48 protein-coding genes, 1 pseudogene and 1 riboswitch (1 of these 50 running past the window's edge) are annotated in these 57671 nt (G+C 67.2%); of the genes and pseudogenes, 29 read left to right on the plus strand and 20 right to left on the minus strand.

Translation table 11 applies throughout. From position 1 onward, the window contains the following. The 9 genes and pseudogenes from AC1DJH_RS05560 to map form a co-directional block, all read right to left on the minus strand. Window positions 1–243 (minus strand): annotated as a pseudogene (locus AC1DJH_RS05560) (hypothetical protein); the annotation flags it as partial. Further along, entirely contained in the window at window positions 240–2408 is a 2169-nt protein-coding gene (gene bcsA, locus AC1DJH_RS05565) for a UDP-forming cellulose synthase catalytic subunit (RefSeq protein WP_472112346.1), read from the minus strand. The gene bcsA and the pseudogene AC1DJH_RS05560, both read right to left, overlap by 4 nt. Beyond that, a complete protein-coding gene (bcsQ, locus tag AC1DJH_RS05570; protein WP_472112343.1) occupies window positions 2405–3247 on the minus strand; it encodes a cellulose biosynthesis protein BcsQ in 843 nt (280 codons plus the stop codon). The genes bcsA and bcsQ overlap by 4 nt, the downstream gene beginning before the upstream one ends. A gap of 1 nt (window position 3248) precedes the next feature. Then, window positions 3249–3764 (minus strand): hypothetical protein, encoded by a 516-nt coding sequence (locus tag AC1DJH_RS05575; protein ID WP_478185000.1) that lies wholly within the window; start codon window positions 3762–3764, stop codon window positions 3249–3251. Continuing rightward, entirely contained in the window at window positions 3761–4234 is a 474-nt protein-coding gene (gene bcsD / locus AC1DJH_RS05580) for a cellulose biosynthesis protein BcsD (RefSeq protein WP_472112338.1), read from the minus strand. The genes AC1DJH_RS05575 and bcsD overlap by 4 nt, the downstream gene beginning before the upstream one ends. A 178-nt stretch (window positions 4235–4412) precedes the next feature. Then, a complete protein-coding gene (locus tag AC1DJH_RS05585; protein WP_478185001.1) occupies window positions 4413–6494 on the minus strand; it encodes a sensor domain-containing diguanylate cyclase in 2082 nt (693 codons plus the stop codon). Then, window positions 6495–7529 carry a sensor domain-containing diguanylate cyclase gene (locus AC1DJH_RS05590; RefSeq protein ID WP_478185002.1) on the minus strand — a complete coding sequence of 345 codons (1035 nt, stop codon included), beginning with the start codon at window positions 7527–7529 and terminating at the stop codon, window positions 6495–6497. Between the two features lie 89 nt (window positions 7530–7618). Next, a complete protein-coding gene (locus tag AC1DJH_RS05595) occupies window positions 7619–10225 on the minus strand; it encodes a [protein-PII] uridylyltransferase (protein ID WP_472112329.1) in 2607 nt (868 codons plus the stop codon). A 22-nt stretch (window positions 10226–10247) separates the two neighbouring features. Next, complete coding sequence (gene map, locus AC1DJH_RS05600; RefSeq protein ID WP_472112327.1) at window positions 10248–11072, minus strand: type I methionyl aminopeptidase; 825 nt, start codon at window positions 11070–11072, stop codon at window positions 10248–10250. A gap of 236 nt (window positions 11073–11308) precedes the next feature. On the opposite strand from map, the gene purL reads away from it, so the two are divergent. After that, a complete protein-coding gene (gene purL, locus AC1DJH_RS05605; RefSeq protein WP_478185003.1) occupies window positions 11309–15283 on the plus strand; it encodes a phosphoribosylformylglycinamidine synthase in 3975 nt (1324 codons plus the stop codon). Window positions 15284–15363: 80 nt separating this feature from the next. On the opposite strand, the gene AC1DJH_RS05610 is transcribed toward purL, so the two are convergent. From AC1DJH_RS05610 to AC1DJH_RS05635, 6 genes are all read right to left on the minus strand, one after another. Next, on the minus strand, window positions 15364–16149 hold the full coding sequence (locus tag AC1DJH_RS05610; protein WP_435440315.1) for a peptidylprolyl isomerase: 786 nt from the start codon (window positions 16147–16149) through the stop codon (window positions 15364–15366). Between the two features lie 136 nt (window positions 16150–16285). Next, window positions 16286–16567 carry a BolA family protein gene (locus tag AC1DJH_RS05615; RefSeq protein ID WP_478185004.1) on the minus strand — a complete coding sequence of 94 codons (282 nt, stop codon included), beginning with the start codon at window positions 16565–16567 and terminating at the stop codon, window positions 16286–16288. After that, window positions 16564–17103: a septation protein A gene (locus tag AC1DJH_RS05620; protein ID WP_478185005.1), complete on the minus strand. Its 540-nt coding sequence runs from the start codon at window positions 17101–17103 to the stop codon at window positions 16564–16566. Before AC1DJH_RS05620 ends, AC1DJH_RS05615 begins: the two co-directional genes overlap by 4 nt. Continuing rightward, entirely contained in the window at window positions 17100–17510 is a 411-nt protein-coding gene (msrB, locus tag AC1DJH_RS05625; RefSeq protein WP_472112319.1) for a peptide-methionine (R)-S-oxide reductase MsrB, read from the minus strand. Before msrB ends, AC1DJH_RS05620 begins: the two co-directional genes overlap by 4 nt. Beyond that, entirely contained in the window at window positions 17507–18988 is a 1482-nt protein-coding gene (locus tag AC1DJH_RS05630) for a protein adenylyltransferase SelO (RefSeq protein ID WP_478185006.1), read from the minus strand. Before AC1DJH_RS05630 ends, msrB begins: the two co-directional genes overlap by 4 nt. Window positions 18989–19060: 72 nt before the next feature. Continuing rightward, a complete protein-coding gene (locus tag AC1DJH_RS05635; RefSeq protein ID WP_478185007.1) occupies window positions 19061–20155 on the minus strand; it encodes an AraC family transcriptional regulator in 1095 nt (364 codons plus the stop codon). Between the two features lie 139 nt (window positions 20156–20294). Here AC1DJH_RS05635 and AC1DJH_RS05640 point away from each other — a divergent pair, with 139 nt between their 5' ends. The 20 genes from AC1DJH_RS05640 (at window position 20295) to AC1DJH_RS05735 (ending at window position 42818) form a co-directional block, all read left to right on the plus strand. Continuing rightward, on the plus strand, window positions 20295–22127 hold the full coding sequence (locus AC1DJH_RS05640) for a carboxylesterase/lipase family protein (RefSeq protein WP_478185008.1): 1833 nt from the start codon (window positions 20295–20297) through the stop codon (window positions 22125–22127). A gap of 115 nt (window positions 22128–22242) precedes the next feature. Further along, window positions 22243–23886 carry a 3-(methylthio)propionyl-CoA ligase gene (locus AC1DJH_RS05645; protein WP_435487020.1) on the plus strand — a complete coding sequence of 548 codons (1644 nt, stop codon included), beginning with the start codon at window positions 22243–22245 and terminating at the stop codon, window positions 23884–23886. A 141-nt stretch (window positions 23887–24027) separates the two neighbouring features. After that, window positions 24028–25257 (plus strand): branched-chain amino acid ABC transporter substrate-binding protein, encoded by a 1230-nt coding sequence (locus AC1DJH_RS05650; RefSeq protein ID WP_435440307.1) that lies wholly within the window; start codon window positions 24028–24030, stop codon window positions 25255–25257. 218 nt (window positions 25258–25475) lie between these two features. Next, window positions 25476–26708 (plus strand): branched-chain amino acid ABC transporter substrate-binding protein, encoded by a 1233-nt coding sequence (locus AC1DJH_RS05655; RefSeq protein WP_478185009.1) that lies wholly within the window; start codon window positions 25476–25478, stop codon window positions 26706–26708. 103 nt (window positions 26709–26811) lie between these two features. After that, on the plus strand, window positions 26812–27765 hold the full coding sequence (locus AC1DJH_RS05660; RefSeq protein WP_435487018.1) for a branched-chain amino acid ABC transporter permease: 954 nt from the start codon (window positions 26812–26814) through the stop codon (window positions 27763–27765). Window positions 27766–27769: 4 nt separating this feature from the next. Next, the gene (locus tag AC1DJH_RS05665) at window positions 27770–29119 is read left to right on the plus strand and encodes a branched-chain amino acid ABC transporter permease (protein WP_478185010.1); all 1350 of its coding nucleotides are present in this window, start codon (window positions 27770–27772) and stop codon (window positions 29117–29119) included. Then, window positions 29116–29886, plus strand: a complete 771-nt coding sequence (locus AC1DJH_RS05670) for an ABC transporter ATP-binding protein (protein ID WP_435440303.1) — start codon at window positions 29116–29118, stop codon at window positions 29884–29886. Before AC1DJH_RS05665 ends, AC1DJH_RS05670 begins: the two co-directional genes overlap by 4 nt. A 4-nt stretch (window positions 29887–29890) precedes the next feature. Then, entirely contained in the window at window positions 29891–30586 is a 696-nt protein-coding gene (locus tag AC1DJH_RS05675; RefSeq protein WP_116909044.1) for an ABC transporter ATP-binding protein, read from the plus strand. A 147-nt stretch (window positions 30587–30733) separates the two neighbouring features. Beyond that, window positions 30734–32839 (plus strand): 3-hydroxyacyl-CoA dehydrogenase NAD-binding domain-containing protein, encoded by a 2106-nt coding sequence (locus AC1DJH_RS05680; RefSeq protein WP_478185011.1) that lies wholly within the window; start codon window positions 30734–30736, stop codon window positions 32837–32839. 28 nt (window positions 32840–32867) lie between these two features. Continuing rightward, the gene (locus AC1DJH_RS05685; protein ID WP_478185012.1) at window positions 32868–34343 is read left to right on the plus strand and encodes a M20 family peptidase; all 1476 of its coding nucleotides are present in this window, start codon (window positions 32868–32870) and stop codon (window positions 34341–34343) included. A gap of 40 nt (window positions 34344–34383) precedes the next feature. Further along, the gene (locus tag AC1DJH_RS05690) at window positions 34384–35559 is read left to right on the plus strand and encodes an acetyl-CoA C-acyltransferase (RefSeq protein WP_472112292.1); all 1176 of its coding nucleotides are present in this window, start codon (window positions 34384–34386) and stop codon (window positions 35557–35559) included. Window positions 35560–35561: 2 nt separating this feature from the next. Continuing rightward, window positions 35562–36041 carry a PaaI family thioesterase gene (locus AC1DJH_RS05695; RefSeq protein WP_478185013.1) on the plus strand — a complete coding sequence of 160 codons (480 nt, stop codon included), beginning with the start codon at window positions 35562–35564 and terminating at the stop codon, window positions 36039–36041. After that, window positions 36038–37891: an acyl-CoA dehydrogenase gene (locus AC1DJH_RS05700; protein WP_478185014.1), complete on the plus strand. Its 1854-nt coding sequence runs from the start codon at window positions 36038–36040 to the stop codon at window positions 37889–37891. The genes AC1DJH_RS05695 and AC1DJH_RS05700 overlap by 4 nt, the downstream gene beginning before the upstream one ends. Next, the gene (locus tag AC1DJH_RS05705) at window positions 37891–38169 is read left to right on the plus strand and encodes a hypothetical protein (RefSeq protein ID WP_478185015.1); all 279 of its coding nucleotides are present in this window, start codon (window positions 37891–37893) and stop codon (window positions 38167–38169) included. Before AC1DJH_RS05700 ends, AC1DJH_RS05705 begins: the two co-directional genes overlap by 1 nt. A gap of 23 nt (window positions 38170–38192) precedes the next feature. Continuing rightward, on the plus strand, window positions 38193–38495 hold the full coding sequence (locus AC1DJH_RS05710) for a Dabb family protein (protein WP_478185016.1): 303 nt from the start codon (window positions 38193–38195) through the stop codon (window positions 38493–38495). Between the two features lie 34 nt (window positions 38496–38529). Further along, window positions 38530–39324 carry an SDR family oxidoreductase gene (locus tag AC1DJH_RS05715; protein WP_478185017.1) on the plus strand — a complete coding sequence of 265 codons (795 nt, stop codon included), beginning with the start codon at window positions 38530–38532 and terminating at the stop codon, window positions 39322–39324. 1 nt (window position 39325) lies between these two features. Beyond that, window positions 39326–39790 (plus strand): PaaI family thioesterase, encoded by a 465-nt coding sequence (locus AC1DJH_RS05720; protein WP_478185018.1) that lies wholly within the window; start codon window positions 39326–39328, stop codon window positions 39788–39790. Window positions 39791–39815: 25 nt separating this feature from the next. Then, window positions 39816–40832 (plus strand): NADP-dependent oxidoreductase, encoded by a 1017-nt coding sequence (locus AC1DJH_RS05725; protein WP_478185019.1) that lies wholly within the window; start codon window positions 39816–39818, stop codon window positions 40830–40832. A gap of 35 nt (window positions 40833–40867) precedes the next feature. Next, a complete protein-coding gene (locus tag AC1DJH_RS05730) occupies window positions 40868–41806 on the plus strand; it encodes a glutathione S-transferase family protein (protein WP_478185020.1) in 939 nt (312 codons plus the stop codon). 106 nt (window positions 41807–41912) lie between these two features. Next, window positions 41913–42818 (plus strand): SDR family oxidoreductase, encoded by a 906-nt coding sequence (locus AC1DJH_RS05735; RefSeq protein ID WP_472112272.1) that lies wholly within the window; start codon window positions 41913–41915, stop codon window positions 42816–42818. Between the two features lie 12 nt (window positions 42819–42830). Here the strand turns inward: AC1DJH_RS05735 and AC1DJH_RS05740 are convergent, their stop codons facing one another. Next, complete coding sequence (locus tag AC1DJH_RS05740; RefSeq protein WP_478185021.1) at window positions 42831–43499, minus strand: FMN-dependent NADH-azoreductase; 669 nt, start codon at window positions 43497–43499, stop codon at window positions 42831–42833. A 134-nt stretch (window positions 43500–43633) separates the two neighbouring features. Between AC1DJH_RS05740 and AC1DJH_RS05745 the strand changes: the two genes are divergently transcribed. The 6 genes from AC1DJH_RS05745 (at window position 43634) to mntP (ending at window position 48663) form a co-directional block, all read left to right on the plus strand. Further along, complete coding sequence (locus AC1DJH_RS05745) at window positions 43634–44590, plus strand: LysR substrate-binding domain-containing protein (protein WP_478185022.1); 957 nt, start codon at window positions 43634–43636, stop codon at window positions 44588–44590. Next, on the plus strand, window positions 44587–45177 hold the full coding sequence (locus AC1DJH_RS05750; RefSeq protein ID WP_478185023.1) for a hypothetical protein: 591 nt from the start codon (window positions 44587–44589) through the stop codon (window positions 45175–45177). Before AC1DJH_RS05745 ends, AC1DJH_RS05750 begins: the two co-directional genes overlap by 4 nt. Continuing rightward, window positions 45170–45817, plus strand: a complete 648-nt coding sequence (locus tag AC1DJH_RS05755; protein ID WP_478185024.1) for an ATP-binding protein — start codon at window positions 45170–45172, stop codon at window positions 45815–45817. The genes AC1DJH_RS05750 and AC1DJH_RS05755 overlap by 8 nt, the downstream gene beginning before the upstream one ends. Before the next feature lie 183 nt (window positions 45818–46000). Next, on the plus strand, window positions 46001–47374 hold the full coding sequence (cysS, locus tag AC1DJH_RS05760; RefSeq protein ID WP_478185025.1) for a cysteine--tRNA ligase: 1374 nt from the start codon (window positions 46001–46003) through the stop codon (window positions 47372–47374). Between the two features lie 207 nt (window positions 47375–47581). Then, window positions 47582–47785 carry a hypothetical protein gene (locus tag AC1DJH_RS05765; protein WP_472112264.1) on the plus strand — a complete coding sequence of 68 codons (204 nt, stop codon included), beginning with the start codon at window positions 47582–47584 and terminating at the stop codon, window positions 47783–47785. A gap of 123 nt (window positions 47786–47908) precedes the next feature. After that, window positions 47909–48079, plus strand: a riboswitch (yybP-ykoY riboswitch). 14 nt (window positions 48080–48093) lie between these two features. After that, on the plus strand, window positions 48094–48663 hold the full coding sequence (gene mntP / locus AC1DJH_RS05770) for a manganese efflux pump MntP (RefSeq protein ID WP_472112261.1): 570 nt from the start codon (window positions 48094–48096) through the stop codon (window positions 48661–48663). 56 nt (window positions 48664–48719) lie between these two features. Here the strand turns inward: mntP and AC1DJH_RS05775 are convergent, their stop codons facing one another. Continuing rightward, window positions 48720–49646, minus strand: coding sequence for a LysR substrate-binding domain-containing protein (locus AC1DJH_RS05775; protein WP_478185026.1), 927 nt, complete (start codon window positions 49644–49646; stop codon window positions 48720–48722). Window positions 49647–49746: 100 nt separating this feature from the next. Between AC1DJH_RS05775 and AC1DJH_RS05780 the strand changes: the two genes are divergently transcribed. Further along, the gene (locus AC1DJH_RS05780) at window positions 49747–50583 is read left to right on the plus strand and encodes an FMN-dependent NADH-azoreductase (RefSeq protein ID WP_478185027.1); all 837 of its coding nucleotides are present in this window, start codon (window positions 49747–49749) and stop codon (window positions 50581–50583) included. Here the strand turns inward: AC1DJH_RS05780 and AC1DJH_RS05785 are convergent. The 3 genes from AC1DJH_RS05785 to AC1DJH_RS05795 are packed head-to-tail and all read right to left on the minus strand — an operon-like array spanning window position 50514 to window position 56582. Continuing rightward, window positions 50514–53954 carry an efflux transporter outer membrane subunit gene (locus AC1DJH_RS05785; RefSeq protein WP_478185028.1) on the minus strand — a complete coding sequence of 1147 codons (3441 nt, stop codon included), beginning with the start codon at window positions 53952–53954 and terminating at the stop codon, window positions 50514–50516. The two genes, AC1DJH_RS05780 and AC1DJH_RS05785, sit on opposite strands and share 70 nt — an antisense overlap. Next, on the minus strand, window positions 53942–55252 hold the full coding sequence (locus AC1DJH_RS05790) for a hypothetical protein (protein WP_478185029.1): 1311 nt from the start codon (window positions 55250–55252) through the stop codon (window positions 53942–53944). The genes AC1DJH_RS05785 and AC1DJH_RS05790 overlap by 13 nt, the downstream gene beginning before the upstream one ends. Before the next feature lie 37 nt (window positions 55253–55289). After that, window positions 55290–56582, minus strand: coding sequence for an HlyD family secretion protein (locus tag AC1DJH_RS05795; protein ID WP_478185030.1), 1293 nt, complete (start codon window positions 56580–56582; stop codon window positions 55290–55292). 309 nt (window positions 56583–56891) lie between these two features. On the opposite strand from AC1DJH_RS05795, the gene AC1DJH_RS05800 reads away from it, so the two are divergent. Further along, window positions 56892–57671 carry the 5' end (the start) of a sensor domain-containing diguanylate cyclase gene (locus AC1DJH_RS05800; protein ID WP_478185031.1) on the plus strand. It continues 2031 nt past the right edge of the window, so the window shows 780 of its 2811 coding nt (coding positions 1–780); its start codon is at window positions 56892–56894; its stop codon lies beyond the right edge, outside the window.

Consider the following 57671-nt stretch of genomic DNA (forward strand, 5'->3'; position numbering starts at 1 on the left):
GGCCGCGGTCGGCGCGGTCTGCGCTGCCGGCGCGGCGGCCGCAACGGCCGGGGCCTGCGCGCTGGTCGAGGGCGGCGGCGCCAGCGGGCGCGGCTGGGCGCGGGCACTGCCCGAGAAAGCAGCGAAAGCACCCAGAAGAGCCACCGTCAGCAGCGTGGCGCCGGCGGGCGAGTGCGAAAGCGAGCGGGAAGCCACGCGAGCAGGGGTCACGGCGCGACGGTGCGCGCGCTGGGTGGTCGTCACGTGGATTCCTTGGCTTTGACGGGACGCAGCCGCGAGGCGGCCGCACGGTAGTAATGGCTGAACATGTCGCGAAAACCTGTGCCGCTGATGCTGATGATGTGGCCGAGCACCCGGTGGATGGGCACGCGCGGATGGTTGCCCCAGCGGGCCGCCCAGATGTCGGCGCGCGCGGTCGTGCACTGCACCAGCGCGCGCTCCTGCGCGAAGCTCATCGGTGCGAAGCGCAGGCCCAGGCGCTTGCCGGCGCTGAAACGCACGGTGGAGGCGAAGCGCGACTCCTGGTCGTTGCGGTACAGCGCCACCTGCACCGGGGTTTCCAGGTCGAGCTTCAGGTCTTCGGGCAGTTCCACGCCCAGGCCGCCGCTGGAGAAGTCGAAGGTGTTGCAGCGCAGCGAGCGGCCGTCGGCGAAGTACAGCGTGGCCGGCAGCACCAGGTCCACGCGGTGCGCGCCGCGCAGCTGGCGCGACTCGTTGGCCGCGGCCACGCAGGCGCCCAGGATCATCAGGTTGTAGATCGTCCAGGCCAGGTTCAGCCACACGGTGGCGATGTTCTGCGGGTCGACCCAGGTCAGGCGCCACACGCCCAGGCACACGCCCACGAAGTTCAGCGCGAGCAGCACCAGGCTCGCCTTGGCGATGGTGCTGTCGAAATACTCCTTCTGGATCAGGCCGCCCTTGGCCGTCACGTTGAAGCTGCCGAGCTTGGGGTTGATCAGCGCCACCAGCGTGGGGCGGAAGATGTACCAGGCCAGCACCGCCTCGTACACCTCGTTCCACAGCAGGTATCTGAAGCGCCCCTGGATGCGGCTGTTGGTCAGGTTGGCGTGCAGGATGTGCGGCAGCGCGAAGGCGAAGATCATCGACGCCGAGGCATGGATCACGCTCGCGCCGAAGTACAGGTAGGCCAGAGGCGCGGTCAGGTAGATGAGCCGCGGCAGGCCGTACAAAAAGTGAAGCATCGCGTTCACATAGCACAGGCGCTGCGCCCAGTGCAGACCGCGCCCGAACAGCGGGTTGTCGATGCGGAAGATCTGCGCCATGCCGCGCGCCCATCGAATCCGCTGGCCCACGTGGCCCGACAGGCTTTCGGTGGCCAGGCCGGCGGCCTGCGGCAGCGCCAGGTAGGCCGTGCTGTAGCCGCGGCGGTGCATCTTCAGCGCGGTGTGGGCGTCCTCGGTCACGGTTTCCACCGCGATGCCGCCCACTTCTTCCACGATGGTCCGGCGCAGCACCGCGCAGGAGCCGCAGAAGAAGGTGGCGTTCCACAGGTCGTTGCCGTCCTGGATCAGGCCGTAGAAAAGCTCGCCTTCGTTGGGGACCGTGCCGAAGGTGTCGAGGTTGCGCTCGAACGGGTCGGCCGAGAAGAAATAGTGCGGCAGCTGGACCATGCCCAGCTTGGGGTCGCGCCCGAACCAGCCCATGGCGATCTGCATGAACGAGCGCGTGGGGATGTGGTCGCAGTCGAAGATCGCGACGAACTCGCCCGTGGTGTTCTTCAGCGCGGCATTGATGTTGCCGGCCTTGGCGTGGCGGTTGTTGTCGCGCGTGACATGGGTCACGCCCACGTCTTCGCAGAACACGCGGAACTCGTCGCGCCGGCCGTCGTCCAGCACGAAGATCTTGATCTTGTCGCGCGGCCAGTCGATCGACTGCGCCGCCAGCACGGTCGAGCGCACCACCGACAGCGCCTCGTTGTAGGTGGGAATGAACAGGTCGATGGTGGGCCACTCGGCCGGGTCTTCCGGCAGCGGCACCGGCTTGCGCTCCAGCGGCCAGGCGGTCTGGATGTAACCCAGCAGCAGCACCACGAACGCGTACACCTCGGCCATCAGCAGGCCCAGGCCGAGCATCAGGTCGACCGGGTTGTCCATGAACATGGTCTCGGTCACGCGCCAGTAGGTGTAGCGCGAGGACACGACCACCGACAGGAAGATCAGCACCAGGCCGGCGAAACGACCGCGAATCCGGTTGGTGATGAGCGCCGCCGCGAAGATGCCCACCGACAGCACGATCTGCTGCTCGAAGGTCATGGGCGCGATGATCAGCGCGGGCAGCAGCACGAGCGCCACGAGCCAGCCGGCGATGCGCACCGGCAGCAGGCGCAGCAAGGCGGGGGCAGGGCGCGGGGCGGGTTGCTCCTGCGGGCCGGGCGAGGCGCTTTTCATCGGGTCTGTTCCATGTTCCGCGGAGAAAACGGGTTTTGGGCTTGTTCTTGTTCGTGCGCCAGCCGTTGCCGGTGCCGCCCGGCATCGACGCGCTCGAGCAGCCGCTCGGTGCACGAGGCGATGTCCTGCGTGGCCTGGCTCATGGGCGCGTAGCGCTGCACCGGCACCGCCGAGGCCAGCGCCTCCGGCACGGCCTGGTCCAGGTGCAGCACGCCGAGCAGGTCGGGGCGCAGTTTCTGGCGCAGCATTTCGAAGACGTCGTGGTTCAGGCGCTTGCCCGGGTCGACCTGGTTCACCACGTAGCCGGTGCCGAAGTAGTCGGCGCGCGGGCGGGCGTACTTGTCGAGCATGCGTTCGATGATCGGCAGGGTGGCGAACGAACCGGCATCGGCTAGCACCGCCACCACGCTGAAATGGGCCGCGCGCAGGGCCTGCTGCAGGTAGACCGACGGGCCGGGCGGGGTGTCCAGCACCACCAGCATGTCGGGCGGCAGGCCGAAACGTGCCAGCGTCTCAGCCAGCCAGCCGGGGCTGCGGGCCAGTTGCTGTTCGAACGCGATCTGCCGCTCGTCGTCGACGTCGCCGAAGGGCAGCAGCATGACGCCGCCATGCGCCGGGCGGATGGCGCGGGCCCAGGGCATCAGGCCGGTGGCGGCCTCGACCAGTCCGGTGTCGCAGGCCTGCGGTTCGCTGGCAATGTGAAAGCGCAGGGCGTTCTGCGGATCGAGGTCGATCGCGAGCACCTGGCGGCCGCGCTGCGCGAGCTCGGTGCACAGGTTGGCCGTGACCGTGGTCTTGCCTACGCCGCCTTTGGATGAAATGACAGGGATGACGACCATGTCACGTCGGCCTTCGCCAGCGGGACATGGGGCCGGGCGGCGCGGCTGGGGGCTGCGGGGAGACCAGGCGCTCGAACAGCTGTTGGAGCGGAGTGTTTGCGGCGCCGGGCGCGGCGGCCAATGCAGCGCTGGGCGCGGCGGCGGTTCGGGCCGGCGGCGCGCTCAGCGGCTGCGGTGCGTGCAACGGCGCCAGCACGGGTTCGATGCGGGCCGGCGGCGCGGCGAACAGGGGCGCCGGCGCCGCGACCGGTGCCAGCAGAGGCGCTGGCGCCCAGGCGGGGGGCGCTACAGGTGCGGGTGCCACGGGAGCAGGCGCGGGGGCAGGCACAGGCGCCGCCGGCAAGGCAGCTTGCACCGGGGGGTGCGAGATCTTCTCGCCCGACAGCAAGGCCCAGGCGCGGGGCGCTTCACCCTCGGCCTCGGGCGGCGCGAATTCCCTGTAGCCATGGGCGTCGCCGCCGAACTTGCGGAACAGCCCGGCAATGTCTTCGGGGGTCGGTTCGTCGGCGTTGCTCATGCGACCGCCTTGGACAGTCGCAGGTCGATGCGGGGGCCGGCTTGCACATCGGGGGGCAGCGCCTGCACCCTCAGCTCGGGAGGCATGTGCTGCGAATCGAACCATGCCTGGTACACGCCTTCGAAGAAGCCGGTGCTCCAGTCGGTGGCGTCGGGCCCGAACGCCACGGCGATGGGGCTGCAGGCGTGGGTGATGGCGACGCCGTCCGCGTCTTCGCTCAGCACGGTGAAGCCCCAGTCGATGCCGTCCCAGCGCGCATTGAAGTGGTCCTGCAGCTCATCGAGCGTGGCGCAATGAGGCACCGGCAGGGCATGCGCCAGACGCTGGCCGATACGGAAGAAGAGTTGCTTCAGGTCCTCGGGCGGCAAACCGGCGCTCAGCTCTGCGGCAAGACCGCGGTTGAATTCCAGCCATTGCGCACTGCAGGAGTTCCTCTCGTAATACTGAATAAACGTCGCGCCAGTGTCCATGTCGGTGCATTCTCTGAGATCGAATAACTGTTGGCAACAAATGCGAACTTTTCGTCGCATTTTGAGCGGCGGACTGTATGAATTGCGGGACGGCTGGGAATGCTGTCCCCGCTTTTTGCCAACGAATGCACAAATCCTACGCCTCCCATACGGCGTGACACCCCCTGCGGATTCGAATTCAGTCGTCGGTGCTCTTTTGGGCGCTCTTTTCGCCGGTCTTTTCGGCGCCGTCCTCGACGCGCTTCGCTGCGACGTGTGGGCGCGGCGCCAGGCCTGCACGCACCACGCCGCGGCCCGCCGCCTTGGCGGCATAGCAGGCGGCATCGGCCGCCGAGATCCAGTCTTCCACCGAATCGATCTCGGCCGCCAGACTGGCCACCCCGATGCTGGCGCCGACGTGCAGGCTGCCCGACATCCACGGCAGTGCAATGGCGGAGATCGAGGCCACGATGTCCTCGGCCACGCGCACCGCCGCCTCGTGCGTGCATTGCTCCAGCAGCAGCGCGAACTCGTCGCCGCCGATGCGTGCGGCCAGGTCGTTCGAGCGCACCCGCGACATGATGGCCGCGGCCGCCGCGCGCAGCATGGCGTCGCCCGAGAGGTGGCCGCCGGTGTCGTTCACCTGCTTGAAGTGGTCCAGGTCGATGAACACCATGGCGGCCGGCAGCGACAGCGGCCGCGCATCGATCAGGCGCTGGGCATGCTGGTCGAAGCGCTGGCGGTTGGCCAGCCCGGTCAGTCCGTCGTGGGCGGCCGACCATTCGAGCGCCTTGCGGGCGCTGCGCTGCTCGTCGACGTTGAGCACGGTCCAGATCGAGCCGAAGTCGGTGTGCTCCGAATCCACCGGCCGGCTGCGCAGCCGGGCCCAGAACCGGGTGCCGTCGCCGCGCTGCATGCGGCATTCGCCCACGTACGAATTGCTGCTGGCAAACGCCTCTTTCTCGAGCGCCGCCAGCGCGGGCTGGTCGTCTTCCGGCGGCACCACGATCAGGTCGACCGGCTGGCCCAGCAGGTCCTGGTCGTCGTAGGCGAGCAGGCGGCACAACTCGTCGCTCACCAGCTCGAAGCGCCGGTCGCGGATGAACGCGATGCCGATGGGCGCCGAGCGCATCACCGAGCGCAGCTTGCTGATCATTTCGCCGTTCAGGCGCTCCAGCTCGGCGCGCTGCACGCCGACGTCGCGCAGCACTTTGCCGAGATGGCCGATCTCGCCGTCGGCCTTGGGCCAGCCGTCTTCCGGGCGCATGGCGCCATCGAACATGTGCTGTGCGCGCCGCTCCAGCAGCATCAGCGGCTGCAGCAGCCACCACAGGGTCAGGAACATGCCGGCGGACACCAGGGCGACCAGGCTGGCCGCCCATGCCATGGCCTGCTGGCGGGCCGCCTTGACCGGGGCGAGCACCTCGGTTTCGGCGCGCGCGCGCCACACCATCCAGTCGGGGCCGGGCACACCGGCCACGCTGGCGATCTGTTGCGGCTGGGCCAGCAAGAGCCCTTGCGACTCGACCGGGCTGCCCACGGCCTGCCATTCCTTGAAAGCCTGCGCGAGCCGGGGTTCTTCGGTGATCGGCCGCATCAGCCGCCGCCAGTCGGGGTGCGTCAGCATCTTGCCTTGCGCATCGGTGACGACCATCAGCGCGCCGCTGTCGCTTTCCTGGGCCTCGGTCACGCCGGCGAGCAGGTCGCGGCTGGAAAGCCGCAGCGTGCCGGCGAGCACGCCGAAGACACCCTTGCGGTTGCGCAACGGCTGGGTGAACACGACTATCGGCTCACCGGTGATCGGGCCCACCATCGGCTCGCCGACGACCGGGCGTCCTTCGGCCATCGCGCGGCGGAAGTTGACGCCGTCGCGCACGTTCAGCTCGGGCCGGTAGACCCCCTTTTCGTCGACCATCACGCGCACCTGGCCGTCCTCGCCGGCAACGTAGATGGTGGCGAAGAAGTTCTGCAGCATCGGCTTGTCGCGCATGAAGGCGTTCAGCGCAGCCGGGTCGTCGAGCAGGGTCTCGTCGAGCACCTGCCCCACCGACTGCAGCCCGCGCTGCAGCTGGATCACCTTGTGGCCCAGCAGCGCCGCAGTGCGCACCGCCTCGCCGATCTCGCGCTGGCGCTGCGCCTCCAGCAGGTCGTGCTCGGTACGCTGCACCAGCACGGTGGTGATCACGCCGATGCCCAGCACCAGAGCCATGATCCCGCCCATCGTGATGCGCGCCTTGAGCGAACCCAGGGCGTTTTCGAGACGTACCAGGCGGGTGTTCATTCAGGCGGACGACGCTTCCCTTGCGGCGGTCGCGGCACGGCGGCTGCGCTTGACGGCGTACATGGCGTCGTCGGCCAGCCGCAGGGCCTCTTCGGCGGACGTGGTGCGCGGGTCGACGGCCACCACGCCCACGCTGGCACCGCCGTAGTCGAGCATGGTCTGGTTCAGCCGCAGCTCGCCGATCGAGCCTTCGCCCAGGCGGTCGGCGAGCGCCCGTGCGGCGGTGCGGGGCGATTCGTCGTGGGCGGGGCCGGCGCCGACCACCACGAACTCGTCGCCGCCGAAGCGCGCGAGCACGTCGCTCGCCCGCAGCGAGGCCGACAGCCGCCCGGCCATGGCCGACAGGAATTCGTCCCCGATGTCGTGGCCGTGCGTGTCGTTGATCTTCTTGAAGCCGTCCATGTCGATGAAGCCGACCAGCACGCTGCGGCCCTCGCGCTCGCCGTGGGCGAGCAGGCGGCGCAGCGTGTCGAGCAGGCTGCGGCGGTTGGGCAGCCCGGTGAGCGCGTCGGTCGAAGCGTGGGCGGCCAGTTCGGCGTTGGCCTGCCTCAGCTCGAGGACGAGCATTTCGCGCTCGACCTGCTGGGCGATCAGCTTGGCAAAAAGCCGGAGCACGGCCTCCGCATGGGGCGCCAGCGCCCGCGTTGCCCCGCTGGCGGCGCACAGGGTGCCGTAAAGGTCGCTGCCGTCGGTCCGGACCGGGGTGCTCACATAGGTCCGGATGCCCAGTTCGCGTGCCGCATCGGAGTCGCCCCAGCGGGTGGCGACGTCGTCGGTGTAGGGGCGGCCTTCTTCCAGGGCGCGCCGGCACAGCGTGTCGGACCAGGGCACGGACAGGCCCTCGGGGATCGTCATGGCCCCGGCATTGCGGGCGAAGAGAACGCGCTGCAGGCCCTTGTCCAGGTCGATGGTCGTGAGGTAGGTCGACTCCAGGCCCGTGACCGCTTCGAGCATTTCGAGCATCGGGCGCGCCAGGTCTTCGAGCGTCTTGGCCGAAGAGACCGAGTCGGAAAGCCGTTCAATCAGAGATTCCATGCCCTGTATTTTGACGGTGATAGCGCAATGGTTAACCTTTGATTGCACTAAAACCCCGGCGACCGTTGCGCCGACCGGATTCGGGGGGCTCAGGACGCCAACGCTTCCATCAACTCGGTTTCGATGGCGAGCTGCGTTTTCTGGCCCTGGAGCTCCGGGCCGCTGATGAGGAAGGTGTCTTCCACCCGCTCGCCCAGGGTCGTGACCTTGGCCAGCTGCAGGTTCAGGTGGTGGCGCGCCAGCACCCGGGCCACCGAATACAGCAGGCCGGCCCGGTCGCTGGCCGAGATGTTGAGCAGCCAGCGCTGCGCCTTGTCGTCCGGCAACAGGCTGATGCGCGGCTTGATCGGAAAGCTGCGCACCCGGCGCGACACGCGCCCCATGCTGGGCGCGGGCAGGGCGCCGGCTTCGGTCAGCGTGTGCCCCAGGCCCGACTCGACCATGCTGATCAGGTCGCGGTAGTGGTCGGGCAGGAAGGTGGTGACCACCTGGAAGGTGTCGAGCGCGTAGCCGTTGCTGGTGGTGTGCACCTTGGCGTCCAGGATGCTGAAGGACGACTGGTCGAAGTAGCCGCAGATGCGCGCGAACAGGTCGGGCTGGTCGGGCGTGTAGACCACCACCTGCAGGCCTTCGCCCACCGGCGACAGGTGCGCGCGCACGATGGGCGGCGCCTTCGGGTCGATCGGCACGTTGCGCGGCGGCACGAAGCGAGAGAGCTGCTTGGCGTGCCAGGCGATCTCGGTGGCGTCGTGGCGCATGAAGTAGCCCACGTCCAGCGTGTCCCACAGCGCCTTGTGCGCCTCGAAGCGCTGGGCGTGCAGGGCGAGCAGCACCAGCGCCTCGCGCTTGCGCGACTCGACCTCGGCGTCCGGATCGGGCATGCGCCCGCCCAGCGCGCGCAGCGTGTAGCGGTACAGGTCTTCGAGCAGCTTGCCTTTCCAGGCATTCCACACGCGCGGCGAGGTGCCCCGGATGTCCGCGATGGTCAGCAGGTACAGCGCGGTCAGGTAGCGCTCGTTGCCCACGCGCCTGGCGAAGGTGCCGATGACCTCGGGGTCGCTCAGGTCCTGTTTCTGCGCGACCTGGCTCATCACCAGGTGCTCGGCCACCAGGAACTCGATGAGCCTGGCGTCCTCGCGGGCGATGCCGTGCTGCTTGCAGAAGCGCTGCACGTCGCGCGCGCCCAGGGTGGAATGGTCGCCGCCGCGGCCCTTGGCAATGTCGTGGAAGAGGGCGGCCACGTAGAGAATCCAGGGCTTGTCCCATCCGGCCGCCAGCTGCGAGCAGAACGGGTACTCGTGCGCATGCTCGGCAATGAAGAAGCGGCGCACGTTGCGCAGCACCATCAGGATGTGCTGGTCCACCGTGTACACGTGGAACAGGTCGTGCTGCATCTGCCCCACGATGCTGCGGAACACCCGCAGGTAGCGCCCCAGCACCGAGGTCTGGTTCATCAGCCGGAACGCATGCGTGATGCCGTAGGGCTGCGTCAGGATCCGCATGAAGGTCGCGTGGTTGACCGGGTCGTTGCGGAACTTGCTGTCCATGACGTGGCGCGCGTTGTACAGCGCGCGCAGCGTGCGCGCCGACAGCCCCTGCACGCCGATGGTCTTCTGGTAGAGCAGGAAGGTCTCGAGCACCGCGTGCGGCTCGCGCTCGTAGAGGTCGTCGCTGGCAATCTCGATCAGGCCGGCGCGCTCGTAGAAGCGCTCGTTGATCGGCGTGTGCTGCTCGGCGCTGGGCTGCAGGCGCTCGGAAATGTTGAGCAGCAGGATCTGGTTGAGCTGCGACACCGCCTTGGCCGCCCAGTAGTAGCGGCGCATCAGCGCCTCGCTCGACTTGCGCTGCGACTCGCCTTCGTAGCCGAAGCTGGCCGCCACGGCGGTCTGCAGGTCGAACACCAGGCGGTCTTCCCGGCGGTTGGCAATCACGTGAAGGCGCGCGCGAATGAGCGAGAGCAGGGCCTCGTTGCGCTTGATCTGCTGCGCCTCGAACGAGGTGGCCAGGCCATTCTTGGCCAGGTCGTCCCAGCGGCTGCCGAAGCCGGCGGCCTTGGTCATCCAGAGAATGGTCTGCAGGTCGCGCAGGCCGCCCGGCGATTCCTTGCAGTTGGGCTCCAGAGCGTAGGGCGTGTTGTCGAACTTCTGGTGGCGGTGCCGCATTTCCTGCGACTTGGCCACGAAGAAGGCCTGCGGATCGATCGCGCGGGTGAAGCGGCGGCGGAACGCAGTGAACAGCTTCTTGTCGCCTGCGATCAGGCGGGCCTCGAGCAGCGAGGTCTGGACGGTGACGTCCTTTTCGGCCTCTGACAGGCACTCTTCGACGGTGCGCACGCTGGAGCCGATCTCGAGCCCGGCGTCCCAGCAGTGGCCGATGAAGGCCTCGATGCGGGCGGGGTCGATCTCGCTGACATGGCCTTCGGGCGGCAGCAGCAGCAGCACGTCGACATCGGAGTACGGGAACAGCTCGCCGCGTCCGAAGCCGCCCACGGCAACCAGCGTCAGCGATTCACCGAAATCGGCGTCCCGCCACAGGGAGCACAGCGTCTGGTCGGCCAGCGCCGAGAGCTGGCGCAGCACCGTGTGCACGCTGCGCGTGGGCGCGCGCGCAAAGCGCAGGGTGTCGAAGAGGGCGAGCTTCTTCGCGCGATAGGCTTCGCGCAGCGTCGCCACGTCGATCTTGGCTGCTTCGATCACGAGCGGGCCGTGCGCTTGCGCGTCAGGTCTTGGTCGAGGTGACGAAGGAGGGCAGCGGCGGGCTCCCTGCCGACAGCGTGAGCACCTCGTAGCCGGTCTCGGTGACCAGCACCGTGTGCTCCCACTGCGCCGACAGCGAATGGTCGCGCGTGACGATGGTCCAGCCGTCGTACTGGCCGCCCTTGAAGTCTTCCTTCACGTCGCGCTTGCCGGCGTTGATCATCGGCTCGATGGTGAAGATCATGCCGGGCTTGAGCTCTTCCATGGTGCCCGGGCGGCCGTAGTGCAGCACCTGGGGTTCTTCGTGAAAGCGCTGGCCCACGCCGTGGCCGCAGAACTCGCGCACGATCGAGAAGCCCTGGCCTTCGGCGAACTTCTGGATCGCGTGGCCCACGTCGCCCAGGTGCGCGCCGGGGCGCACCTGCAGGATGCCGTGCCACATGGCCTCGAAAGTGACGGAACACAGGCGCTTGGCCGCGATCGAGGCGTCGCCGATCACGTACATGCGGCTGTTGTCGCCGAACCAGCCGTCCTTGATGACCGTCACGTCGACGTTCATGATGTCGCCCTTTTTCAGGGGCTTGTCATTGGGAATGCCGTGGCAGACCACGTGGTTGACCGAGGTGCAGAGCGACTTCGGAAAGGGCACGCTGCTGGCGCCCATGTAGCCCACCGTGGCCGAGGTGGTGCCCTGCTTGACCATGTATTCGGCGGCCAGCCGGTCGACATCGTTGGTCGTGATGCCGGGCTTGATGAGGGGCGTGAGGTAGTCCAGTACCTCGGAGGCCAGGCGGCATGCGACCCGCATGGCTTCGATGCCCGCAGCGTCTTTGTAGTTAATGCTCATCCCTGAATTATCCCATCGACCGATGAACCTGCCCCCGACGCGGGGCACTTCGTGTCCCCGTTGCCCCCCGGGGGGCGCGGCCCCCTTGGGACGGCCGGCGATGGCCTAAAATCCCGGGTTAACGCGGATGGCCCCAGTCAGCGGCCACCCGCCTCGATTCCTTGATTCCCAACGCGGCCCCCGAGGCCCCATCGACCGTGACGCAGCCCGCACCTCAAGCCCTTCCTGTCGTAACCATGTTCGAGGGCGGCAGCGCGCTCAGCGACTTCCGCGCGCGGCAACTGCTGCCGAAGCTCCAGGCCATCGAGCCGCGCATCGAGGGCATTTCGGCCCGTTTCGTGCACCTGGTGGTCACCGATGCCGCGCTGGATGCGGCCGGCCGCGAGCGCTTCGCCGCGCTGCTGACCTATGGCGAACCCTTCGAGACGCCGGCCAAGGCGCTCACCTCGGTGGTGGTCACGCCCCGCCTGGGCACCGTGTCGCCATGGGCTTCGAAGGCCACCGACATCGCCCACAACTGCGGCCTGGCGCTGCGCCGGGTCGAGCGCGTCACCCAATACCACCTGAAGCTCAAGTCGCCGTTGATCGGCAAGGCCCCCGTGCTCGAAGGCGACGCCCTGGCGGCCGCCTCCGTTCCGCTGCACGACCGCATGACCGAATCGGTGCTGGCCACCGTGGAGCAGGCGGCCAGCCTGTTCAGCGAGTTGCCGGCCCAGCCGATGGCGCAGGTCGACGTGCTCGCCGGCGGGCGCACGGCGCTGGTCGCGGCCAACACCGGCTTCGGCCTGGCGCTGGCGGACGACGAAATCGACTACCTGGTCGACGCCTTCACCCGCCTGGGCCGCAACCCCAGCGACGTCGAACTCATGATGTTCGCGCAGGCCAACAGCGAGCACTGCCGCCACAAGATCTTCAACGCCCAGTTCACCATCGACGGCAAGGCGCAGCCGCAAAGCCTGTTCTCGATGATCCGCCACACCGAGAAGCAGAACCCGCAGCACACTGTCGTTGCCTACGCCGACAACGCCTCGGTGATGGAAGGCGGCACCATCGAGCGCTTCGTTCCGGCCTCGGGATCGCAGAGCTACGGCAAGGAAAGCGCGCTGACCCATGTGCTCATGAAGGTCGAGACGCACAACCACCCGACCGCCATTTCCCCGTTTCCCGGCGCCTCGACCGGCGCGGGCGGCGAAATTCGCGACGAAGGCGCCACCGGCCGCGGCTCCAAGCCCAAGGCGGGGCTGACCGGCTTCACCGTGTCCAAGCTCTGGCCCGAAGATGGCCACTACGGCAAGCCCGAGCACATCGCCAGCCCGCTGCAGATCATGACCGAGGGCCCGCTGGGCGGCGCCGCGTTCAACAACGAGTTCGGCCGTCCCAACCTGCTGGGCTACTTCCGCGAATACGAGCAGACGGTGGCGAGCGACCTCGACACCGTGCAGCGCGGCTACCACAAGCCCATCATGATCGCGGGCGGCCTCGGCAGCATCGACGCCACCCAGACCAAGAAGATCCTGTTCCCGGCCGGCTCGTTGCTGATCCAGCTCGGCGGCCCCGGCATGCGCATCGGCATGGGCGGCAGCGCCGCCAGCTCGATGGCCACCGGCGCCAACGCGGCCGAGCTCGACTTCGACTCGGTGCAGCGCGGCAACCCCGAGATCGAGCGCCGTGCGCAGGAGGTCATCAACCACTGCTGGCAGCAGGGCGCCGCCAACCCGATCCTGGCGATCCACGATGTGGGCGCGGGCGGCCTGAGCAATGCCTTCCCCGAACTGACGAACGACGCCGGCCGCGGCGCGCGCTTCGACCTGCGTGCCGTGCCGCTCGAGGAGTCGGGCATGGCACCGAAGGAAATCTGGTGCAACGAGAGCCAGGAGCGCTATGTGCTGGCCATCGCGCCCGAATCGCTCGAACAGTTCAAGGCCTTCTGCGAGCGCGAGCGCTGCCCGTTCTCGGTGGTCGGCGTGGCAACCGAAGAGCGCCAGCTGCTGGTGGCCGACGAAGGCGCGAAGGTGCAGCCTGTCGACATGCCCATGGACGTGCTGCTCGGCAAGCCGCCCAAGATGCACCGCGACGTCGAGGCCGTGACCCGCAGCTTCAAGCCGCTGGACCTCACCGGCGTCGACCTGCAGAAGGCCGCCATCGACGTGCTCGCGCACCCGACCGTGGCGTCCAAGCGCTTCCTGATCACCATCGGCGACCGCACCGTGGGCGGCATGAGCCACCGCGACCAGATGGTCGGCCCATGGCAGGTGCCCGTGGCCGACTGCGCCGTGACGCTGGCCGACTACAAGGGTTTTGCCGGCGAAGCCATGAGCATGGGCGAGCGCACGCCGCTGGCCGCGCTCGACGCGCCGGCCTCGGGCCGCATGGCTGTGGCCGAAGCCATCACCAACCTGCTGGCCGCGCCCATCGAACTCTCGCGCGTCAAGCTGTCGGCCAACTGGATGGCGGCCTGCGGCGAGCCCGGCGAAGACGCCGCGCTGTACGAAACCGTCAAGGCCGTGGGCCTGGAACTGTGCCCGGCGCTGGGCGTGTCGATTCCGGTCGGCAAGGATTCGCTGTCGATGCGCACGCAGTGGAAAGAGGGCGACGAAGCCAGGAAGGTCACGTCCCCCGTGAGCCTGATCGTCACCGCCTTCGCCTCGCTGGCCGACGTGCGCGGCACGCTCACGCCGCAGCTCGACGCCGAAGAGGCCGACACCACGCTCGTGCTGATCGACCTGGGCCAGGGCAAGCACCGCATGGCGGGCAGCATCCTGGCGCAAACGCTCAACCAGAGCGGCGACACCGTGCCCGACCTGGACGACCCGGCGAAGCTCGTTGCGCTGGTGAATGCCGTGAACGCGCTGCGCGCCGACGGCAAGATCCTCGCCATGCACGACCGCAGCGACGGCGGCCTGTTCGCCACCGCTTGCGAAATGGCCTTTGCCGGCCACGTCGGCGTGGCGCTGAACGTCGACATGCTGGTTACCGAGGGCGACGGCATTTCCGACAGCCGCATGGAAACCGGCGACGCCAAGAACTGGGCGCAGCAGGTCAGCGCGCGGCGCGAGGAGCTCACGCTCAAGGCTCTGTTCAACGAAGAGCTGGGCATGGTGCTGCAGGTGCGCACCGCCGAGCGCAACGACGTGATGCAGCTGCTGCGCGCCCATGGCCTCAGCGCCCACAGCCACTTCGTCGGCAAGACGCGCCCGGTCAGCTCCGCCATGGACGCGGGCAAGGGCAAGCTCGAAGTCTGGCGCGACGCCAAGTCGGTGTTCAGCGCCAGCCTGCACGACCTGCACCAGGTGTGGGACTCAGTCAGCTGGAAGATCGCCCGCGAGCGCGACAACCCGGCTTGCGCCGACGCCGAGCACGCCGCTGCCGGCGTGCCGAACGACCCAGGCATGCACGTCTTCCTGCCGAACGCGCCGGTGCCACCTGCTGCCCCCGCCATCCTCCAGTCGCGCCCCAAGGTCGCCATCCTGCGCGAGCAGGGTGTCAATTCGCATGTCGAGATGGCCTACGCCTTCACCGAGGCCGGCTTCGAGGCTTTCGACGTCCACATGACCGACCTGCAGACGGGCAGGGCGGACCTAGCCGACTTCAAGGGCGTGGTCGCCTGCGGCGGCTTCAGCTACGGCGACACGCTGGGCGCCGGCATCGGCTGGGCCCGCAGCATCACCTTCAACCCCAAGCTGGCCGAGCAGTTCAAGACCTTCTTCGGCCGCGAAGACACCTTCGGCCTGGGCGTGTGCAACGGCTGCCAGATGTTCGCCGAGCTGGCCGACATCATTCCGGGCGCGCAAGCCTGGCCTCGCTTCACCACCAACCAGAGCGAGCGCTTCGAGGCCCGCCTGTCGATGGTCGAGGTGCTCGAGTCGCCCAGCATCTTCTTCGCGGGCATGGCAGGCAGCCGCCTGCCGATCGCGGTGGCGCACGGCGAGGGCTATGCCAACTTCAAGCACCGCGGCGATGCGGCCCAGGCCATCGCGGCGATGCGTTTCGTCGACAACCATGGCCAGCCGACCGAGCAGTACCCGTTCAACCCGAACGGCAGCGCGGGCGGCCTCACCTCGGTGACCACGCCGGATGGCCGCTTCACCGCCGTGATGCCGCACCCGGAGCGCGTGTTCCGCAACATCCAGATGAGCTGGACGCCGGGCGACCGCAGCGAGCTGAGCCCGTGGATGCAGATCTGGCGCAATGCGCGCAAGTGGGTGGGCTGACCACCCGAAGGCTGCTGCGGCAGCCCCATGAAAAAACGGCCCGCGGGCCGTTTTTTCATGGGGAAGAAGAAAGCCGAGGCTTACTCGACCTTCGCCTTCGCGCGCAGGTCTTCCTGGTATTTCTGCAGGCGCTGCTGTTGCAGCTGCTGCGTGATCTGCGGCTTCACTTCTTCCAGCTTTGGCAGTTGTGCCTGGCGGATGTCGTCCACGCGGATGATGTGATAGCCGAACTGCGTCTTGATGGGCGCCGGGGTGGTCTCGCCCTTCTTGAGCTTGATCATGGCTTCCGAGAACTCGGGCACGAAGCTGGCGGGGTTGGCCCAGTCGAGGTCGCCGCCGTTGGCGCCCGAACCCGGGTCCTTGCTCTGCTTCTTGGCGATGTCTTCGAACTTGGCGCCCTTCTTCAGGTCGGCCATGATCTTCTTGGCCTGGTCCTCGGTTTCCACCAGGATGTGGCGCGCCTTGTATTCCTTGCCGCCGTTGGCCGCCACGAACTTGTCGTACTCGGCCTTCACGTCGGCGTCCGACACGGGGTTGGTCTTGCGGTAGTTCTCGAACAGCGCGCGGATCAGGATGGCCTGGCGTGCAAGTTCGAGCTGGTTCTTGTAGTCCTCGTTGGCGTCGAGGCCCTGCTTCTGCGCTTCCTGCATGAACACTTCGCGCGCCACGATTTCCTCGCGCAGCTGGCTCTGCATTTCAGGCGTCACCGGGCGGCCTGCGGCTGCCAGTTGCTGCGCCAGAACGTCCATGCGGGCCTTGGGCACCGGCTTGCCGTTCACGATGGCTGCGTTCTGCGCCAGAGCCGACATGGACGTGGCACCGAGCAGCACTGCGGCCGCGACGGCCTGCAAGATTTGTTTTTTCATGGAATGAATATCGAGCTGGGAAGGAAATGCGCGTGTAGGAAAACGCGCGTGAAAGAAAGCGGAGAGCGACGGAACAGAGGGAAAGAAGGGGAGCCCGGAATCACGGCACATTCGGCGTGCGCTTCCGTGGAAAGACTCAGAGCACCTCGATGGCGATGGCGTGCAGACCCTGTGCAATAAAAACCTGGAGGGCATCATACACAAGCCGATGCCGCGCCACGCGGGGCTTTCCGTCGAACAAGGGGGAGGCGATGCGCACCCGGAAATGCGTGCCGAAGCCGTCCGCATTGGCACCCGAATGGCCCGCGTGCGCGGCGCTTTCGTCGATCACCTCGAGCTGCGTCGGCGTCAGAGCATCGAGCAGCGCGGCTTCGAGGGCTGCCACTGTGGGCAGGGGGATGGTGGTACTGGTCGTCATGCGGTGGGCTTGTCTTCTTTCAGGTGGGGCGCGATGTACAGGCCCTGCGCCACCAGGAAGACGATGGGGAACGCATAGCCCCAGAGCTTGAAGTTGACCCAGGCCTCGGTCGTGAAGTACGCCGCCACGTAGCCGTTGATGAGCGCCATGAACAGGCAGTAGCCGATCCACGCCACGTTCAGCCGGCTCCAGACGCGCTCGGGCAGCTCCAGCTGCTGGCCCAGCAGCATCTTCAGGAAGTTCTTCTTCAGCGCCCACAGCGCCACCGCCAGCGCAACGGCCATCGCGCCGTACAGCACCGTCGGCTTCCACTTGATGAAGCGGTCGTCGTGCAGCACCAGCGTGAGCGTGCCGAACAGCAGGATCAGCACCAGCGTGGCCTTCTGCATGGCCTGCAGCTTGCGCTCCATGGCATAGATGATGGCCATCTGCACCACGGTGGCGGCCATCAGCACGCCGGTGGCGGTGTAGATGTCGCCCAGCTTGTAGGCGACGAAGAACAGCAGGATCGGGAAGAAGTCGAGGAGCAGTTTCATTTTTTCTGGAACTCGAGCGAAGCCGAGTTCATGCAGTAGCGCAGGCCGGTTTCCGTGGGGCCGTCGGGGAACACGTGGCCCAGGTGGGCGCCGCAGTTCGCGCAGACGTTCTCGGTACGCACCATGCCGTGCGAGCGGTCGACGATGTTCCGGATGGCGCCGGGCACGGCTTCTTCGGAGAAGCTGGGCCAGCCGCAGCCCGCGTCGAACTTGGTGCCCGACTCGAACAGCTTGGCACCGCAGCACACGCAGTGGTAGGTGCCGTCGTCCCAGTGCGCTTCGTATTTGCCGGTGAAGGGGCGCTCCGTGGCGGCGTGGCGCGTCACCTCGAAGGCGGCCGGCTCGGCCCCTTTTTCAGCGAGCAGGGCTTTCCATTCGGCATCGGTCTTTTCAACGGGAGCGGTCATGAGGAGCAGCTGATTTCAATCGTGGAGGCCCAGTCGGGCGGGAAGCCGGCATAGGCGTCGGCGCCGGCATGTTCTTCAAAGGGGGTTTCCAGCAGGGCCAGCAAGGTTGCCACACCCGAGTGGTCCTTTTGCTGACTTGCTTCGATGGCTTGCTGACCCAGGTGGTTCCGCAGCACGAACTTGGGGTTCGACCTGCGCATCAAATCGGCCGCTTGCGCCCGCCCAGTGGCGGTGTGCCGCTCTGAAAACGATAGCAGCCACGCGTCGAAGCCCTCGCGGTCCGGGAACAGGTCGCGCACCGGTTCGACGTTGCCGTCGGCCATGTGGTCGGACAGCCGGCGCCAGAAGATCGTGTAGTCGACCTTGCCCGCGGCCAGCAGCTTGAGCACGCCCTCGATGAGCGCGCGGTCGCCCTCGGCCGCATCGGCCAGGCCCAGCTTGGCGCGCATGCGGCCTTCGAACCCGGTGGGAAACACCGTCTTGTACGACTCCAGCGCGGCCACGGCCACTTCCTGCTCGCCGATCAGCGGCAGCAGCGCCTGTGCCAGGCAGAACAGGTTCCAGTACGCCACGTTGGGCTGCTGGTTGAAGGCGTACCGCCCGCTGGTGTCGCTGTGGTTGCAGATATGGCGCGGGTCGAAGCCGTCGAGGAACTGGAACGGGCCGTAGTCGATGGTGAGCCCGAGGATGCTCATGTTGTCGGTGTTCATCACCCCGTGGCAGAAGCCCACGGCCTGCCATTGCGCGAGCAGGGCGGCGGTGCGTTCGCTCACGGCTTCCAGGAACGCGGCGTAGGCGTTGCCGCCGAAGCGCTCGGTGGTGCGGCAGGCGGGGTAGTAGCGGTCGATGACGTAGTCGGCCAGCGCGCGCAACTCGTCTTCCCGCTGGTTGGCCGCAAAGTGCTCGAAGTGGCCGAAGCGGATGAAGCTGGGCGCCACGCGCGCGACGACGGCCGCGCTTTCGAGTTCTTCGCGCCGCACGCGGGCGTCCGACCCGGTCACGCACAGCGCGCGCGTGGTCGGAATGCCGAGGCCGTGCATGGCCTCGCTGCAGAGGAATTCGCGGATGCTGGAGCGCAGCACGGCGCGGCCGTCGCCGCCGCGCGAGTAGGGTGTGCGGCCCGCGCCCTTGAGCTGCAGTTCGAGGCCGGCTTCGGTCTCGCCGATCATGATGGCGCGGCCATCGCCCAGCTGGCCGGCCCACACGCCGAACTGGTGGCCGCTGTAGACGGTGGAGAAGGGTTGCGTGCCGGCAACGGGCAGGCTGCCGGTCAGCGCCGACAGCGTGCTGGCCGATGAATGCCAGTCGGCCGGCAGGCCCAGATCGCGCGCCACGGCGTCGCTGCGGCACACCCAGTACGGATCGGGCAGGGGCGTGGGCCGCAGTTCGGTGAAAAACGCGGGGCCCAGGGTCGAAAAGCCGGGTTTCCAGCGCAGTCCCAGGTCCGCGGCCTCGGTGTCTTCAGCAAGCAAGCTCATGCCCGGATTGTCCGGCAGAGCACGAAACCCCTGGCCGAACGGGCCATCGGGGCCCGCGCCCGGTTCGACTGCTTAGGCGGCGAGCGCCGCCGGGCCGTGCCAGATGCGCGCCCGGTACTGCGCCGGCGGCACGCCGAACCAGCGCTTGCAGGCGCGAAAGAAGTTGCTGCTGTCCACGAAGCCCAGCATGTCGGCCACGTCGGTCAGCGTGTGACGGTCTTCCGCCAGGTACTGCTGCGCCAGTTCGCGGCGGGTGCGGTCGAGCAGCGACTGGAACGACTCCGACTCTTCCTGCAGCCGGCGCTGCAGGGTGCGCTCGGCCAGCCCCAGGCCCGAAGCCACGTCCTGGCGGCGCGGCTCGCCGTGCTGCAGCCGGCGCGCGATCTCGGCGCACACCAGGCTGCTGGTGGTGGTCTGGCCCAGCAGGGTGAGCTGGTCGTCGAGCAGGTGCTCCTGCATCTCGCCGAGCACCGGATGGGCGGTGGGCAGCGGCATGGCCATGTCGGCGGCGGAAATCAGCAGGCGGTTGGCCGCGGCGTTGAAGCGCACGTCGCAACCGAAGGCCTCGCGGTGCAGCCGGTCGCTGGCGGGCGCGGGGTAGACGAACTCCATGGCGAGTGGCTGCACGTCGCGCCGCGTGAGCCAGCGGCACTGCATGAGCGTGGTGAGCAATGCGAACTCCACGCGCTGCCGCGGAATGGGCAGGCTGCCGCCGGTGTGTTCCATGACCAGCCAGCAGCCGCGCGCGTCGGCCTGCAGCGAGAACGCCGTCGCGTCCGAGATCACCGCCATGTAGCGGGCCAGCCGCGCGAGCGCCGCGCCCAGGTCGGGGCTGCAGGCCATGGCATGGCCGACCGTGCCCAGCTTGCTGTGCGTGGAGGCGAAGTCGCGGTGCAGCCCCAGCGTGGCCTTGCCGGCGCGCGCCACGGCGAGTTGCCACAGCACGGTGATCTCGTCGACCGGGATGCGGGCGTTCTGCCGGTGCAGCGAATCAGGGTCGAAGCCGGCGTCGCGCAGCAGCTGGGGTACGTCCAGCCCCTCGGCCTCGAACATCGACAGCACGCCTTCGAGCCACGCCGCCGAGCTGGTGCGCAGCTCCGGCTGCGTGCAGCCGGGGCGGCGCGACGGCCGGCGCACGGGGCGCGACGTGGAGGCTTCTGAAGTCATTGATTTGGCTCGCTTGCGATAGCGGTGAAAACGGCGCCCGTTTCTAGAATTTTTTGGTGCGTGGCGGCCCGGTCGAATTCCAGTATGGCCGCCGCGCACCGAGCCAGGAATTCCGATTAACCCGGTGTGGAGACAAAACATGAAGACAGCGGCAGCAGCACAGGACCAGGGCGCGGCAGGAAAGGCGGCGGTGGCCAGGGCCATCGCCATCGTGGCGGCAACGGCAGCCCTCGCGGCCTGCGGCGGCGGATCGTCGGGCGCGCCCGGCTTCGCCTTCCTGCCGAGTGCGCCCGCGCCCGCGCCGGCCCCTGCGCCCCCACCCGAGCCCGCGGCCGACGGCCCCATGGTCCGCCAGACCACGGCCGGCAAGATCGAAGGCGTGGACGACAGCGCCGCTTCGGGCACCTGGTTCTGGAAGGGCGTGCCCTTCGCCAAGGCGCCGTCCGGCGAGCTGCGCTGGCGCGCCCCGGTCGAGCCCGAGGCCTGGAGCGGCATTCGCGCGGCGAAGACCTTCGGCGCGGCCTGCCTGCAGATCGGCCGCATCTTCGGCCCCGGCGCCAACAACACCTACGACGCCACCATTGTTTCCACGCTGGGCAAGCCGCTCGGCAGCGAAGACTGCCTGTTCGTCAACGTCTGGCGTCCGGCCACCCCCGACAAGAAGCTGCCGGTGCTGCTGTTCGTGCATGGCGGCAGCAACATCTCCGGCTACACGGCCGACCCGCTGTACGACGGCGCGAAGCTGGCCAAGGCCGCCAACGCGGTGGTCATCACCGCCAGCTACCGGCTCGGCGTGCTGGGCTTTTTGAACGTGCCGCAGCTGCGCCCCGGCGGCACCGCGGGCGACGACTCGGGCAACTTCGCGCTGCTCGACAACATGGCCGCGCTGCGCTTCATCCAGAACAACGTGGCCGCCTTCGGCGGCGACCCGGGCAACGTCACGCTGTCGGGCGAATCGGCTGGCGCCACCAACCTGCTGGCCATCATGACCTCGCCGATGGCCAAGGGCCTGTTCCACAAGGCCATCGAAATGAGCGGCGGCATCTCGATGGCGAGCAACCTCGTGGGCAAGCCCGGCGCGTCGCCGGCGCTGAACCCGGCTTCGGTGTCGCTCGCGCAGGGCGACGGCATTCTGAAAAGCCTGCTCGTGGCCGATGGCACCGCGGCCAATGCCGGGGCCGCCGCCACCTACATCGCCTCGCGCACACCGGCCCAGATTGCCGCCTACCTGCGCGCGAAGGAGGGCGGGGCGCTGCTGACCACGGTGCTGAACGCCGGGTTGAGCGCAGTGGCGCCCATTCCCGACGGCACGGTGATACCCCTGAACCCGATCGACGCCATTGCCGCCGACCAGTACGTGAAGGTGCCGACCATCGCGGGCAACACGCGCGAGGAGGGCAAGCTGTTCGCATCGTTGCTGCCGCTGTTCGGCGGCAACCCGGGCTGGAAGATCGACGACGCCGCGCGCCTCACGCTGATGATGAACTTCAACCCCGATGCGGCCGCGCAGACGCTCACCTCGGGCGACATCATCGATGCGTCCTACCTGCCGGTAGGTACCGCCGTGACGGGCTACAACGCGAAGACCCGGCTCGTCACCAGCCTGCTGTTCGAGGCCAACCGCGACAACCTGCTCGACACCATGAAGACGCGCCAGTCCAACCTGTGGAGCTACCGGCTCGACTGGGCGCAGGAGGCCTACCCCTGGAACGAGGTGTACGGCGCGGCGCATGCGTTCGACCTGCCGTTCGTGTTCGGCAATTTCGGGCCGTCGGTGCTCTCGAACACCATCGGCGGCAAGGCCAACGAGAAGGGGCGCCTGGCGCTGTCGGGCGCCGTGATGGCCAGCATCGGCGCCTTCATGCGCAAGGGCGACCCGAATACGCCCGAACTTGGTGCAACCTGGGCGCCCTGGCCGTCGAAGCTGCTGTTCGACGCCACACCCACCGCGCTGCAGAACGGCGTGGAGTGAGCCGCTTCGTTCAATCGTGCAGTGCGGGTTTGTGTCATTGTGGAAGTGGCCGAAGCTTGCGTGAATCCATTGATCGCCAAGTTTTCATGAAGTCATTTCTTTCAGGAGTCCGTAGATGCTGGGTTTGATGCAAGACCAACCGCTTTTGATCTCGTCGCTGATCGAGTTCGTCGAGCGCCACAACGGCGACGGCGAGATCGTCTCGCGCCGTGTCGAGGGCGACATTCACCGCTGCACATGGAGCGACATCGCATCGCGTGCCAGGCAGGTGGCCAACGCGCTGGACGGCGAGCAACTGCTGTTCAGCGACCGCATCGCCACGCTGGCCTGGAACGGCTACCGCCACCTGGAGCTGTACTACGGCGTGAGCGGCAGCGGCCGCGTGCTGCACACCATCAACCCGCGCCTGCACCCCGACCAGATCGCGTGGATCGCCAACCACGCCGAAGACCAGATCCTGTGCTTCGACCTGAGCTTCCTGCCGCTGGTGCAGGCCGTGCACGCCAAGTGCCCGGCCATCCGCAAATGGGTGGCGCTGTGCGACGCCGACAAGCTGCCGGCAGACAGCGGCGTGCCCAACCTCGTGAGCTACGAAAGCTGGATGGGCGCGCAGCCCACCGACTACGAATGGCCCACCTTCGACGAGAACTCGGCCTCGAGCATGTGCTACACGAGCGGCACCACGGGCAACCCCAAGGCCGCGCTCTACAGCCACCGCTCCACGATGCTGCATGCGTACGCGGCCGCGCTGCCCGACGTCATGCGCCTGTCGGCACAGGACTCGGTGCTGCCGGTGGTGCCCATGTTCCATGTCAACGCGTGGGGCATTCCGTACTCGGCCGCGCTGGTCGGCTGCAAGCTCGTGTTCCCCGGCCCGGCGCTGGACGGCAAGTCGGTGTACGAGCTGATCGAGGCCGAAGGCGTGACCTTCGCCGCCGGCGTGCCCACCGTGTGGCAGATGCTGCTGGGCCACATGCAGGCGCACGGCCTGAAGTTCAGCAAGCTCAACCGCACCGTCATCGGCGGCTCGGCCTGCCCGCCGGCCATGATCACGGCGTTCCAGGAGCTCTTCAACGTCGAGGTGCTGCACGCCTGGGGCATGACCGAGATGAGCCCGCTGGGCACGCTGTGCACGCTGAAGAACAAGCACCTGTCGCTGCCGCCCGACGCGCAGCTGCAGATCCGCATGAAGCAGGGGCGCGCCATCTTCGGCGTGGACATGAAGATCGTCGACAGCGACGGCGCCGAGCTGCCGTGGGACGGCAAGACGCCCGGCGACCTGCTGGTCAAGGGCCCGTGGATCGTGAAGGAATACTTCAAGGGCGAGGGCGGCGACCCGCTCGTTCCCGATGCGCAGGGCCGCGGCTGGTTCCCCACCGGCGACGTGGCCACCATCGACGCCGAGGGCTACCTGCAGATCACCGACCGCAGCAAGGACGTGATCAAGTCCGGCGGCGAGTGGATCAGCTCCATCGACATCGAGAACATCGCCGTGGCGCACCCGGCCGTGGCCATGGCAGCGTGCATCGGCGTGTTCCACCCCAAGTGGGACGAGCGGCCGATCATTGCCGTGGCGAAGAAGCCCGGCGGCGAGGTCAGCCGCGACGAACTGCTGAAGTTCTACGAAGGCAAGACCGCCAAGTGGCAGATTCCCGACGACGTGGTGTTCGTCGAAGCCATTCCGATCGGCGCCACCGGGAAGATTCTGAAGACGCGGCTGCGCGAGCTGCTGAAGGACTACAAGCTTCCCACCCTCTGAACCCGCAGGCCAAGCCCTGCTGCACTGTCGCGCACGCGATAGGAAAGCCGCCCCCGCGGCTTTTCTTCCGGGCAATCCCTGTGCGGTGAAAAAAAGGGCGCTTGTACGCTGGCATCCGCCTAACAAAACTGGAGACTCTTCATGCAAATTGCTATCAAGTCAGTAGCTGCCTGCGCAATGCTGGTGTGCGTTACCGCCACATTCGCTCAAAAGGGCGAGACCGTCAAGATCGCCTGGATCGACCCGCTCTCGGGCCTCATGGCCGCGGTGGGCACCAACCAGCTCAAGACCACGCAATTCCTTGCTGAAGAGTTCAACAAGAAGAACCAGTCGGGCGTGAAGTTCGAGGTCATCGGCATCGACAACAAGCTCAGCCCGCAGGAGACCACCGCGGCGCTGCGTTCCGCGCAGGACCAGGGTGCGCGCTACATCATGCAGGGCAACGGCTCCGGCCCGGCGCTGGCCATCATCGACGCCATCGAGAAGAACAACTCGCGCAACCCCGGCAAGGAGTTGCTGTTCATGAACTACGCGGCGGTCGACCCCGACCTGACCAACAGCAAGTGCAGCTACTGGCACTTCCGCGTGGACGCCGACACCTCCATGAAGATGGAGGCGCTCACCGCCTGGATGAAGGACCAGCCCGACATCAAGAAGGTCTACCTGCTCGGGCAGAACTATGCCCACGGCGTGCAGGTGGCCAAGTACGCCAAGGAAGACCTGAAGGTCAAGCGCCCCGACATCCAGATCGTGGGCGAAGACCTGCACCCGCTTGCGCAGGTGCGCGACTTCTCGCCCTACATCGCCAAGATCAAGGCCTCGGGTGCCGACACGGTCATCACCGGCAACTGGGGTTCCGACCTGTCGCTGCTCATCAAGGCCGCCAACGACTCGGGCCTGAACGTCAAGTTCCTGACCTACTACGCGCCGGGCGCGGGCACGCCCACGGCCATGGGCGCCACGTCCGACGGCAAGGTCTATACCGTGGCCTACGCCCACTACAACATGGGCGGCGAGATCCAGCAGCTGCTCGCCGGCTACAAGAAGCGCATGAACGACGACCTGACGCAGGCCTCGATCTACCACGTGTTCGCGCTGCTCGACGCCGCCTTCGCCAAGACCAAGTCGACCGACCCCGTGAAGGTGGCCGCGGCGCTCGAGGGCATGAAGATCAAGAGCTTCAACGGCGAGGTCGAGATGCGCAAGACCGACCACCAGCTGCAGCAGGGCCTGTACATCTCGCGTTGGGAAAAGGCCAGCGCCAAGTACCCGTACGACGCGGAGAACACCGGCTACACCAATGTGCCGGTGAAGTACTACGAGTCTTACGTGGCCAGCACGCCCACCACGTGCCAGATGAAGCGCCCCTGAACGCCGTTGTTCACAGCTGTTGAGCAATTCCTACCCGCTGGTAGCAAGGAGCTACCGACGGGTAGCAAATCGGCGAAACGCGGTGTCGCCTGCGCGATAGAAACGGGCCTTCGAGGCGCCCTCTTACGGGCATTCCCTGAGGGGAGGGGCTTCGAACGCTTGTACGCTCGTGTTGCGTTTTGATTCGGTTCTGATTCGGTTTGACCAGGAGATATAGATTGAAGTTCGCTCTGAAAATCGCTGCCGCTGCCGTCATTGCGGCCACCGCCACCGGTGCCCTCGCCCAGAAGGGTGAAACCGTCAAGATCGCATGGCTCGACCCTCTGTCCGGCCTGATGGCCGCGGTGGGCACCAACCAGCTCAAGACCTTCCAATTCTTCGCCGAAGAGTTCAACAAGAAGAACGCGGCGGGCGTGAAGTTCGAGATCATCGGCATCGACAACAAGCTCAGCCCGCAGGAGACCACCAGCGCGCTGCGCTCGGCGCTCGACCAGGGCGCGCGCTACATCGTGCAGGGCAACGGCTCCGGCCCGGCGCTGGCCATCATCGATGCGCTCGAGAAGAACAACGCGCGCAACCCCGGCAAGGAAGCGCTGTACCTGAACTACGCCGCGGTCGACCCCGAGCTGACCAACGCCAAGTGCAGCTACTGGCAGTTCCGCTTCGACGCCGACACGTCGATGAAGATGGAAGCGCTGACCACCTGGATGAAGGACCAGCCGGAGATCAAGAAGGTCTACGTCATCGGCCAGAACTACTCGCACGGCCAGCAGGTCTCCAAGTTCGCCAAGGAAGACCTGAAGGTCAAGCGCCCCGACATCCAGATCGTGGGCGACGACCTGCACCCGCTCGCGCAGGTGCGCGACTTCTCGCCCTACATCGCCAAGATCAAGGCCTCGGGCGCCGACACCGTCATCACCGGCAACTGGGGCTCCGACCTGGCACTGCTCATCAAGGCGGCCAACGACTCGGGCCTGAACGTCAAGTTCCTGACCTACTACGCCGTGACCACAGGCACGCCCACCGCCATGGGCGCGGCGTCCGACGGCAAGGTGTACCAGGTCGGCTATGCGCACTACAACATGGGCGGCGACATGCAGAAGTACGCCGACGACTTCAAGAAGAAGTTCAACGACGACCTCTACACCACCGACGTGTACACCGTGTTCCAGGCACTGACCGAAGCCTTCGTGAAGACCAAGTCGACCGACCCCGTCAAGGTGGCCGCCGCCATGGAAGGGCTGAAGTTCAAGAGCTTCAACGGCGACGTCGAGCTGCGCAAGACCGACCACCAGCTGCAGCAAGGCCTGTACATCACCAAGTGGGAGAAGGCCAGCACCAAGTACCCGTACAGCCCGGAGAACACCGGCTACACGCTGGCACCGGTGAAGTACTACGACGCCTACGTGGCGAGCACGCCCACGTCGTGCCAGATGAAGCGTCCTTCCTGACCTCCCGAGTCCTGACTCACTGAGCTCCGGAAAACGCCAACGCGGTCGAGGCCCGACTTCAACACTCGGGCCTTTTTCTTTTTTCACCTGACACGAAAGACCGATGAACGTCGAATTCTTCGTCATCTCGCTGCTCAACGGCGTGAGCTACGGCTTGCTGTTGTTCATGCTGAGCTCCGGCCTCACGCTGATCTTCAGCATGATGGGTGTGCTCAACTTCGCACACGCCAGCTTCTACATGCTGGGCGCCTACTTCGCCTACACGATCTCGGGCGTGCTGGGCTTCTGGCCGGCGCTGTTCATCGCACCGCTGCTGGTGTTCGCGCTGGGCGCGGCCTTCGAGCGCTACTGCCTGCGCCGCGTTCACAAGTTCGGCCACGTGCCCGAGCTGCTGGTGACCTTCGGCCTTTCGTACCTCATTCTCGAACTCGTGCAGCTGGTGTGGGGCCGCTCCACGGTGCCCTACGGGCTGCCGCAGGCGCTGCAGGGCCCGCTCTTCACGCTCTACGGCACGCAGTTCCCCAAGTCGCGCTCGTTCATCATGCTGGTGGCCGTGCTGATGCTGGTCTCGGTGTGGCTGCTGCTCACGCGCACGCGCATCGGCCTGGTGATCCAGGCGGCGCTCAAGCACCCCGACATGGTCGAGGCGCTGGGCCACAACGTGCCGCGCGTGTTCATGATGGTGTTCGGCGGCGGTGCCGCGCTGGCGGGCCTGGCCGGCGTGGTCGGCGGCAACACCTACGTCACCGAGCCGGCCATGGCGGGCTCGGTCGGCTCCATCATCTTCGTGGTGGTGGTGGTCGGCGGCATGGGGTCGCTGGCGGGCGCCTTCCTGGCCTCGCTGATCATCGGCGTGGTGCAGACCTTCGCCGTGGCCATGGACCAGTCGCTCGCGGGCGCGCTGCAGTGGTTCGGCATGGCGGTGACGGACCAGACCTTCGGCTACGAGCTGCTCAAGCTCACGATCTCGCAGGTCGCGCCCATCCTGCCGTACCTGTTCCTGGTGCTGATCCTCATCTTCCGCCCCAAGGGCCTCCTTGGCACCCGGGAGGACTGACGCCATGACCACCGCAACCACAACCACCCCCGCGACCACCGGCACCGGCACCCCGCCGAAGAAGTACTACCGCTTCAAGCCGTTGAACATCGGCCGCATCCTGATCTGGTCGCTGTTCGCGCTGCTGCTGATCGTGGCGCCGATGCTCTTCAAGAGCAGCCTGGCGCTCACCATGCTGTCGCAGATCGGCTACCTGATCATCATCTGCCTGAGCTACAACATCCTGCTGGGGCAGGGCGGCATGCTCAGCTTCGGGCATGCGGTGTACGTGGGCCTGGGCTCGTTCATCGCCATCCACACCATGAACCTGGCCAGCGCCGGCAAGCTGCCGATTCCGCTGGTGCTCATTCCGCTCGTGGGCGGGCTGGGCGGCATGTTCTTCGCCATGGTGTTCGGCTATGTGTCGACCAAGAAGTCGGGCACCACCTTCGCGATGATCACGCTCGGCCTCGGCGAACTGGTGGCCGCCATGGCGCTGATGTTCCCCAGCTTCTTCGGCGGCGAAGGCGGCATCACCACCAACCGCGTGTACGGCACGTCGTTCTTCGGCATCACCTTCGGGCCGCAGAACCAGGTGTACTACCTGATCGCGGTGTACTGCTTCATCTGCACCGCGCTGATGTTCGCCTTCACCGGCACGCCGCTCGGACGCATGCTGAACGCGGTGCGCGACAACCCGGAGCGCGTGGAGTTCATCGGCTACAACACGCAGCGCGTGCGCTACTTCGCCTTCATCATCGCGGGCTTCTTCGCGGGCATCGGCGGCGGGCTGGCGGCCATCAACTTCGAGATCGTGAACGCGGCCGACAGCCTGAACGGGCTGCGCTCGGGCAGCTACCTGCTGTTCACCTTCCTGGGCGGTGCGACCTTCTTCTTCGGGCCGATCATCGGCGCGGCGCTGCTGGTGTTCGCGCTGGTGCTGCTGTCGGAGCTGAGCAAGGCCTGGCTGCTGTACGTGGGCCTGGTGTTCCTGCTGATGGTGATGTTCGCGCCCGGCGGCGTTGCCAGCCTGATCATGATGAACATGCGCGTGGCGCTGTTCGGCAAGATCAAGCGCTTCTACCTGCTGTACGTGGGCCTGTTCATCGGCGCGGCCATCATGCTGGCGGGTGCCGCGGCCATCGTCGAGATGATCTATCACATGCAGCTCAACGCAGCGCTCGGGCCCATGGTGCCGTTCGCGGGGCTGCAGCTCGACACGTCGTCGGCCACGAGCTGGATCGTCGCGGCGGCCCTGCTGGCGGTGGGCCTGGGCATCTTCGAGGTGGTGCGCAGGCGCTTCGCGAAGGCATGGGGCCAGGCGCAGGAAGAAATCGAAGCCGAGATCAAGCGCCGGGAGGTTGCACAGGCATGACTTACTCACTCGAACTCAAGGGCCTGCGCAAGAGCTTCGGCAAGACCGACATCATCCGCGGGGTCGACCTGGCGGTGAACGCGGGCGAGCGCATCGCGATCATCGGGCCGAACGGCGCGGGCAAGTCCACGCTGTTCAACCTGATCAGCGGGCGCCTGGCGCCCACCAGCGGCGAGGTGCTGCTGAACGGCCAGCGCATCGACGGCAAGCAGCCCTACGAAATCAACCGCATGGGGCTGTCGCGCAGTTTCCAGATCACCAACATCTTTCCGAAGCTGAGCGTGTTCGAGAACCTGCGCTGCGGTGTGCTGTGGAGTCTGGGCTACAAATACACCTTCCTGCGCTTTCTGTCGAACCTGGACGACGCCAACGAGCGCACCGAGGAACTCATCAAGCAGATCGGGCTGGAGAAGAAGCGCGACGTGCATGCGGTGAACCTCACGTACGCCGAGCAGCGCGCGCTGGAAATCGGCGTGACAATCGCGGGCGGTGCGAACGTCATCCTGCTGGACGAGCCCACGGCGGGCATGAGCAAGACGGAAACCTCGCACTTCATCTCGCTGATCAAGCACGTCACGGTCGGCAAGACGCTGCTGACGGTGGAGCACGACATGGGCGTGGTGTTCGGGCTGGCCGACAAGATCGCGGTGGTGGTGTACGGCGAGATCATCGCCTTCGATTCGCCTGCGGCCGTGCGTGCCAATGCGCGCGTGCAGGAGGCATACCTGGGCTCGTCGGTCGCCGATGCGCAAGGGGCGGGACACTGACATCATGCTGAAGCTTCAAGACATCCACGCCTACTACGGCAAGAGCCATGTGCTGCATGGCGTTTCCTTCGACGTGAACCCCGGCGAGATCGTCGCACTGCTGGGGCGCAACGGCTCGGGCCGCTCGACCACCGCCAAGGCCATCATGGGCCTGGTGCATGCCGAGGGCGGACTGCACTGGAAGGGGCAGGACATCCTGCGCCGCAAGGCCTACGAAATCGCACATTTCGGCATCGGCTACGTGCCCGAGAACCGCGACATCTTTCCCAAGCTCACGGTGCACCAGAACCTGCTGCTGGGGCAGAAGGGCACGGGCAAGGGCAGCCGCTGGCAGTTCGACGACATGTACGGCATGTTCCCGCGCCTGAAGGAGCGCCAGCACACCGAAGCCGGCGTGCTGTCGGGCGGCGAGCAGCAGATGCTCACGCTGTGCCGCACGCTCATGGGCGACCCCGACCTGATCATCATCGACGAGCCGACCGAAGGCCTTGCGCCCAAGATCGTCGAGCTGGTGGGGCAGTACCTGCGCACGCTGAAGGACAAGGGCATCTCGGTGCTGCTGATCGAGCAGAAGCTCACCATTGCCATGCAGATCTCGGACCGCGCGCTCGTCATGGGCCACGGCAGCATCGTGTTCGACGGCACGCCCGACAGCCTGCGCGCGGATGCCACCACGCGCAAGGAATGGCTGGAGGTTTGACACCCCCGGAATCCGGGCCACGCCCCGGATTCCCCTTGTCCCGGCAGCGACTGCATGCCATTGTTGCGTCGCGACAAAAGCCTAAAATCCCCGAAAAAGAACACTCGTGCTTTTTCTTCTTTTTCTTCACACACCAAGGAACGCAGCATGACGGCTGAATACAAAGTGCTCGGCGACGTCGCCGTGATCACCATGACCAACCCGCCGGTCAACGGTCTCGGCTTCTCGACGCGCATCGGCATCACCGACGGCCTCGCCAAGGCCAATGCCGACGACGCCGTCAAGGCCATCGTCATCACCGGCGCCGGCAAGGCGTTCTCGGGCGGTGCGGACATCAAGGAATTCGGCACGCCCAAGGCGCTGCAAGAGCCCAACCTGCTGAGCGTGATCCTCGCGCTCGAAGCGTCTCCCAAGCCCATCGTCGCGGCCATCCACTCGGTGTGCATGGGCGGCGGCCTCGAGCTGGCCCTGGGTTGCCACTACCGCGTGGCCGCGCCCGGCACCAGCGTCGCGCTGCCCGAAGTCAAGCTGGGCCTCATTCCCGGCGCCGGCGGCACGCAGCGCCTGCCGCGCGTGATCGGTGTCGAGACCGCGTTGAACATGATCGTCAGCGGCGAGCCCGTGAAGAGCGAACTGCTCGCGAGCCTGCCTGGGCAGAAGCTGTTCGACCGGCTGGCTGCATCGACCGAATCGGTGTTCGAAGAGGCCCTGGCCTTCGCCAAGAGCGTGGGCGGCAAGACCGGTGAAGCGCATCCGCTGGTGCGCAACCTGCCGTGCAAGCATCCGCAAGGCGACGCCTACTTCCAGTTCGCCAAGAACATGGTCGGCGGCATGTCGAAGAACTACCCCGCGCCGCTGCAATGCGTGGACGCCGTGCAGGCCGCCACCAAGCTGAAGTTCGACGCCGGCATGGCCGAAGAGCGCCGCATCTTCACCTCGCTGATGTTCACGCCCGAATCGCTGGCACTGCGCCACCTGTTCATGGCCGAGCGCGCCGCCAGCAAGATTCCCGACGTGGCCGAAGACACGCCCAAGCGCGACATCAAGGCCGTGGGCGTCATCGGCGCCGGCACCATGGGCGGCGGCATCTCGATGAACTTCCTGAACGCGGGCATCCCCGTCAAGATCCTCGAGATGAAGCAAGAGGCGCTCGACCGTGGCGTCGCCACCATCAAGAAGAACTACGAAGCCCAGGTCAAGAAGGGCAAGCTCAAGCAGGACAAGTACGAGCAGCGCATGGCGCTCCTGAGCACCACGCTGAGCTACGACGACCTGAAGGACGCCGACCTGATCATCGAGGCCGTGTTCGAAGAGCTGGGCGTGAAAGAGAAGGTGTTCAAGGAGCTCGACCGCGTCGCCAAGAAGGGCGCGATCCTGGCGTCGAACACATCCACGCTCGACGTCGACAAGATCGCCGCCTTCACCGACCGTCCGCAGGACGTGGTCGGCATGCACTTCTTCAGCCCCGCCAACGTGATGAAGCTGCTCGAAGTGGTGCGCGGCAAGGCCACGGGCAAGGACGTGCTGGCCACGGTCATGGCCATTGGCAAGAAGATCAAGAAGACCGCGGTGGTCTCCGGCGTGTGCGACGGCTTCATCGGCAACCGCATGATCGAGCAGTACTCGCGCCAGGCGGGCTTTCTGCTGGACGAAGGCGCGCTGCCGCAGCAGGTCGACAAGGCCATCGAGAAGTTCGGCTTTGCCATGGGCCCGTTCCGCATGGGCGACCTGGCCGGCAACGACATCGGCTGGGCCATTCGCAAGCGCCGCGCCACCGAGCGCGCCGACATGAAGTACAGCCGCACGGCCGACAAGCTCTGCGAACTGGGCCGCTTCGGCCAGAAGACCGGGGCAGGGTGGTACGACTACCAGGCCGGCAAGCGCGACGCGATTCCGTCGGAGCTCGTCAACAAGATGATCGAGGACCACCGCAAGGAACTGGGCATCACGCCGCGCAAGATTTCCGATGAGGAGATCGTGCAACGCCTGGTGTACGCGCTGGTCAACGAAGGCGCGCAGATCCTCGAAGACGGCATCGCCTCGAAGTCCGGCGACATCGACATGGTGTACCTCACGGGCTACGGCTTCCCGATCTGGCGCGGCGGCCCGATGCACTACGCATCGCAAGTCGGCCTGTACAACGTGGCCGAGACGATGAAGCGCTTTGCGAAGAACCCGCTCGACGACGCCGAGTTCTGGCAGCCTGCACCGCTGATCCAGAAGCTGGTGGCCGAAGGCAAGTCCTTCAGCTGAGACTGAACCGCGCTGGGTCAAACCGCCAATGTTGAAACGCATCTTCCTCGGGCTGCTGCTGGCCATCGTGTTGCTGGTGGCCGCCGTGGCGGTCAAGACCTGGACCACGCCGTCGCAGCAGCTGGCGGTGGCGCCAGCCCCCAAGCTGGACATCGACCTGCAGGCGGCCGCCAAGCGGCTGTCTACCGCGATCACGTTCCGCACCGTTTCCAGCCTTGACGACTCGGCCGCCAACCTGGCCGAGTTCGACAAGCTGCACGCCTACCTCGAGCAGCAATTCCCCAAGGTCCACGCCACCCTGAAGAAGGAAGTCGTGGGCAGCAAGGCGCTGCTCTACACATGGACCGGCACCGATCCGCAAGCCAAGCCCATCGCGCTGATGGCGCACCAGGACATGGTGCCCATCGCTCCGGGCACCGAGAAGGCCTGGACGGTCGACCCCTTCGCGGGCGAGATCAAGGACGGCTTCATCTGGGGCCGCGGCACGCTCGACAACAAGAGCAATCTTTTCGCGCAGATGGAAGCCATCGAGCTGCTCATCGGCGCAGGCTTCAAGCCGAAGCAAACCGTCTACCTCGTGATGGGTGACGACGAAGAGGTGAGCGGTCTGCGCGGCGCGCTGCCCATTGCCGAGCTGCTCAAGTCGCGCAACGTGCGCCTGGACTGGGTGCTCGACGAAGGCCTGCTGGTGCTCGACGGCGTGCTGCCGGGCCTGAGCAAGCCCGCGGCACTCATCGGCCTGGCGGAGAAGGGCTACGGCACCTTCTTCCTGTCGCTCGATACGGCCCCCGGCCATTCGTCGATGCCACCGCAGCACAGCGCCATCGGCAGCATGAGCGCGGCGCTCGCACGGCTCGAAGCCAACCCGATGCCCGGCAACATCCAGGGTGTGGCCGGCCAGATGTTCGGCGCGCTGGCGCCCGAGATGAGCGGCGTCAACCGCGTGATGCTGTCCAACCTGTGGCTCACCGAGCCGCTGGTGCGCGGCCAGCTCGAGAAAAGCCCGAGCAGCAACGCGATGTTGCGCACGACCACCGCGCTGACCATCGTGCGCGCTGGCAACAAGGACAACGTGCTGCCCGGCCGCGCCGAGGCCGCCGTCAATTTCCGCATCCTGCCGGGCGACTCGCTCGCCAGCGTCGAAGCGCACCTGCGCAAGACTCTGGGCAACGACGACATCAAGATCAAGCAGTACCCCGGCAACGCCGAGCCGTCGCCCGTGTCGTCGACCGACAGCACCGGCTACCGCGCCATCCGGCAGGCGGTGCGCCAGAGCTTTCCCGACGCGGTGGTGGCGCCCGGCCTCATGACCGCCGCGACCGACTCGCGTCACTTCAGCCTCGTGAGCGACGCCGTCTTCCGCTTCTCGCCGTTCCGCGTGAAGGCCGAAGACCTGGCGCGCTTCCACGGCAACAACGAACGCCTGGCCATCTCCAACTACGGCGAGATGATCGGCTTCTATCACCAGCTCCTGAGCAACACCCTCGCTGCTCCGGCGCCATGACGACAAGCTCTTTTCCCTTCCATCTTCAAAGGACCTCACCATGACCAGCGCCGTCATCGTTTCCACCGCCCGCACGCCGCTCGCGAAGAGCTGGAAGGGTGCCTTCAACATGACGCACGGCGCCACGCTCGGCGGCCATGCGGTGCAGCATGCGGTGCAGCGCGCCGGCATCGACCCCGCCTCGGTGGACGACGTGATCATGGGCTGCGCCACGCCCGAAGGCGCGACCGGCTCCAACATCGCGCGCCAGATCGCGCTGCGCGCCGGCCTGCCCATCACCACCTCGGGCATGACCATCAACCGCTTCTGCTCCTCGGGCCTGCAGACCATCGCCACCGCCGCGCAACGCATCATCGCGGGCGAAGGCGAGGTGTACGTGGCCGGCGGCGTCGAGAGCATCTCGTGCGTGCAGAACGAAGCCAACAAGCACATGCTGGCCGACCCCTGGCTCGTGAAGCACAAGCCCGAGATCTACTGGAACATGCTGCAGACGGCCGAGCAGGTCGCCAAGCGCTACAACATCGGCCGCGACGCCATGGACGAATACGGCGCCGCCAGCCAGCAGAAGGCCACGGCCGCGCTGGAAGCCGGCCGCTTCAAGGAAGAAATCGCCCCCATCACCGTGCTGGCCGGCGTGGCCGACCCCGTGCTGGGCCTGCGCACCAAGGAAGTCACCGTCGAGAACGACGAAGGCATTCGTGCGGGCACCACCAAGGAAGGCATCAGCGGCATCCGCCCGGCCATGCCCGGCGGCCTGATCTCGGCCGGCAATGCCAGCCAGTTCTCCGATGGCGGCGGCGCCTGCGTGGTGGTCGACGAAAAGTACGCCGAGCAGAAGGGCCTGAAGCCCCTGGGCCGCTTCCTCGGCTTCGCCGTGGCCGGCTGCGAGCCCGACGAAATGGGCATCGGCCCGGTCTTCGCCATCCCGAAGGTGCTCAAGCGCCTGGGCCTCACGGTCAACGACATCGACCTGTGGGAGCTGAACGAAGCTTTCGCGGTGCAGGTCATCTACTGCCGCGACAAGCTGGGCATTCCAGCCGATCGCCTGAACGTGGACGGCGGCGCCATCGCGGTGGGCCACCCCTACGGCGTGAGCGGCCAGCGCCTGACGGGCCATGCGCTCATCGAGGGCAAGCGCCGCGGCGCGAAGAAGGTCGTGGTCACGATGTGCATCGGCGGCGGCATGGGCGCCGCGGGCGTGTTCGAGGTCCTGTAAGCATGTCCGGCTTGGGCCACGACCAGCAGGTCTTGCCCGAAGCCGTTCTGGCCTACGGGCGCCGCGTGCTCGCATCGCAGCCGTTCAGCGTGCTGATCGGCGCGCAGCTGCACGCGCTCGCGCCCGGCCATGCCGAGATCCAGCTGCCGCTCGGCGCGCAGCTCAAGCAGCAGAACGGATTCGCCCACGGCGGCATCGTGAGCTACATGGCCGACAACGCGCTGACCTTTGCCGGCGGCACGGCGCTGCGCGTGCCGGTGGTGACCTCCGAATTCAAGATCAACTACGTGCGGCCCGCCCTCGGCGAGCGGCTGGTCGCGCGTGCCAGGGCCGTGCACACCGGCAGTTCGCAGGCGGTCTGCACCTGCGAGATCTTTGTGCTGGCCGATGGCGTGGAGAAGCTCTGCGCGCTGGCGCAGGGCACCATCGCGAAGTTGCCCGATTCCCCGAAGAAGCAAGACGACCGAAGAGACACACCATGAGCCTGCGTTCCACCCTCGACTTCCTGCTCTACGACTGGCTCGACGCCGAGTCGCTCAACCAGCGCGAACGCTTTGCCGATCACTCGCGCGAAACCTTCGACGCGGTGCTCGACACCTGCGAGCGCATCGCGCGTGAGAAATACGCGCCGTTCAACCGCACGGTGGACACGCAAGAGCCGCACTTCGACGGCGAGAAGGTCGTTCTTCCGAAGGCCACGCACGACGCGCACAAGGCCTTCGTCGAGTCGGGAATGATGAGCGCCGCGCAGGACTACGACATCGGCGGCATGCAGCTGCCCTACACGCTGTCGGCCGCGGCCAACAGCTTCTTCGCGATGGCCTCGGTGAGCATCGGCTCCAACATGCTCACGAGCGGCAACGCCAACCTGCTGATGGTGCACGGCACCGAGATGCAGAAAGAGGTGTTCGCCAAGAACGAGTTCTCGGGCCGCTGGGCCGGCACCATGTGCCTGTCGGAGCCGCAGGCCGGCTCGTCGCTGAGCGACGTGGCCACGCGCGCCGTCCCCGACGGCGCCGACTTCCAGGCCGACCCGCTGGGCCCGCGCTACCGCCTCACGGGCAACAAGATGTGGATCTCGTCGGGCGACCACGAGCTGACGGAGAACATCGTGCACATCGTGCTGGCCAAGATTCCCGACGAGAACGGCAAGCTGGTGCCGGGCACGCGCGGCATTTCGCTGTTCATCGTGCCCAAGCGCATGGTCGACACGCAGGGCGCGCTGACCGGCGAGCGCAACGACGTGGCGCTGGCGGGCCTGAACCACAAGCTGGGCTGGCGCGGCACCACCAACACGCTGCTGAACTTCGGCGAGGGCAAGTACCCGGTCGACGGCAAAGCCGGTGCGGTGGGTTACCTGGTCGGCGAGCCCGGCAAGGGCCTGCACTGCATGTTCCACATGATGAACGAGGCGCGCATCGGCGTCGGCACGGCGGCCACCATGCTGGGCATGGCGGGGTACCACGCCTCGCTCGAATACGCGAAGAGCCGTCCGCAGGGACGGCTGGTGAAGAAGCCGGATACCGCCGGCACCGCCGTCGTCAAGGACTCGGCCGCGCCGCAGGTGCGCATCATCGAGCACGCCGACGTGCGCCGCATGTTGCTCGCGCAAAAGTCGTACTGCGAGGGCGCGCTGGCGCTGGAGCTGTACTGCGCACGCCTGGTCGACGAGCAGAAGACCGGCGACGCGCAATCCGCCGACGACGCGCGCCTGCTGCTGGAGGTGCTCACGCCCATCGCCAAAAGCTGGCCCAGCGAGTGGTGCCTGGAGGCGAATTCGCTGGCCATCCAGGTGCACGGCGGCTACGGCTACACGCGCGATTTTCCGGTGGAGCAATACTGGCGCGACAACCGGCTGAACATGATCCACGAGGGCACGCACGGCATCCAGGCGGCCGACCTGCTGGGCCGCAAGGTGCTGATGGAAAAGGGCCGTGGCCTGCAGCTGCTGGCCGGGCGCATGACCGGCACCATCGGCCGCGCGGCCAAGGTGCCGTCGCTGGCGGCCCACGCCAAGGCGCTGGGCGCCGCGCTGCAGCGCATCGGCAGCGCGACCGAGGCCGCCTGGTCCACCGGCGACCCGGCGGATGCACTGGCCAATGCGGTGCCCTACATGCAGGCCTTTGGCCACACGGTGCTGGCCTGGATCTGGCTCGACGTGGCGCAAAGGGCCCTGGACATCGACGGTGAAAAGGCGAGGGCGGTAACAGCTGGCAAGATTGGCGCCACGGACTATTTCTTCCACTACGAGCTGCCCAAAATCGGTGCCTGGCTCCAGGTGGTCGAAACCCGCGACCCGACCTGTACCGCTTTGCCCGAGGACGCCTTTTGATGGCCATCAACAATTCGCCGAACGCCAACCCCACCCCGAACACCACGCCCCCCGCCGCCAAGCCGCCGAAGCCGCATGCGCGGCTCGAAAAGTGGATCTGGATCCTGATCTACGGCGGCCTGTTCGTCATGATCCTCGGCATTGCCACCGGCCGCACCGATGCGGCGCTGGGCTGGACCATCGCCGTGCCCGGTGCCATCGTGGCCGCCGTCGGCTTCGTGCTGATCTATGTGCGTTCGCGCCTGCCCGACAACGTGACCCCCGGCACCAAAAAGTAAGAAGAGAACGACGAGGCCCCGCCATGCTCAAGCACATCGTGATGTGGAAGTTCAAGGAACACGCCGAGGGCGCCGACAAGGCGACCAACCTTCTGAAAGCCAAGGCGCTGCTCGACGCCTGCGCCAAGCTGTCGCCGGGCACGCACCGCTTCGAGGTGGCCATTGCCCAGCCCGGGCTGGAAGCCACTTACGACCTGGTGCTGTACTCCGAATTCACCGACGCCGCCGCGCTCGCGGCCTATGCGGACCATCCGCAGCACGTGGCGCTCAAGCCTTTCATCGGCGCGGTTCGCGAAGCCCGCCAGTGCATGGACTACGAGACCTGAACCCCGACCCTTCCACAAGCAACGGAGACACCCCATGACGCCCCGCAACATCAAACAGCTGTTCGACCTCACCGGCAAGACCGCACTCATCACCGGCGGCTCGCGCGGCCTGGGCCTGCAGATGGCCCACGCGCTGGGCGAAGCCGGCGCGAAGATCATGCTGAGCTCGCGCAAGGCCGACGACCTGGAACAGGCCGCCGCCGAGCTGCAGGCCGCGGGCATCGACGCGCGCTGGATCGCCGCCGACTGCTCGAAGGAAGAAGACACCCGCCGCCTGGCCGACGAGACGCTGGAGCGCATGGGCGCCGTCGACATCCTCATCAACAACGCCGGCGCCAGCTGGGGCGCGCCGGCGGAGAGCCATCCGGTCGAGGCCTGGGACAAGGTGATGAACCTCAACGTGCGCGGCTACTTCATCCTGTCGCAGCAGATCGCCAACGGCTACATGATTCCGAAGAAGACGGGGCGCATCATCAACATCGCCTCGATCGCCGGCCTCAACGGCAACGGCCCGGGCATGCAGACGCTGGCCTACAACACCTCGAAGACAGCGGTCATCGGTTTCACCAAGACGCTGGCCGCCGAGTGGGGCCGGTACGGCATCAACGTGAACGCCATCTGCCCGGGCTTCTTCATGACGAAGATGGCCGCGGGGCTGATCAAGTCGCTTGGCGAGGACAACATGGCTGCCGCCGCACCGCTCGGGCGCCTCGGCGACGAGGAAGACCTGAAGGGCATCACGCTGCTGTACGCGAGCGATGCCGGCAAGCACATCACCGGCCAGTGGATGGCGGTGGATGGCGGCGTCAGCGTGGTGCTCGGGGCCTGAGATGTCTGCCTCCGATTCCAGCGACATCAACATCCGCTCCTACACGAGCCAGATTCCGTTCGCCCGCCATCTCGGCTTCGAGTTGACGAAGTTCGAGGGCGGCGAGTCCGAGATCCTGTACACCGCCAAGCCCGAACACCTGAACACCTTCGACGTGACACACGGCGGTGCCTGCATGACGCTGCTCGACATCACCATGGCCGCCGCCGCGCGCAGCGTGTCGCCCGAGTCCGGCGTGGTCACCATCGAGATGAAGACCAGCTTCATGCAGCCCTCCGTCGGCCCGCTCCATGCGCGCGGCACGCTCATCCACCGGACCGCCACGCTGGCCTTCACCGAAGCCAGGATCTACGACGCGCACGAGCGCGTGTGCGCCCATGCCACCGGCACCTTCAAGTACGTGAAGCGGCGCCTCCCCACGAGCCCGACGAGCGTCAACGAGATGCGTCCGCCTTCCACCGATTAATTGCATTTCCCAGCAGGAGCCATTCATGCCCACCAACAAGCAGATCCATCTCGACAACCGCCCCGAAGGCGAGGCCACGGCCTCCAACTTCAAGCTCGTCACGAGCGAGACGCCCGCGCTCAATGACAACCAGGTGCTGGTGCGCCACCACTACATGAGCCTCGACCCGTACATGCGCGGGCGCATGAACGACTCGAAGAGCTACACCGCCAACCAGCCCGTGGGCCAGGTGTTCCAGGGCGGCACCGTCGGCGAAGTGGTCGAGAGCAAGCACCCCAAGTACGCCGTGGGCGACAAGGTGGTCGGCTTCGGCGGCTGGCAGGAATACAGCGTGATCGATGCCTCGCAGCCCGGCGCGCTGAAGAAGGTCGACACCACGCACGTGCCGCTGTCGCACTACCTCGGCGCGGTCGGCATGCCCGGCGTCACCGCCTGGTACGGCCTGGTGAAGATCATTGCGCCCAAGGCCGGCGAAACCGTGGTCATCACGGCGGCCAGCGGCGCGGTCGGCAGCGCCTTCGGCGCGCTGGCCAAGGCACGCGGCCTGCGCGTGGTCGGCATCGCGGGCGGCCCCGACAAGTGCAAGTACGTGACCGACGAACTCGGCTTCGACGCATGCATCGACTACAAGCAGCACCCCGACGTCAAGAGCATGAGCGCCGCCTTGAAGGAAGCCTGCCCGAACGGCATCGACGGCTACTTCGAGAACGTGGGCGGCTACATCTTCGACGCCGTGCTGCTGCGCTGCAACGCCTTCGCGCGCGTGGCGCTGTGCGGAATGATCGCCGGCTACGACGGCGCGCCGCTGCCGCTCGCGAATCCGGCGCTGATCCTCATCAACCGCCTGAAGATCGAAGGCTTCATCGTCAGCGAGCACATGGAGGTGTGGCCCGAGGCGCTGGCCGAGCTCGGTGGGCTGGTGGGCAGCGGCAAGCTCAAGCCGCGCGAGTCGGTTGCGCAGGGCATCGAGGCGGCGCCCGAGGCCTTCCTGGGGCTGCTGAAGGGCAAGAACTTCGGCAAGCAACTGGTCAAGCTGATCTGAGCCGATTCTTTCAAAACCACCTCACCGGAACGACCATGGCAGACCTCATCCTTCACCACTACCTGACATCGCCGTTCTCGGAGAAGGTGCGGCTCATCCTCGGTGCCAAGAAGCTGCCGTGGAAGTCGGTCTTCATCCCGCCGATCATGCCCAAGCCCGACGTGGAAGTGCTCACCGGCGGCTACCGCAAGACGCCGTTCCTGCAGATCGGCGCCGACATGTACTGCGACAGCGCGCTCATCGCCGATGTGCTGGAGCACCTGGCGCCCGAACCCACGCTCTACCCGGAGCCCGAGAAGGGCATGTCGCGCATCCTCGCGCAGTGGGCCGACACCACGCTGTTCTGGGCCGCCATGGCCTGGAACCTGCAGCCCAGGGGTGCGGCCGAAGTGTTCGCCAAGGCCCCGCCCGAGGCGCTGAAGGCCTTCGGTGAAGACCGCGGCAAGATGAGCGCAGGCAACATGACCCGGCTGCGCCCGGCCGACGCCACCAGCGCCTACAAGTCGTACCTGCGCCGCCTGTCGGACATGCTCGACGACAAGCCCTTCCTGCTGGGCGAGGTGCCCAGCATCGCCGACTTCTCGGCCTACCACCCGCTCTGGTACACGCGCCGCATCGAGTCGGTGCGCACCATCCTCGACCTCACGCCCGCGGTGGTCGACTGGATGGACCGCATGGCCGCCATCGGCCACGGCGTGCCCGAGAAGTTCACCAGCGACGAGGCCATCGCCGTGGCCAAGGCCGCCACGCCGCACTCGCTGCTGACCGACAGCACCTTCCAGGACGACCACGGCATTCCGCTCGGTACGGCCGTCACCATTCGCGCCGAAAGCTTCGGCCTCGAGGAAACGCCAGGCACGCTGGTCGCGGCCACGCGCACTCACTACACGCTGGAGCGCAGCGACGAGCGCGTGGGCACGGTGCACGTGCACTTCCCGCGCATCGGCTACGTGCTGAAGAAAGCGGACGCCTGACATCGCGATCGCCCGGCCGGGGCACCTTCGTGACTGCGCTCGCGCGCGTTCCGTATTTCAATGGCAGCTCCAACGTCAGAGACATTCAACAGAAGGACACCGGCAAATGATTCAGGACTTCAAGGGCAAGACGGCCGTACTCACCGGCGCGGGCTCGGGCTTCGGCCTCGAATGCGCGCGCATCGGCGCGGCACGCGGCATGAACCTCGTGCTGGTCGATGTGCAGCAGGACGCACTCGACAAGGCCCAGGCCGAGATGGAAGCCGCCGGTGCGCAGGTGCTGGCGCGCAAGGTCGACGTGTCCGACGCCGCGCAGATGGAAGCACTGGCCGCCGCCGTGAAGGAACGCTTCGGCGCGCCGCACTTCGTGTTCAACAACGCGGGCGTGGGCGCCGGCGGCCTGGTGTGGGAAAACACCGTGGCCGACTGGGAGTGGGTGCTGGGCGTGGACCTGTGGGGCGTGATCCACGGCGTGCGCCTGTTCACGCCGATGATGCTCGAGGCCGCCGCCAAGGACCCGGCCTACCGCGGCCACATCACCAACACCGCCAGCATGGCCGGGCTGCTCACGCCGCCGAACATGGGCATCTACAACGCGGCCAAGGCGGCCGTGGTGAGCCTGACCGAAACGATGTACCAGGACCTGAACCTCGTCACCGACCAGATCGGCGCGAGCCTGCTGTGCCCGTACTTCGTGCCCACCGGCATCACCAGCAGCGAGCGCAACCGGCCCAATGCGCCCAAGGACAGCGAGCTCACCAAGAGCCAGCTCATCGGCCAGGCCATGAGCAACAAGGCGGTGAGCAGCGGCAAGATCACGGCGGCCGAAGTGGCGGCCAAGGTGTTCGACGCCATCACCGCCAACCAGTTCTACGTGTACAGCCACCCGAAGGCGCTGGGCAACGTGCGCAGCCGCATGGAGAACATCGTGTCGGGCAGCAACCCGGCCGACCCGTTCATGGAGCGGCCCGAGATCGGGCAGAAGCTGCGCGAGCAATTGCGCTCGGCTTGAACCGCTGCTTCTTCAGGAGCCCTGCAACCCGTCCACCAGCGTCTGGACGCGGGTGAGCGCGGCGGCCATCGACTGTTGGAACAGGTCGCCGGGGTCCTCGGCATGCTCGACGGTCACGCTGTGCATGTCCGTGAGCCCGAGCAGCGCCAGCGGGCTCGCGATGCCGGGCGTCAGCAGGTCCATGCTGGCCTGGAAGCCGCCCGGCCCGTAGCCGCTGCTGCCGCATGACGCGAGCAGCACCGTGAGGCGATGGCGTTCGGCCAGCAGCGGCACATAGGGGTTCTCGCGGCTGCGGTCGAAGTCGAAGGTCGCGCCGATGCGCACGATGTTGTCGATCCATGCCTTCAGCGGCGCCGGCATCCCGAAGTTGTACATCGGCACCCCGATCACCAACACGTCCGCACGGCGGAGTTCCGCGATCAGCGCATCGCTTTCTTCAAGCACCGCATGCATCCACGGCTCGCGCCCGGCGGCCGGCGTGTAGCCCGCCGCGATCCATTCACCGGTGATGTGGCCCGGCGGCGTGGCGCCTATGTCGCGGTAGATCACTTCATCGTCTGGCCGCGCGGCGCGCCAGGTCGACACGAAATGGTGGCTCAGCCGGCGCGAATGCGAGCCGTGCACGTGCGTGCCCGAACGGCCGGGGCGGGCGCTGGCGTCGATGTGGAGCAGGGTGGTCATGGTGCGGTCCTCGTTGACGGAGTCGATGGATGAAGTGGATTCAGCTGTCTGCTTGACATGGTTCTCAATCTACCCAAGCATCTAGAGCGTGACAAACGACGATTTCTTTGCGCTGCTAAAAATTGAATTCATTCATGGACAACCCCCGCCAACTCCCGCCGCTGGCGTCGCTGCGCGCTTTCGAGGCCGCCGCGCGGCACTGCAGCGCCAAGCTCGCGGCGAGCGAGCTTTCGGTGACACCCACCGCCGTCAGCCACCAGGTGCGCCAGCTCGAAGAATCGCTCGGCGTGGCGCTCTTCATCCGCCAGCCGAGGCAACTGGTGCTCACGCCGCAGGGCCGCGAACTGCAGGCGGTGCTGGGCGAATCGTTCGATGCCATGGCAAATGCGGTGGCGCGGTTGCGCGCACCGCCCCGCCGCCGGGCGATCACGCTGTCGGCCACACCGGCCGTGGCCGCGCGCTGGCTGTTGCCGCGCGTGAGCAGCCTGCGCGAAAAGCATCCACGGCTGGACCTGCGCATCCATGCGTCGCACGAGTCGGTTGCGCTCGACGGCGTCACCGCCGACATCGCCATCCGCTATGGCAAGGGGCAATGGCCCGGCATGGTGGCGGAGAAGCTGTTCGACAACGTCTTTGCGCCGGCCTGCAGCCCCGCGCTGAAGCTGCGCCGGCGCGGCGACCTGGCGCGGCATGCGCTGCTGCACTTTTCGCTGCCCCGCAGCAGGAACCAGCCCGGCACCTGGCGCGAGTGGCAGCAGGAGGCGCAGGTGCCGGGCCTCGACGTGTCCGCGGGGCCGGTGTTCTCCGACGAGACGCACACCGTGTCGGCCGCGCTGCAGGGGCAGGGCGTGGCGCTGATGAGCCTTGCGCTGATCGCCGACGAACTGCGCGCGGGCAACCTCGTGCAGCCGTTCGGGCCGCGGTTGCCGGGGCTGCCGTTCTTCCTCGTGTGTCCGCAGGCGCGGCGTTCGGAGCCGGCCGTGGCGGCGGTGTTCGAGTGGGTGAAGGGGCTGGCGCCGCTGGATGCGATCGCTTCAGTCGAAGAAAAGCCCTTCAAGGCGGGTGCAACAGGAGGCGCACGCAAGCCATGACGCAGGTAGACGAGCGCGAGTTTCTAGCCGCAAGAAAATCCTTGACCGAGCGAGGCATCGAGGTTTCAGTGCTCATTCCGAACGAGCGGCTGAGGGTCTGGAAAGAGGAGGGTGACACGCTTGAAATGAATCGCCTGGCAAGTCGCTGGACCGTGGTCCGATGGGACTGTGTGCCCGGACCTGGACCGGATGATTTCCACGCCGAGTACGCGACGCTCGATGAGGCGCTTCTGAGCATCTGGAATTTCTTTTTCGGCCAGCCGATCGTCATCGGCGATTGGGTTGTGCCGATTCATCGTCGTCCGTTCTGGACGCTGGGCAGGCTTCAGTACCGTCTTGCCAACCTTGTGCACGTCAGCCAGAGCGCATTCGATGCGATCGCTGAACAGCGGCGACTGCGCGCGCGAACGTCGCCGAAGAAAGAGCCTGGTTTCGCGTATCAAGCGGAAGTCTCTCAGTTTCTGCGTTGCGACCATGTCTCCGGGTCGGTATTGCGGTTGATGATGCGTCGCGATCTGGAGGAGGCGTATGTGGTCGACGCTGGAAGCGTGGCCGATTGCGAGGAAAGAGATGAGACCCATGAGTGAAGACTTTTCGCCCCACGAGATTGAAATCCTGACCAGTGCCGAAGCGGTGCGCCGCCGCACACACATGTACTTCGACGCGGAGGATCCTGACGTCACCGCAACGCTGACGATGCAGTCGTTGTGCCATGCTATCGACGATGCAATGGACAGCCGCTGTACCGCCGTCCTGCTGCGCGTGGAGGGACCGCGCGTTGAGGTCCGGTACGACAGCGGGATGCCACTGGAGCCCGACTCGGAACATCCGCAGTGGACTGTCGCCGAGGTCTTTCTCAGGGTGCATGCGGCCTGCCATTCGCGCAAGCGTCACCTCGAGGTGGGCTCCGAGTTCTGCCGGATCGGGCTTGCCGTTCTCAATGCGGTGTGCAGTGAATTGACCGCGGAGATCGACGACGCAGGCATGTCCACGTCGCTGCGTTTCGAGCGCGGCGAGTTGGTCGATTCATCTGCGCTTCGGCCAACCGAGCGCCGGGACGGAACGCGGCTGTGCTTCACGCTGGACGCAAGCATTCTTCGGGACGTCGTTCCTCGCGAAGCGGCACTGCGCCATGCCATCGATGCGCTGCACGCTCGCTTCCAGGGCCTGGCGATTTCAGTGGAATATGGGAGCGCAGCGTTTGACCAGCCCACCATCGAGCGCTAGCATCGCCTTCGTGTTCACTCCCGCATCCTTGCCCTCTCGCCTCGTGCGCGCATGCTGTTTCAGCGTGCCATGGAGTGCTTGCGGCTAGCGAATCTGTTCACGTCCGCATCCTCGATGGCCACCCGTTGCAAGACCGGTGGCCTTTTTGTTGTCTGCGTTTCTTCCGGCATCACGAAAGCTCGCATGTCCCTTGCCCTGTACGACACCTGGTCGCGCGCCGTGCGGCCATTCGCTCCCTTGCAGCCCAGCCACGTGGGACTGTATTGCTGCGGACCGACGGTGTACGACCACGCGCACATCGGCAACCTGCGAACCTACGTGTTCGAGGACGTGTTGCGCCGTGTGCTCGAGCTGAACGGGTACGCCGTGCGGCATGTGGTGAACATCACCGACGTCGGCCACCTCGTGTCCGACGCCGACGAGGGCGAAGACAAGATGGAGAAGGGAAGCCGGCGCGCCGGAGAGTCCGCTTGGGCTATCGCGCAGCGCTACACCGCTGCGTTCCAGGCCGACTGGCGGGCTCTGAATCTGCTGGAGCCCACGGCCTGGCCGCGTGCCACGGGCTACATCCCCGAGCAGGTGGCGTTCATCAGCGAGCTGGAGCGCAAGGGCTACACCTACCAGACCGCCGACGGCCTCTACTTCGACACCACGCGACACGACGACTATGGCCACCTGGCCCGGCTGGACCGCGAAGGCCTGCGAGCCGGAACACGCGTTGCGATGGGTGAGAAGCGCAGCATCTCGGACTTCGCGCTCTGGAAGTTCAGTCCGGCGGGCGCCCATCGGCAAATGGAATGGGACAGCCCCTGGGGGCGCGGCTTTCCCGGCTGGCACATCGAATGCTCGGCCATGTCGGCCGCGCTGCTGGGGCCGTGGTTCGACATTCATTGCGGTGGCGAAGACCACGTCGCGGTGCACCACAGCAATGAGATTGCGCAGACGCAGGCCTGCCACGGCACCCGGCTTGCCAATTTCTGGATGCACGGGCACTTTCTCACGCTGGACGACAGGAAGATGGCCAAGGCGGACGGCGGCTTCCTGCGCCTTCAGACATTGATCGACAAGGGCATCGACCCGATGGCCTATCGCTACCTGTGCCTGACCGCGCACTACCGAAGCACCTTGCGTTTCACCGAAGAGGCGATGAACGCGGCACAGTCGGCACTGGACAGGCTGCGCAGGGCCTACGCGAGCTGGCCTCGGGGCGGAGCGGCCAATGGTGACTTCGTCGCCCGTTTCGACGCCGAGGTGAACCAGGACTTGAACCTGCCGCGCGCGTTGGCCGTCGTGTGGGAGCTGGTCAGGGGCAATTTGCCGCCGGAGGTCCGACGCGCCACTTTCGACCATTTCGATACCGTGCTCGGGTTGCGCGTGGGTCATTGGACGCCGCAGCCGCACCGTATGCCCGCGGAGGTTGCCGCGTTGCTTGCCGAACGCCAGGTGGCGCGTGCCGACAAAGACTGGGTGCAGGCCGATCGTCTTCGTGATGCGTTGAGGGCGCTGGGCTGGCAGGTGGAGGATGGCGCTAACGGACAGCAGCCGAGTCCGATCTGACATGGAGAAGGGAGGACGGCGCCTTTTTGCGAAGACGGCTGTCAAGTTGCGCCAGGGCAACAAGCCCAACCATTCAGCCCAAGCCAGCAACAAAGTCACAAAAATGAAGGATTCGTGTTTGAAGCCGTTGGCGCCTTGAAACAATTTTGTAAGAGTTTTAACTACCTAAAGACTACTATTCAAGGCATAAAACAGACAAGGATCCTCATGGAGACATACCCGACCCTGCGCCAGGCCACAGGCGTTGCCCGCACCCTCAGCAAGCGCTCGTCATGCACCATCGTGGTCTACCGCATGGGCGAGGAAAAGTTCGTGGCAGCGCATGCCACCGACCGTGTGGACGGCGGAACCATCGAAGGTGTGTACCGCGACGGGTACGTCGTGAAGACGCTGCTGACAAAGAAGGACTGACGGGCCCGGTTCCTTCGCTTCGAGAGCCTCCTTCGGGAGGCTTTTTTGCGGGCACGGCCAAGACCCTGCCGCCAAAGCAGTCGCTGTCACACGGGCCGTGCAACCGGCCCACTAGAATCGCCGCTCCCTTGGGGAGTAGCCGGCTTCCGGACTTCGGAAGCGCTCACGTCAACATACTCGGTTCGCACCCTGCGACCGTGGCGTGAGCAGCCGAAAGGTTGGCGAGACCAGCGGTGCACGAACGCGGCCTTGGCCGGCGGGTTCGTGTGCCGCGGCGTCTTGAACCGGCCTTGCCTGCTACTCCCAAAATGAACCTTGCCTCCACGATCCTCCTTGCATTCGCCATGTCGACGGATGCGTTCGCCGCCGCTGTCGGCAAAGGCGCAGCCCTGCGCAAACCTTCCTGGCGCGAGGCCCTGCGCACCGGACTCATCTTCGGCGTCATCGAGGCGATCACGCCGGTCATCGGCTGGGCGGCGGGCCTGGCCGCCGCGAGCTACGTCGCGAAATGGGACCACTGGATCGCGGTCACGCTGCTCAGCGTGCTGGGCCTGCGCATGATCTGGGCGGGCTTCGGCGCACCCGACGCCGTCGATGACAAGCCGAGCCGCAACTCCTTCTGGACGCTCGCGATCACCGGCTTCGCCACGAGCATCGACGCCATGGCGGTGGGTGTCGGGCTGGCCTTCATCAACGTCAACATCGCGTGGACCGCGCTGGCCATCGGGCTGGCGACGATGACGATGGTGACCCTCGGCGTGATGGTGGGGCGCGTGCTGGGCGCGGTGATCGGCAAGCGCGCCGAGATCCTGGGCGGCGTGGTGCTGATCGGGATCGGGTTCTTCATTCTTTACGAGCACCTGAACGGCTTGGCTTGAGCCCAGGCTGAACGGCTTCACCGGGCTGCACGCGCTTGCGCGCGCGTGCCGCATCGTCAACCGGCAACGGCCTGCGCCGCGATCCAGTCCCACACCGCGCGAATCGCCGGTTCGTTCTGCCGCCCGTGGGCCGCCGCAAGAAAGTAGCTGCCGGTAGCCAGCGCGGGCCCGAAGGGCTGCACCAGCGCTCCGCTGCGCAGTTCTTCCGCGGACAGCGTGAGGCTCAGCAGCGCCACGCCATGCCCCGCGAGCGCTGCCAGCGTGGCGTGCGTCTCGTCGGAAAACGACAGGCCCGCGGCTTTGATCCCACGCCCCCTCGGTGGCGCGATGCCGGCTTCACGAAACCAGCGCGGCCACACGGCCGGCGCAAGGGCCTGCGGCTGCCAGTCGCAATGAATGAGCTGGTGCTTCGGCAGGTCGGCCACGCGCTTCAACCCCAGCATCGGGCTGCACAGCGGCGCATAGCGCTCGGGCATGAGTTCGCGCGACACCAGCCCCGGCCAGTTGCCGCTGCCGGAGCGCACCGCGATGTCGGCGTCGCCGCGTGCAAGGTCGACCAGCGTGTCGCTCGTGTGCAAGCGCAGTTCGACGTGGGGGCATGACTTGCGGAACGCCTCCATGCGCGGCAGCACCCAGCGCGCGGCGAAGGCGGTGTTGGTCGTCAGCGTCACGGCCTGCGATGCGGCGGGCCGGCGCAGCTTGTCGACACCGGCTTGCAGCACGTCGAAGCCCGTGCGCAGGTCGTCGAAGAGCCGGCGGCCCGCAGGCGTCAGCGCGAGCTGCCGCGTGAGCCTGCGAAACAACGGCTGGCCCAGCGTGTCTTCGAGTGCGCGCACCTGGTGGCTGATGGCCGACGGCGTCACCGAGAGCTCGAGCGCCGCCCGCTGAAAGCTCAGGTGGGCAGCGGCGGCCTCGAAGGCGCGCAGGGACAGCAGCGGCGGCAGCCGGCGGGGAGGGCGAACAGATGAGCCAATCTCGTCCATGGGCAGAGAAATGATCGTTTGTGGGCACGGGCCTGCATGCCTAGATTCAAGGCCTGCAAAGCCATTGTGGCAGCGCAAGGCAGACCAAACCAGCTCACCCATGAAGACCCAGACCCAGACCCTGAACCTTCTTCACATCGACGCCAGCGCCCGGGCGGGCCGCTCCGGCATCGACCCGCACGGCTCGCACACGCGCCGCCTGTCCGCGCGCTTCGTCGAGCGTTGGCGCCAGGCGCGGCCCGGCGACCGCATCGACCACCTCGACGTGGGCCAGCACCCGCCCGCGCACGTCGACGGCCGATGGATCCACGCGGCTTTCACGCCACCGGCCGCACGCGAACCCTGGATGTCCGAGACGCTGGCGGAGAGCGACCGCCTGGTCGACCAGCTCATCGCCGCAGACCTCGTCGTCATCGGCCTGCCCATGTACAACTTCAGCGTGCCCGCGCAGTTCAAGGCCTGGATCGACAACATCGTGCGCGTGGGCCGCACCTTCGGCTTCGACCGCGCGCGCGGCGCGGTGCCTTACTGGCCGCTGCTGGCGGATGCGGGCAAGCGCGTGGTGCTGCTGGGCGCGCGCGGGGACCACGGCTACGGCGACGGCGAGGGTGGGGGCGGACGCGTGGCCCACCTCAACCACACCGAGAGCAGCGTGCGCGCGGCGCTGGGCTACATCGGCATCACCGAGGTGTTCGAGGCGGCGGTGGAGTTCGACGAGTTCGGCGGCGAGCAGTTGGCGCAGTCGCTGCGTCGCACCGAGTCGCGCGTGGACGATCTGGCCGACTTCCTGCTGCGCTCGATCACGCGCAGCCAGGCCGCCACGGGCAGTGCGCGGCCAGCGGACGCAAACGGCTCAGGCGGCCCGCATCAACGCGGCGTGTTCGACGCCACCGCCCCCGCCGGCGCATCGTCCCATCCGCCGCCGAGCGCCTTGTAGAGGTTCACGGTGTTCACCGCCTGCTTGAGCTGCAGTTCGATGGCCTGGCGCTGCTCGATGTACAGCTCGCGCTGCGAATCGGCGCCGGCGAAGTAGTCCTCCAGCCCGTTGCGAAAGCGTGTGCGCGAAATGGACGCCACCTTGTCCAGCGCCTGCACGCGCGCCTGCTGCGCCGTGATCTGCGGTCGCAGGTGGCTGTCGGCGATGAGCGCGTTGGCCGTTTCGCGCAGCGCCTGCTGCACCGCGTACTCGTAGCTGGCCATGGCGGCGGCCAGCCGCTCTTCGTTGGCGCTCAGGTTGGCCGAGCGGCGGCCCCAGTCGAAGATGGGCAGCGACACGCCGAGCACGGTGGCCCAGCTACGGTTGCCCGCGCCCAGCAGGCTGGAGAACTCGGTGCTCAGCCCACCCGCCACGGCCGTCAATGAGAAGCTCGGATAGAACGCCGCCTTGGCCGCGCCCACGCCCGAGTTCGCAGCCTCGACGCGGGCGTAGGCGGCCAGCAGGTCGGGTCGGCGCTGCAGCAGGCTGGCGGGCAGCCCGACCGGCACGTCGGCCACCGAACGCTCGGGCCAGGGACGCTGCATGCCGATGGTCGGCGGCACGGGCTGGCCGACCAGCACCGCCAGCCACTGCAGGTCCTGCCCCACGCGCATGCGGAACTCTTCGCGCTGCACATTGGCGCGCTCCACCAGCGACTGCGAGCGCAGCACGTTCAGGTCCGACGTGCCGCCCACGGTGCGGGCGCGCTGCATCACGCGGGTGCTGTCGCTCTGGCTGCCGAGGTCACCCTCGGCGAGCGCCAGCAGGGCGCGGTCGGCGCGCAGCGTGAGGTAGGCGTTCGACACTTCGCCCACCAGGTTCATGCGCGCGGCCGCCAGGTCGCGCTCGCTGGCCAGGGCCTGCGAGCCGGCCTGCTTCACGCCAGCGTCGACATGGCCGAAGAAGTCGAGCTCGTACGCCGTGACGCCGGCCTGCACGGCGTAGGTGGTGGCCACGCGGCCCACCGCCTGGTTGTTGGTGACGATGCCGTCGGGGCCGAGCGAGGTGGTCACGTTGCCGCGCCCGACCGAGCCGGCCAGGCCGATTTCGGGGAAGAGGCTGGCGCGCGCGCCGCCGTAAACGGCGCGCGCCTCGCGGGCCTTGGCGGCGTACACGCGCAGGTCGCGGTTCTGCAACAGGGCGGTGGCGATGAGGCCGCGCAGCTCGTCGTCGCGCACGAACGCGTGCCAGGCCATCGGCGCGGCGGCGGCGTTGCCCGTGCCCTCGGCCCACTGGGCGGGCACCACGACGTCGGCTTCCTTGAGCGGCGGCGTGAGGTTGCAGCCCGACAGCACCAGCACGCCGAGCACCAGCACCATGACCATCGGCAGCGGCGCGGCCATGGCGCGCGCAAAGGCCACCGGAAAGCGCGGCCAGTGCCAGCCGGCGCTGCCCATGAACGCGAGCGCCGCGCGCCCCGGGTTCACCTGCACCGCGACATGGCTGGGCGGCAGGCTGAACACATGGCGGACCAGGTGGTCGTGGAGCACCTCGTCGTGCACGAAGGACAGCGCCACGCCCGCGGCCGAGCGCCCCGTCACCACCGCCGACACCCAGCCCACGTGGTCGACGTGCACGTCCAGCGGTTCGCCGACCGGCATACGCCGCAGCAGGGCGCTTTCGCGCAGCACGGCGCCGTCGACCGCAATTTCCACGAAACGCGTCGCGCCCACGCCGGCGGCGCTGCGCAGCGTGGTGTCGGCCAGATACGGAAAGCGTTCGTCGTGCTCGGGCCGCGGGCGGTCGATGCAGGCGATGAGCGCGGCCAGGCAGTACAGCGTGGTGACGATGGTCCACAGCACGTTGAGCATGTCGCCGGTGGTCATGGCGTTGCCGATGGCGCCGATGGCGGCCGCCTCCATGGCCGCGATGAGCCCGCCGAAGACCAGCACCAGGTTCCAGTGCACCACCGTCTTGGAGCGGTCCTGCCCCTTGGCCGTGACCTTGAAGGGGCGCCCGAAGGGCCGCACCAGCGAGGTGACGATGGTGCGCGTGACGGCCATGGCGGCCACGATCTGCGTGACCTCGGTGAACACCGGCAGGCAGCGGCGCTGGCTGATCCAGTAGGTGTAGCCCCAGAACATGACCAGCGGCGGCAGTCCGTACAGGGCAAAGGCGCGCGGCGTGGCGTGGAAGGCCGACACGCCCGTGTACCAGTACAGCGCAGGGGCCGCCAGCATCATCAGGATGAAGGGCTTGGTCAGCCAGTGCAGCAGGCCGTGCACGTAGTGCACGCGCGCCGCAAAGCTGTAGCCGCGGCCGCGCAGCGGGCCGTCCCGCAGCAGCGCCACCTGGATGGTGCCCAGGCACCAGCGGCTGCGCTGGTTGATGTAGTCGACGATGCTGTCCGCCGAGAGCCCGTTCGACAGCCGCTCGTTCAGCCAGCGCGTGACCCAGCCGAAGCGCATCAGCGTGTAGGTGGTGTAGATGTCCTCGCACACGCTGCCGGTGGGGAAGCCGCCCGCCTCGGTGATGGCGTCGCGCCGGATCACGAACGAGGTGCCCACGCAGAAGGCCACGTCGGCCGCGTCCTTGGCGGGCTGCAGCACGTCGAAGAACACCCGCTGCTCGTCCACCCAGCTGTCGGTGGCGCGCAGGTTGTGCTGGATGGGGTCGGCGTTGTAGTAGAACTGCGGCGTCTGCACCAGGCCCACTTTCGGCTCGTCGAACAGGCCCAGCGTGCGGTACACGATGTTGCGGTGCGGCGTGAAGTCGGCGTCCAGCACCAGGATGTACGGCGCGTTGGTGGCCGCGGCCGACAGGCGCAGGCCGTTGTTCAGGTTGCCTGCCTTGGCGTGCGCGTTGTCGGGCCGCCGCGCGTAGTGCACGCCCTTGCGTTCGCAGTAGTCGCGCAGCCAGTCGCGCCGCGTGTCGTCGAGCACCCACACGTTCACATGCGGATAGTCGATGGCCTGGGCCGCAAGAATCGTCTTCTCGAGCACGCCCAGTTCTTCGTTGTAGGTGCAGATGAAGACATCGACCGCCGGCACGTTGGCGCCGCGCGCGCGCAGCCCGGCTTCGCCGAGGTCGGCCTGGGCGTGGTTGTCGCGCCGGCGCGTGAGCATCTGGATCGACAGCAGCGTGTAGACGATGGCGATCATCTCGAACACCAGGAACACCCACGACATCAGCGTGCCGAAGCCCAGGTCGGCCGGCGGCAGCGTCTCGGCCAGCCGCCACGCCACGTAGCGCACCAGCACCAGCGCGGTGAGAAAGCCGAACAGCACGCGGTGCGAGCCGCGGTCCGCGCGGGCGTGGAAGATCATGATCAGGGCAAGCGCCGCGACCATCAGATTGACCCTGAACTCGGGCGTATCGATCAGTTCGGACATGGCTTTTCTCCTGGGGAAGCAGTGACGACGTTGCCGGTGAAGGGGTTCCAGCCCGTGGCCGCGAGCGCGATCCAGGCGGTGGCGCCCAGGTGGGGCCAGCGGTAGTAGAAGAAGTCGGCACCCACCGAGTCGGGGCCGATGGCCAGGCCGGTGGAAATGCGCGGGCTCGGCGTGGCGTAGTAAAGGCCGTTGGCGGCGCGTTGCGAGGCCAGCAGCTGCCACAGTGCTTCGGGCGCGGAGCCCTTGACTGCCACCAGCGTGGCCGCGGCCTGCGCGCTCCCTTCGGTCCAGATGCCGTCGGGCTGCTGCGAAAAACCGTAGCCGTCGCCGAAGCGGTGGTTGCGCTCGACCCAGGCCAGGCCGGCCCGCCAGGCGCACTGGCCGGGCGGCGCCGCGAGCAGCGGCCACAGCTGCGCGTCCAGGCCCGAGCCGGTGGTGGCGATGGTGGCGCCGTCTTCCTTCGTGCCGATGTAGAAGCGCTGCTCGGCGGTGCTCCACATGCGCGAGACGAAGGCCAGGGCAACGCCGGCCTGGCGCGCCTGTTCGGGGCGGGCACTGCCGCGCGCGGCCCAGGCGGCCGTCATCGCGATGTCGATGTTGTGCTCGGTCGATTTCCAGGTCTGGGCCTTCTGGGCGCTGTCCCATCCGTACCAGCCCCCCTGGTAGCCGTCGGGGTCCGTGGTGGCGCGCGTGCGTTGCTCGGCCCATGCGAGCAGCCTTGCCGCGGCGTCGGTGTAGCGCGGCGAAGGCGCCACGCGGTCGACGTTCAGCAGCAGCAATGCGGCCCACGCCACGTTGCCCGTCGCGGTGCTGACCTGGTACGCATCGGCGATCCACTGGTTCCTGCCCGCGTCCCAGTAGCCGGACAGCACCGGCTTGCCGTCGGCCAGCGGGCCGGCGCGGTAGGCGTTGCGCACGCGGCCGTCGGGGTACTGCGCATCGCGCTCCACCGCGAGCACCACGGCGTCGGCGATGCGCCTGGCGGAGGCCGTGTCGCCGCACGCGAGCAGCGCGATGCCCGCCAGCGCGTTGTCGTACACGAAGGCCACGTTCGCCAGGCTGGGCGCGAGCTCGGGCACACCGGCAATGGGCTGGTCGGTGCGGTAGCTCGACAGGAGCAGCGGCGACGCCGCATCGCCGCGCGCATCGGTGACAACCGCGCGGCGCAGGCCGTCGCAGCTTTGCCGTGCCAGCGCCGGCCGGACGTCGCCGGCAGCCATCGCGGCCTGCGTGACGAGACCGAGCACGGCAGCCGCCAGCAACGCGCAGCTGCGAAAGAGGAGCGAGGCGTGATCCATCGGGGGCCTCGATCGGCTTGGTGGAGAGCAGGCCACGCTATGACGCCAGCCGCGCCGACACCACCTTGCCGGGCGCGCACAGCCCGCGCTGCGCCAGCCATTCCGGAGAGTTCGATTCCACATGTGCAACCGCGTACACCGAGCCCTGCTCCGCGAAAGGGAAGGGCACGGCGTAGCGGCTCTGGAAGTCCTCGGGCGCCACGGGCAGTATCTGCGTGACGCGCGCCGAGACTTCGGGGCGCACGTCGTCCGTCTTCACCGCGATGGTCGAGCCCATGTTGAGCCGCTTGGCCACACGCGGCGGAAACACCGCCACCACCTCGACGCGGCTGCAGTCGATCATGCGCACCAGCGTGGCGCCCTGCGGCACGTAGCTGCCTTGCGGCATGAGCACCGTGTGCACCTGTCCGGCCTGCAGCGCACGGATCTCGAATGCCGCCATCTTCTCGATGCGGCGGCGCTCGTCGGTTTCCAGCGCGCTCACCTCGCGCAGCTGCTGCTGCAGGGCTTCGCTGTCGTGCCGTGCGCGCTCGATGTCGCCGGCGAGCGTTTCGCGTCGGTTCGCCATGGTCTGGTAGACGGTGGCGCCGCTGCCGCCCACGAACACGCCCCGGCTCGCGCTGGCCACGCTCTGGCCCAGCCCGGCAGAGGCCTGCTCGGCCACCGCCGCGCTGGCGCGCGAGATGCTCAGCTGCGCCTGCGCGGCGTCCATCGCCTGCGGGCTGACGGCGCCTTCGTCCAGCATGGCGGAGGTATGGCGTACCTTCAGTTCCTGCTCGGCCACGTTGCTCAGGGCCACCTCGCGCTGGCGCTGCGCGATCTGCCAGGCATCGCGCGTCTGCGCCATCGAGGCCGAGCGGTACAGCTTGCCCTGCTGCTCGACGAACTGCAGCTCCTCGCTCGACGCATTGAGCTGGTTGGCCAGCTGCGCCACCTGGCTTTGCAGCGCCAGGCGTTGGGTGGTGAGCGTGGTGAGGATGTCCCGGTTGATGGTCGGGTTCTGCACCGTGGCCACCACCGTGCCCGCGTCGACCTTGTCGAGCGCGCGCACCGTCATCTGCGTGACCACGCCGCTGATGGGCGAGGTGACCAGCAGCACCGGCGCCTGCAGCACCGTGCGCGTGGCCTGGCGCGAGACCAGCGGCTGGATCAGCGTGGTTACGACGAGCCACAGCACGAACGCCAGCAGGGCGTAGCCCGCAAGCCGCGGCACGATCGATTCCGAACTCGATGGCGGCCCGCCGCCGCCCTTGCGCCTGAGGCGGCGGAACCAGCCGGCGGCTTCGGCATCCGCGATCTCGGCGGATTCCCGGACAGTGCTTGCGTTCATGTGCGCCTCGCAATCGATGACGTGGTGACCTATGTAAGAAACCGTCGTCTCCGCTGTCGCGGCACGTCATTGGGGCGCGCCATCTGCTATTGCTGCAACGCAGCAATAGACATGCCAAAAGTTAACAATTTATGCTTACATTGGCAACAGGATGTAGGGGCCGGGTGGTGGCGCTCTCATTGCCGACAACAGCGGTTGCGCAATCGACGCCCGGCGAGCGCGCGCATCCAGGCACTTTCCCACTGCGTAGAACACACCGATACTCAGCCGGCAACTTTCGCCGGCAACGTACCGGTCTGACCCAGATCAATGAACGCAACCGGCTCCTCGAAATTCCGCTTCGGCATGCACACGCGCCTCAGCCTGGGCGTGGCCGCACTGGTCCTGGCAGCAACCTTCGCCATTGCCACCTACGCACTCCACCTGGTCAAGAGCAGCATGCAGGCGTCGATCGCGGCCGAGCAGATGGCCCGCGTGAGCGGCATCTCCGACGCCATCGACCAGAAACTCGGCAGCCGCCGCATCCTGCTGAAGACCTTTGCCGAGAGCGTGGAGTCGCAGGCCTTCGACAGCGCCGAACCGCTGCAGGCCTTCCTGGAAAAGCACGCGTCGCTGCGCGAGGCTTTCGACAACGTCGCGTTCATGGGCACCGACGGCACCCTGGTGGCCAACCTGAACGGCGCGCAGAAAAACGGCAGCGTGAACATCCGCGACCGCGACTACTTCCAGAAGACAGTGGCCACCAAGACAGGCCTGGTGTCGCAGCCGTACCGCAACCGGCTGAACGGGTTGCCGCAGGTGGCCATCACGCAGCCGGTGCTCGACAGCGCGGGACAGGTCAGGTACGTGATTTCAGGCGCCATCAACCTGAAGGACCGCAACATCCTGGGCGCCCTGGGCGACGTCAAGTTCGGCAAGAACGGCTATCTGTTCATCGTCACGCCGGACGGCGTGATGGTCGATTCCCCTGACACCGCACGCATCCTGAGCGTGGTCCAGCCGAACGGCGGCAATGTGGACATCCTGCGCGCCATGGCCGGCTTCGAGGGCACGGGCGAGGGGGTCGACGAAGCCGGCGTGCCCAGCCTC

Source organism: Variovorax sp. 10N412 (assembly GCF_056394985.1).

Coding starts and splice junctions, on each gene's coding strand:
- cysS (WP_478185025.1), top strand. CDS start 46,001: ATGTCCCTTGCCCTGTACGACACCTGGTCGCGCGCCGTGCGGCCATTC.
- AC1DJH_RS05725 (WP_478185019.1), top strand. CDS start 39,816: ATGCCCACCAACAAGCAGATCCATCTCGACAACCGCCCCGAAGGCGAG.
- AC1DJH_RS05735 (WP_472112272.1), top strand. CDS start 41,913: ATGATTCAGGACTTCAAGGGCAAGACGGCCGTACTCACCGGCGCGGGC.
- AC1DJH_RS05710 (WP_478185016.1), top strand. CDS start 38,193: ATGCTCAAGCACATCGTGATGTGGAAGTTCAAGGAACACGCCGAGGGC.
- AC1DJH_RS05740 (WP_478185021.1), bottom strand. CDS start 43,499: ATGACCACCCTGCTCCACATCGACGCCAGCGCCCGCCCCGGCCGTTCG.
- AC1DJH_RS05660 (WP_435487018.1), top strand. CDS start 26,812: ATGAACGTCGAATTCTTCGTCATCTCGCTGCTCAACGGCGTGAGCTAC.
- AC1DJH_RS05630 (WP_478185006.1), bottom strand. CDS start 18,988: ATGAGCTTGCTTGCTGAAGACACCGAGGCCGCGGACCTGGGACTGCGC.
- AC1DJH_RS05675 (WP_116909044.1), top strand. CDS start 29,891: ATGCTGAAGCTTCAAGACATCCACGCCTACTACGGCAAGAGCCATGTG.
- map (WP_472112327.1), bottom strand. CDS start 11,072: ATGAGCATTAACTACAAAGACGCTGCGGGCATCGAAGCCATGCGGGTC.
- AC1DJH_RS05790 (WP_478185029.1), bottom strand. CDS start 55,252: ATGGATCACGCCTCGCTCCTCTTTCGCAGCTGCGCGTTGCTGGCGGCT.
- AC1DJH_RS05610 (WP_435440315.1), bottom strand. CDS start 16,149: ATGAAAAAACAAATCTTGCAGGCCGTCGCGGCCGCAGTGCTGCTCGGT.
- AC1DJH_RS05665 (WP_478185010.1), top strand. CDS start 27,770: ATGACCACCGCAACCACAACCACCCCCGCGACCACCGGCACCGGCACC.
- AC1DJH_RS05670 (WP_435440303.1), top strand. CDS start 29,116: ATGACTTACTCACTCGAACTCAAGGGCCTGCGCAAGAGCTTCGGCAAG.
- AC1DJH_RS05615 (WP_478185004.1), bottom strand. CDS start 16,567: ATGACGACCAGTACCACCATCCCCCTGCCCACAGTGGCAGCCCTCGAA.
- bcsD (WP_472112338.1), bottom strand. CDS start 4,234: ATGGACACTGGCGCGACGTTTATTCAGTATTACGAGAGGAACTCCTGC.
- AC1DJH_RS05755 (WP_478185024.1), top strand. CDS start 45,170: ATGAGTGAAGACTTTTCGCCCCACGAGATTGAAATCCTGACCAGTGCC.
- mntP (WP_472112261.1), top strand. CDS start 48,094: ATGAACCTTGCCTCCACGATCCTCCTTGCATTCGCCATGTCGACGGAT.
- AC1DJH_RS05575 (WP_478185000.1), bottom strand. CDS start 3,764: ATGAGCAACGCCGACGAACCGACCCCCGAAGACATTGCCGGGCTGTTC.
- AC1DJH_RS05795 (WP_478185030.1), bottom strand. CDS start 56,582: ATGAACGCAAGCACTGTCCGGGAATCCGCCGAGATCGCGGATGCCGAA.
- purL (WP_478185003.1), top strand. CDS start 11,309: ATGTTCGAGGGCGGCAGCGCGCTCAGCGACTTCCGCGCGCGGCAACTG.
- AC1DJH_RS05590 (WP_478185002.1), bottom strand. CDS start 7,529: ATGGAATCTCTGATTGAACGGCTTTCCGACTCGGTCTCTTCGGCCAAG.
- AC1DJH_RS05745 (WP_478185022.1), top strand. CDS start 43,634: ATGGACAACCCCCGCCAACTCCCGCCGCTGGCGTCGCTGCGCGCTTTC.
- AC1DJH_RS05730 (WP_478185020.1), top strand. CDS start 40,868: ATGGCAGACCTCATCCTTCACCACTACCTGACATCGCCGTTCTCGGAG.
- AC1DJH_RS05750 (WP_478185023.1), top strand. CDS start 44,587: ATGACGCAGGTAGACGAGCGCGAGTTTCTAGCCGCAAGAAAATCCTTG.
- AC1DJH_RS05775 (WP_478185026.1), bottom strand. CDS start 49,646: ATGGACGAGATTGGCTCATCTGTTCGCCCTCCCCGCCGGCTGCCGCCG.
- bcsQ (WP_472112343.1), bottom strand. CDS start 3,247: ATGGTCGTCATCCCTGTCATTTCATCCAAAGGCGGCGTAGGCAAGACC.
- AC1DJH_RS05635 (WP_478185007.1), bottom strand. CDS start 20,155: ATGACTTCAGAAGCCTCCACGTCGCGCCCCGTGCGCCGGCCGTCGCGC.
- AC1DJH_RS05780 (WP_478185027.1), top strand. CDS start 49,747: ATGAAGACCCAGACCCAGACCCTGAACCTTCTTCACATCGACGCCAGC.
- AC1DJH_RS05705 (WP_478185015.1), top strand. CDS start 37,891: ATGGCCATCAACAATTCGCCGAACGCCAACCCCACCCCGAACACCACG.
- AC1DJH_RS05680 (WP_478185011.1), top strand. CDS start 30,734: ATGACGGCTGAATACAAAGTGCTCGGCGACGTCGCCGTGATCACCATG.
- AC1DJH_RS05765 (WP_472112264.1), top strand. CDS start 47,582: ATGGAGACATACCCGACCCTGCGCCAGGCCACAGGCGTTGCCCGCACC.
- AC1DJH_RS05700 (WP_478185014.1), top strand. CDS start 36,038: ATGAGCCTGCGTTCCACCCTCGACTTCCTGCTCTACGACTGGCTCGAC.
- msrB (WP_472112319.1), bottom strand. CDS start 17,510: ATGACCGCTCCCGTTGAAAAGACCGATGCCGAATGGAAAGCCCTGCTC.
- AC1DJH_RS05620 (WP_478185005.1), bottom strand. CDS start 17,103: ATGAAACTGCTCCTCGACTTCTTCCCGATCCTGCTGTTCTTCGTCGCC.
- bcsA (WP_472112346.1), bottom strand. CDS start 2,408: ATGAAAAGCGCCTCGCCCGGCCCGCAGGAGCAACCCGCCCCGCGCCCT.
- AC1DJH_RS05715 (WP_478185017.1), top strand. CDS start 38,530: ATGACGCCCCGCAACATCAAACAGCTGTTCGACCTCACCGGCAAGACC.
- AC1DJH_RS05690 (WP_472112292.1), top strand. CDS start 34,384: ATGACCAGCGCCGTCATCGTTTCCACCGCCCGCACGCCGCTCGCGAAG.
- AC1DJH_RS05720 (WP_478185018.1), top strand. CDS start 39,326: ATGTCTGCCTCCGATTCCAGCGACATCAACATCCGCTCCTACACGAGC.
- AC1DJH_RS05650 (WP_435440307.1), top strand. CDS start 24,028: ATGCAAATTGCTATCAAGTCAGTAGCTGCCTGCGCAATGCTGGTGTGC.
- AC1DJH_RS05640 (WP_478185008.1), top strand. CDS start 20,295: ATGAAGACAGCGGCAGCAGCACAGGACCAGGGCGCGGCAGGAAAGGCG.
- AC1DJH_RS05695 (WP_478185013.1), top strand. CDS start 35,562: ATGTCCGGCTTGGGCCACGACCAGCAGGTCTTGCCCGAAGCCGTTCTG.
- AC1DJH_RS05585 (WP_478185001.1), bottom strand. CDS start 6,494: ATGAACACCCGCCTGGTACGTCTCGAAAACGCCCTGGGTTCGCTCAAG.
- AC1DJH_RS05685 (WP_478185012.1), top strand. CDS start 32,868: ATGTTGAAACGCATCTTCCTCGGGCTGCTGCTGGCCATCGTGTTGCTG.
- AC1DJH_RS05645 (WP_435487020.1), top strand. CDS start 22,243: ATGCTGGGTTTGATGCAAGACCAACCGCTTTTGATCTCGTCGCTGATC.
- AC1DJH_RS05785 (WP_478185028.1), bottom strand. CDS start 53,954: ATGTCCGAACTGATCGATACGCCCGAGTTCAGGGTCAATCTGATGGTC.